Annotated in this window: 48 protein-coding genes and 1 tRNA gene (1 of these 49 running past the window's edge); 16 read left to right on the forward strand and 33 right to left on the reverse strand. The window is 61.4% G+C overall.

The genetic code is table 11. The annotated features are described in order from the left end of the window. From V8P77_RS29320 to V8P77_RS29335, 4 genes are all read right to left on the reverse strand, one after another. Nucleotides 1–1,919, reverse strand: a 1,919-nt coding sequence (locus V8P77_RS29320; RefSeq protein WP_335915661.1) for a M10 family metallopeptidase C-terminal domain-containing protein, incomplete at its 3' end; no start/stop codon positions are given. Nucleotides 1,920–2,497: 578 nt separating this feature from the next. Next, entirely contained in the window at nt 2,498–3,301 is an 804-nt protein-coding gene (locus V8P77_RS29325) for an anti-sigma factor family protein (protein ID WP_335915662.1), read from the reverse strand. Continuing rightward, the gene (locus tag V8P77_RS29330) at nt 3,298–3,903 is read right to left on the reverse strand and encodes an RNA polymerase sigma factor (protein WP_335915663.1); all 606 of its coding nucleotides are present in this window, start codon (nt 3,901–3,903) and stop codon (nt 3,298–3,300) included. The genes V8P77_RS29325 and V8P77_RS29330 overlap by 4 nt, the downstream gene beginning before the upstream one ends. Nucleotides 3,904–3,949: 46 nt before the next feature. Continuing rightward, nucleotides 3,950–4,486, reverse strand: a complete 537-nt coding sequence (locus V8P77_RS29335; protein WP_335915665.1) for a tetratricopeptide repeat protein — start codon at nt 4,484–4,486, stop codon at nt 3,950–3,952. 168 nt (nt 4,487–4,654) lie between these two features. Between V8P77_RS29335 and V8P77_RS29340 the strand changes: the two genes are divergently transcribed. The 3 genes from V8P77_RS29340 (at nt 4,655) to V8P77_RS29350 (ending at nt 7,531) form a co-directional block, all read left to right on the forward strand. Continuing rightward, nucleotides 4,655–5,707, forward strand: a complete 1,053-nt coding sequence (locus V8P77_RS29340) for a type III polyketide synthase (RefSeq protein ID WP_335915666.1) — start codon at nt 4,655–4,657, stop codon at nt 5,705–5,707. Further along, entirely contained in the window at nt 5,704–6,207 is a 504-nt protein-coding gene (locus V8P77_RS29345; RefSeq protein ID WP_335915668.1) for an isoprenylcysteine carboxyl methyltransferase family protein, read from the forward strand. Before V8P77_RS29340 ends, V8P77_RS29345 begins: the two co-directional genes overlap by 4 nt. A gap of 76 nt (nt 6,208–6,283) precedes the next feature. Then, on the forward strand, nt 6,284–7,531 hold the full coding sequence (locus tag V8P77_RS29350; RefSeq protein ID WP_335915669.1) for an NAD(P)/FAD-dependent oxidoreductase: 1,248 nt from the start codon (nt 6,284–6,286) through the stop codon (nt 7,529–7,531). Here V8P77_RS29350 and V8P77_RS29355 read toward each other — a convergent pair. From V8P77_RS29355 to V8P77_RS29390, 8 genes are all read right to left on the reverse strand, one after another. Then, the gene (locus V8P77_RS29355; protein WP_316028817.1) at nt 7,521–8,060 is read right to left on the reverse strand and encodes a gluconokinase; all 540 of its coding nucleotides are present in this window, start codon (nt 8,058–8,060) and stop codon (nt 7,521–7,523) included. The two genes, V8P77_RS29350 and V8P77_RS29355, sit on opposite strands and share 11 nt — an antisense overlap. A gap of 26 nt (nt 8,061–8,086) precedes the next feature. Continuing rightward, nucleotides 8,087–9,040 (reverse strand): peptide ABC transporter ATP-binding protein, encoded by a 954-nt coding sequence (locus V8P77_RS29360; RefSeq protein ID WP_335915672.1) that lies wholly within the window; start codon nt 9,038–9,040, stop codon nt 8,087–8,089. Then, nucleotides 9,037–10,053: an ABC transporter ATP-binding protein gene (locus V8P77_RS29365; RefSeq protein WP_025393213.1), complete on the reverse strand. Its 1,017-nt coding sequence runs from the start codon at nt 10,051–10,053 to the stop codon at nt 9,037–9,039. Before V8P77_RS29365 ends, V8P77_RS29360 begins: the two co-directional genes overlap by 4 nt. After that, complete coding sequence (locus tag V8P77_RS29370) at nt 10,053–10,943, reverse strand: ABC transporter permease subunit (protein WP_168277491.1); 891 nt, start codon at nt 10,941–10,943, stop codon at nt 10,053–10,055. The genes V8P77_RS29365 and V8P77_RS29370 overlap by 1 nt, the downstream gene beginning before the upstream one ends. A 9-nt stretch (nt 10,944–10,952) precedes the next feature. Further along, on the reverse strand, nt 10,953–11,957 hold the full coding sequence (locus tag V8P77_RS29375) for an ABC transporter permease subunit (protein ID WP_017959055.1): 1,005 nt from the start codon (nt 11,955–11,957) through the stop codon (nt 10,953–10,955). Nucleotides 11,958–12,044: 87 nt separating this feature from the next. Beyond that, complete coding sequence (locus tag V8P77_RS29380) at nt 12,045–13,640, reverse strand: ABC transporter substrate-binding protein (RefSeq protein ID WP_335915676.1); 1,596 nt, start codon at nt 13,638–13,640, stop codon at nt 12,045–12,047. 338 nt (nt 13,641–13,978) lie between these two features. Then, entirely contained in the window at nt 13,979–14,461 is a 483-nt protein-coding gene (rirA, locus tag V8P77_RS29385) for an iron-responsive transcriptional regulator RirA (protein ID WP_017967107.1), read from the reverse strand. Between the two features lie 344 nt (nt 14,462–14,805). Beyond that, complete coding sequence (locus V8P77_RS29390) at nt 14,806–16,302, reverse strand: CoA-acylating methylmalonate-semialdehyde dehydrogenase (RefSeq protein WP_020048532.1); 1,497 nt, start codon at nt 16,300–16,302, stop codon at nt 14,806–14,808. A gap of 193 nt (nt 16,303–16,495) precedes the next feature. On the opposite strand from V8P77_RS29390, the gene V8P77_RS29395 reads away from it, so the two are divergent. After that, complete coding sequence (locus V8P77_RS29395) at nt 16,496–16,810, forward strand: putative quinol monooxygenase (protein WP_335915681.1); 315 nt, start codon at nt 16,496–16,498, stop codon at nt 16,808–16,810. After that, complete coding sequence (locus V8P77_RS29400) at nt 16,807–17,688, forward strand: LysR family transcriptional regulator (protein ID WP_335915682.1); 882 nt, start codon at nt 16,807–16,809, stop codon at nt 17,686–17,688. The genes V8P77_RS29395 and V8P77_RS29400 overlap by 4 nt, the downstream gene beginning before the upstream one ends. Here V8P77_RS29400 and V8P77_RS29405 read toward each other — a convergent pair. From V8P77_RS29405 to V8P77_RS29420, 4 genes are all read right to left on the reverse strand, one after another. Beyond that, nucleotides 17,620–17,853, reverse strand: a complete 234-nt coding sequence (locus tag V8P77_RS29405; protein WP_373694619.1) for a hypothetical protein — start codon at nt 17,851–17,853, stop codon at nt 17,620–17,622. The two genes, V8P77_RS29400 and V8P77_RS29405, sit on opposite strands and share 69 nt — an antisense overlap. A gap of 43 nt (nt 17,854–17,896) precedes the next feature. Continuing rightward, a complete protein-coding gene (locus V8P77_RS29410; RefSeq protein WP_168329748.1) occupies nt 17,897–18,334 on the reverse strand; it encodes a DUF4174 domain-containing protein in 438 nt (145 codons plus the stop codon). A 94-nt stretch (nt 18,335–18,428) separates the two neighbouring features. Beyond that, a tRNA-His gene (locus tag V8P77_RS29415) sits at nt 18,429–18,505 on the reverse strand. A gap of 130 nt (nt 18,506–18,635) precedes the next feature. Continuing rightward, the gene (locus V8P77_RS29420; protein ID WP_003545621.1) at nt 18,636–19,085 is read right to left on the reverse strand and encodes a phasin; all 450 of its coding nucleotides are present in this window, start codon (nt 19,083–19,085) and stop codon (nt 18,636–18,638) included. A gap of 213 nt (nt 19,086–19,298) precedes the next feature. On the opposite strand from V8P77_RS29420, the gene V8P77_RS29425 reads away from it, so the two are divergent. Beyond that, entirely contained in the window at nt 19,299–23,210 is a 3,912-nt protein-coding gene (locus tag V8P77_RS29425) for an ATP-binding protein (protein ID WP_335915683.1), read from the forward strand. A 215-nt stretch (nt 23,211–23,425) separates the two neighbouring features. Here V8P77_RS29425 and V8P77_RS29430 read toward each other — a convergent pair whose 3' ends face one another. After that, entirely contained in the window at nt 23,426–25,378 is a 1,953-nt protein-coding gene (locus V8P77_RS29430; protein ID WP_335915685.1) for an acetoacetate--CoA ligase, read from the reverse strand. Between the two features lie 218 nt (nt 25,379–25,596). On the opposite strand from V8P77_RS29430, the gene V8P77_RS29435 reads away from it, so the two are divergent. After that, complete coding sequence (locus V8P77_RS29435; RefSeq protein ID WP_335915687.1) at nt 25,597–27,489, forward strand: AsmA family protein; 1,893 nt, start codon at nt 25,597–25,599, stop codon at nt 27,487–27,489. A gap of 26 nt (nt 27,490–27,515) precedes the next feature. On the opposite strand, the gene V8P77_RS29440 is transcribed toward V8P77_RS29435, so the two are convergent. From V8P77_RS29440 to V8P77_RS29460, 5 genes are all read right to left on the reverse strand, one after another. Continuing rightward, a complete protein-coding gene (locus V8P77_RS29440) occupies nt 27,516–28,334 on the reverse strand; it encodes an ABC transporter permease (RefSeq protein ID WP_335915689.1) in 819 nt (272 codons plus the stop codon). Nucleotides 28,335–28,337: 3 nt separating this feature from the next. Further along, complete coding sequence (locus tag V8P77_RS29445; RefSeq protein WP_335915691.1) at nt 28,338–29,249, reverse strand: ABC transporter permease subunit; 912 nt, start codon at nt 29,247–29,249, stop codon at nt 28,338–28,340. A 4-nt stretch (nt 29,250–29,253) separates the two neighbouring features. Continuing rightward, entirely contained in the window at nt 29,254–30,396 is a 1,143-nt protein-coding gene (locus V8P77_RS29450; RefSeq protein ID WP_221955343.1) for an ABC transporter ATP-binding protein, read from the reverse strand. A gap of 89 nt (nt 30,397–30,485) precedes the next feature. After that, nucleotides 30,486–31,583 (reverse strand): polyamine ABC transporter substrate-binding protein, encoded by a 1,098-nt coding sequence (locus V8P77_RS29455; RefSeq protein WP_335915693.1) that lies wholly within the window; start codon nt 31,581–31,583, stop codon nt 30,486–30,488. A 126-nt stretch (nt 31,584–31,709) separates the two neighbouring features. After that, the gene (locus V8P77_RS29460) at nt 31,710–33,119 is read right to left on the reverse strand and encodes a helix-turn-helix domain-containing protein (protein WP_168259381.1); all 1,410 of its coding nucleotides are present in this window, start codon (nt 33,117–33,119) and stop codon (nt 31,710–31,712) included. A 188-nt stretch (nt 33,120–33,307) separates the two neighbouring features. On the opposite strand from V8P77_RS29460, the gene aceA reads away from it, so the two are divergent. Together aceA and V8P77_RS29470 are read left to right on the forward strand one after the other, a co-directional pair. Continuing rightward, a complete protein-coding gene (aceA, locus tag V8P77_RS29465) occupies nt 33,308–34,597 on the forward strand; it encodes an isocitrate lyase (RefSeq protein WP_335915696.1) in 1,290 nt (429 codons plus the stop codon). A 21-nt stretch (nt 34,598–34,618) separates the two neighbouring features. Beyond that, the gene (locus V8P77_RS29470) at nt 34,619–34,855 is read left to right on the forward strand and encodes an SMc00767 family acetate metabolism repressor (RefSeq protein ID WP_003545603.1); all 237 of its coding nucleotides are present in this window, start codon (nt 34,619–34,621) and stop codon (nt 34,853–34,855) included. 20 nt (nt 34,856–34,875) lie between these two features. Here V8P77_RS29470 and V8P77_RS29475 read toward each other — a convergent pair whose 3' ends face one another. Next, nucleotides 34,876–35,745, reverse strand: coding sequence for a LysR family transcriptional regulator (locus V8P77_RS29475; RefSeq protein ID WP_335915698.1), 870 nt, complete (start codon nt 35,743–35,745; stop codon nt 34,876–34,878). Nucleotides 35,746–35,835: 90 nt separating this feature from the next. On the opposite strand from V8P77_RS29475, the gene V8P77_RS29480 reads away from it, so the two are divergent. Continuing rightward, nucleotides 35,836–36,072 (forward strand): hypothetical protein, encoded by a 237-nt coding sequence (locus tag V8P77_RS29480; RefSeq protein WP_335915699.1) that lies wholly within the window; start codon nt 35,836–35,838, stop codon nt 36,070–36,072. On the opposite strand, the gene V8P77_RS29485 is transcribed toward V8P77_RS29480, so the two are convergent. From V8P77_RS29485 to V8P77_RS29500, 4 genes are all read right to left on the reverse strand, one after another. Further along, nucleotides 36,045–37,892: a methyl-accepting chemotaxis protein gene (locus V8P77_RS29485; RefSeq protein WP_335915700.1), complete on the reverse strand. Its 1,848-nt coding sequence runs from the start codon at nt 37,890–37,892 to the stop codon at nt 36,045–36,047. The genes V8P77_RS29480 and V8P77_RS29485 overlap by 28 nt on opposite strands. 229 nt (nt 37,893–38,121) lie before the next feature. Beyond that, nucleotides 38,122–40,653, reverse strand: a complete 2,532-nt coding sequence (locus V8P77_RS29490; RefSeq protein ID WP_335915701.1) for a methyl-accepting chemotaxis protein — start codon at nt 40,651–40,653, stop codon at nt 38,122–38,124. 311 nt (nt 40,654–40,964) lie between these two features. After that, entirely contained in the window at nt 40,965–41,108 is a 144-nt protein-coding gene (locus V8P77_RS29495) for a hypothetical protein (protein WP_012756101.1), read from the reverse strand. A 213-nt stretch (nt 41,109–41,321) separates the two neighbouring features. Then, on the reverse strand, nt 41,322–42,542 hold the full coding sequence (locus V8P77_RS29500) for a BaiN/RdsA family NAD(P)/FAD-dependent oxidoreductase (protein ID WP_335915703.1): 1,221 nt from the start codon (nt 42,540–42,542) through the stop codon (nt 41,322–41,324). Nucleotides 42,543–42,630: 88 nt separating this feature from the next. Here V8P77_RS29500 and V8P77_RS29505 point away from each other — a divergent pair, with 88 nt between their 5' ends. The 5 genes from V8P77_RS29505 to edd all read left to right on the forward strand — a co-directional run bounded on the left by V8P77_RS29505 (nt 42,631) and on the right by edd (nt 49,598). Next, nucleotides 42,631–44,067, forward strand: coding sequence for a glutamine synthetase family protein (locus tag V8P77_RS29505; protein ID WP_335915704.1), 1,437 nt, complete (start codon nt 42,631–42,633; stop codon nt 44,065–44,067). Between the two features lie 10 nt (nt 44,068–44,077). Next, a complete protein-coding gene (locus tag V8P77_RS29510) occupies nt 44,078–45,376 on the forward strand; it encodes an NAD(P)/FAD-dependent oxidoreductase (protein ID WP_335915706.1) in 1,299 nt (432 codons plus the stop codon). 134 nt (nt 45,377–45,510) lie between these two features. Next, nucleotides 45,511–46,986, forward strand: coding sequence for a glucose-6-phosphate dehydrogenase (zwf, locus tag V8P77_RS29515; protein WP_335915707.1), 1,476 nt, complete (start codon nt 45,511–45,513; stop codon nt 46,984–46,986). A gap of 10 nt (nt 46,987–46,996) precedes the next feature. Continuing rightward, nucleotides 46,997–47,695: a 6-phosphogluconolactonase gene (gene pgl / locus V8P77_RS29520; RefSeq protein ID WP_335915708.1), complete on the forward strand. Its 699-nt coding sequence runs from the start codon at nt 46,997–46,999 to the stop codon at nt 47,693–47,695. 79 nt (nt 47,696–47,774) lie between these two features. Further along, nucleotides 47,775–49,598 (forward strand): phosphogluconate dehydratase, encoded by a 1,824-nt coding sequence (gene edd, locus V8P77_RS29525; RefSeq protein ID WP_335915709.1) that lies wholly within the window; start codon nt 47,775–47,777, stop codon nt 49,596–49,598. Nucleotides 49,599–49,680: 82 nt separating this feature from the next. On the opposite strand, the gene V8P77_RS29530 is transcribed toward edd, so the two are convergent. The 6 genes from V8P77_RS29530 to V8P77_RS29555 form a co-directional block, all read right to left on the reverse strand. Continuing rightward, nucleotides 49,681–50,034: a hypothetical protein gene (locus V8P77_RS29530; protein WP_335915711.1), complete on the reverse strand. Its 354-nt coding sequence runs from the start codon at nt 50,032–50,034 to the stop codon at nt 49,681–49,683. Nucleotides 50,035–50,210: 176 nt separating this feature from the next. Beyond that, a complete protein-coding gene (locus V8P77_RS29535; protein WP_335915713.1) occupies nt 50,211–51,299 on the reverse strand; it encodes an ABC transporter ATP-binding protein in 1,089 nt (362 codons plus the stop codon). A 22-nt stretch (nt 51,300–51,321) separates the two neighbouring features. Continuing rightward, the gene (gene bglA, locus V8P77_RS29540) at nt 51,322–52,974 is read right to left on the reverse strand and encodes a beta-galactosidase BglA (RefSeq protein ID WP_335915715.1); all 1,653 of its coding nucleotides are present in this window, start codon (nt 52,972–52,974) and stop codon (nt 51,322–51,324) included. A 34-nt stretch (nt 52,975–53,008) separates the two neighbouring features. Continuing rightward, entirely contained in the window at nt 53,009–54,172 is a 1,164-nt protein-coding gene (locus V8P77_RS29545) for a carbohydrate ABC transporter permease (RefSeq protein ID WP_335915716.1), read from the reverse strand. A 1-nt stretch (nt 54,173) separates the two neighbouring features. Then, a complete protein-coding gene (locus V8P77_RS29550) occupies nt 54,174–55,187 on the reverse strand; it encodes a carbohydrate ABC transporter permease (RefSeq protein WP_335915717.1) in 1,014 nt (337 codons plus the stop codon). Between the two features lie 187 nt (nt 55,188–55,374). After that, nucleotides 55,375–56,736 carry an ABC transporter substrate-binding protein gene (locus V8P77_RS29555; RefSeq protein ID WP_335915719.1) on the reverse strand — a complete coding sequence of 454 codons (1,362 nt, stop codon included), beginning with the start codon at nt 56,734–56,736 and terminating at the stop codon, nt 55,375–55,377. Between the two features lie 307 nt (nt 56,737–57,043). On the opposite strand from V8P77_RS29555, the gene V8P77_RS29560 reads away from it, so the two are divergent. Next, nucleotides 57,044–57,671 carry the 5' portion of a LacI family DNA-binding transcriptional regulator gene (locus tag V8P77_RS29560; protein WP_335915720.1) on the forward strand. Its footprint extends 398 nt past the window's final position, so only the first 628 of its 1,026 coding nucleotides appear in the window; its start codon is at nt 57,044–57,046; the stop codon falls past the right edge of the window.

Here is a 57,671-nt window from a genome sequence, read left to right on the forward strand (position 1 = left end):
ACTAGCGTGTCAGAGCCTGCCCCGCCGTCCAGCAGATCGTTGCCGGCGCCGCCGATCAGCGTGTCATTGCCGGTGCCGCCGTCAAGCGTGTCGGTGCCGGCGCCGCCGATGATCATGTTGGCAAGCGCATTGCCGGTGCCGGTGAAGCTGGCGGATCCCGTATAGAACAGGTTCTCGACATTGTTGCCGAGCGTATAGATTGAAAGCGCCGTCTTGATCAGATCGGTTCCTTCATTCAGTCCTTCGGTGACCACATCGCCAACGTTATCGACAATATAGGTGTCGTTGCCCGCACCACCGATCAAGCTGTCTGCTCCGGCCTTCCCGTCCAGGGTATCGGCACCTGCCGCGCCCCTGATCGTGTTGGCAAGGTCATTGCCCGTCCCGGTAAAGGCTGCCGTTCCGATATAGGTGAGGTTCTCGAGATTGGCGCCAAGCGTATAGTTCACCGATGTCGCGCGAACCGTGTCGATCCCTTCATCAGCGGCTTCGGTGACGATGTCGGCGGCATTGTCGACGATATAGGTGTCGTCGCCCGCCCCGCCGATCAAGCTGTCCGCACCGGCTCCGCCGTTCAGCACATCATTGAAGGCGCCGCCGGTGATCGTGTTGGCAAGCGCATTGCCGGTGCCTGTGAAGCTCGCGGATCCCGTATAGGTTAGGGTCTCGACATTTTCGCGGAGCGTATAGCTTGAAAGCGCCGTCTGAACTGTGTCCGTCCCCTGATTCGGGCTCTCGATCACAAAATCGAAATTATCGTCGACAACATAGAGGTCGTTGCCGGCCCCGCCCACCATCCAGTCGGAACCAGCGCCCCCGATCAATGTGTCGTTGCCGGTACCACCGTAAAGCGAATCATCTCCGGCATTGCCCCAAAGTGTATTGTTCGCCTCATTGCCTATAATGTTGTCGTTGCCGGAGCCGGCCTGAACATTCTCGATCAATGACGCAACGTTGCCCTTATAAAGAAGCGCGTTGAAAATGTTGCCGCGGGCATAGTCACCCCACAGATCGGCTAACTGGCTCAGGGAAAAGACCGAATACCCCCCTGCTCGCAAATCAATCTTGAGGGCGGTGGTATAAGCGCTCAAATCATATGTATCGATACCGCCGCCGTCCCAAACTGTCGCGAAGATCCGGTTGGCATCGGGCGTGATGGCGGCCACCCCGTCGACATAGGTGACGCCTTCGTTCGGATTCCACTTATAGACGGTATCGCCACTGTTCGTCGTGTAGTCTGCACCATACATTTGCTGCAGGGCGGCGATGTCAAGCATCATGAAGGTCTGTGGCGCGCCATCGGGCTCGTACTTGTATCCGCTCGTCGTATTATCTCCGACATATGTGCGGTAGGTCATGATCGTATATTCGACCGAATCGTAGGCGCGCGGAACGACTGTGGGATTGTAAAAAAAATCCGGTTCAAAAGAATGTTTCAGTCCGAGCGCGTGGCCCAACTCATGCACCAAAGTGTGGCCCGCATAGTTGCCGAACTCCGGAAAGCGAAGATCATCTTCAGTGCCGGCATATTCCGTCCCGAACCAGACATCGCCGCCGCTGATGCCAGCATCCGGATAATAGGCCCATGCCGTCGGAGGCAGGGACGACTGAGCGAACCGCACGGTTGCGATATCGGCGCTTCCCGCCACAAAATCGGCGTTCGTAAACCCCTCAACCGAAAAACCGTCATTTGCCGCGTTTCCATAGGATTGCTCCATAAAAAACAAGGCTGCAGACTGCTGTTGCGAGGAAATCGACGAAAAATCGAAATCTTTCTCGCCGCTATAGGAATATGATGTCGAGAGAGTGGGAAACGCATAGGTTATCGTTCCGTCCCAGGCAACGCCGCTGAGAAGCCCGTCAATTCTCTTATCCCCCGTCAGGGCCACGCCCTTTATGAAGGTAATAGCGTCTGTCATAAAATCCCCGTTCGCCTATTCCATTCGGCCGCGCCTAATGCCAGTTTCCCACTGCCCCAAATCAGGGGAAAATTCAACTAAAAGCTTTATTTCTCTTCAGGAAAGTTTTTGACCTTAGTTACTAACGCTCATAAAGCGCTTCCGCCGCAACCTCTACCGAAGGCCAGAAGACATATTCCAGGATCCTGTGCTCGCCCGTCCGAACCGTCGCAATTGCTGCCACGACGGCACTTAAATTGACGTTACAGTCATATGCTGAAATTTATTAAGTCTCAGGCTTGATGATATCGGGAGAGCGAGAGGTCCACATTGTTTCGGCGCCGCCGAACGTTGTCTTCGCCTGTCGTGCCGCGGGGTCGCCCTCATGACGTGCCGCGTCGGGTTCGAGGATCGCATCTGCCGCAATTCGGTGAGGTCGGCTGTGATCGTTCCATAGCGAATGAAGGGAAAAACTTAGAGCTTGACGACCGCGTCCTGTCCGAACGTGGTGAAGCCGATGTCCTTCTTCAAAGCGTCGATTTCGAGCTCAATCGCGCTCCCCAAGAAAACCCGGCGAAGCTGAAGTCCCGCTGAACTGGTCAGTTCGAAAGCCTGCTCCGGGCGTTCTCCGCCAATTCCTTCACCCGGTCTACCGGGATGCGGCCGATCAGCATGAAGGCGTGCGTCGCGTTCGACCAGTAGACGACATTCATACCTTTGCGGCTTTCGAGGTCCGGCGCCTTCGGCCCCTTGTCAGACTTGACGATGCAGAGCGCCATCGGCCCGGTCTCGGGGTCGAGATAGGCGATCTGGGCGAGCGCCTTACCATCATATTGCAGCAGCAGGGCGCGCTTGAAATCGATGCCCGGCAGCGAGACGGCTTCGGGGGAGAGCGACAGGCCGAGCTTCTCGTCAAGACCGGCGAGCTGGGCGGCCTGGTCCTCTCTGCCGGGGGCGGGGCCGGCGAACGTTTCGGCGGTATAGAGCGAGATATAGTCGGCGACCACGGCGCGCCATTCGCTGTTTTCGTCCTTTGCCGAAAAGCGTGCTCCGATGCCGATGACGGCGCGGTCGATGGCGATGCCGGCGGCCAGCGAGGCGGCGAGCGCGCCGAGGAAGCGGCGACGGCTGGCGAATAGGGGTGCGGAGGCGGATTTTGCGCTCTGCTGCGCGGGAATGGCGGCGAGCATCGTCTCCAGTTTCTGGCGCGGGGCTTCGGAGAGCAGCGGGGCGAAGGCCTGCTCGAACGGCAGGTTGGCGCGGGCCAGGAATTCCAGCCGTTCGGCGACGCTCTCGTCTTCGTTCACAATGGCTTCAATGCGCGCAGCCTCTTCGGCCGTCAGTTCGCCGTCGATGAAGGCGGTCAGGTCCTCGTCGGAGGGAATGGTCTGTTTCGTCGTCATTGCCGTCCCCCTTCCGGTCCGGCGTCGGAGAGCTTGGCGCGGGCAGCCGCCAGCCGGCTCATCACGGTTCCGATCGGGATATCCAATATGCCTGCAACCTCGCGATAGGAAAGTCCCTCCACATAGGCGAGGAAAACCACCGTCCTTTGCGCCTCGGGCAGCGCATTCACCTGTTTCAGCACCTGACCCGCCATCACATGGGTTTCGGTGTCGTGTGCGCCGTCGAAGGTCAGCGTCTCCCCTGCATCGACGAAACCCTGGCCCTGGCGCACCCGGCGCGAGCGGATCTCGTTCAGCCAGATCGAGTGCAGGATCGAAAACAGCCAGCGGTCGAGCCGGGTGCCGGGCACGAACTGATCGGCGCGCTCCAGCGCACGAAGGCAAGTCGCCTGCACCAGGTCGTCGGCGACATCGCGCTGATGCGAGAGAACGAGACCATAACGCCAGAGCCTTGCCAGATTTTCCGTCAGGCCGCTCCTGATATCCGCTTCGCTCGCGATGGCCGCCTCCGCCAATCCTGCATCCCTCGAAACCGCCGAATGAACCGGCGATTCCATTCTGGCGCGACTATAGGCAGGAAATATGCTGCGCGCGACCGACATTCTCACATCCCTTTCGCGGTTCAAATCTTCCCGCCCCGCCTGCCGATCAGATCTTCGAGGGATCGAGGATTGCAGCGTTCAGATCCTGATATTCCTCGCAGCCGGTGCCGCAGATCGCCTTGATTGACTTCAGCTGGTCCTTGGCGAGATCGAGCTGGCCCTTGATGACATAGGCTTCGCCGAGATATTCACGGACCTTGGCGTATTGCGGGTCCATCTTCACCGACTGCAGATAATAAGAGATGCCCTCGTCGGTGCGGCCGAGCTTGCGGGTGGCATAACCGCGATAATTCAGCACTTCGGCGGTGTTCTGATCCTTGACCGTGTCGAGCACGGCAAGCGCCTCCTCGTAGCGGCCGGCCTTGGCCAGCGAATAGGCATAGTCGGCGCGGTTCTCGTCGGAGACGTTGGCGCTCTGCTGCTTGACGCATTTCTTGGTCTTCTGGTCGTAGATCTCGCCCTTCTTGCAGGTGGGTGTCGTGCTGCTGTCATCGCCGATCGCAAAAACCGGGCCGGAGACAACAGAGGCGGCAAGGCAGCCGCCGAGAATGATGGAAGCGATGCGGGCTGTCATGATCGTCATGGGGAAACTCCTCGAAAGTGACGTTGCGACGAGAGAACACCGCTGCATCCAGCTTTATTCGGCTGCCGCTTGCATTTCTTTCTTCACCCTTTCGTGAAGCTTCAGAGCTGAATAAATTGGGCGCCCGCGTGTTTTCTTTCGTCCCGCCGGAGGGACAAGGAGAATTCTGTGACCGATACCGTCAAACTCGTCAGCCTCGCCGTTGCCACACCCGAACATGTCATTTTCCAAAAGCAGGCGGTCGAAGCCTCGGCCCGGCTGTTTGCCGACCGTTTCGAGGATTTCCGCCATCTTGCCCGCGTCTTCGACAGCGCCGGTATCGAAAAGCGCCATGCGGCGCGGCCGCTTGCCTGGTTCGACGAGCCGCATGGCTGGCACGACCGGATGCAGGCCTTTGCAGAGGTGGCGAGCGGGCTTTTCGTCGAGGCTGCCAGCTCGGCCCTTCGCCAGGCAGGGCTTGAGGCCGGCGACGTCGATTGTGTCGTGACGGTCTCCTCCACCGGTTTTACGACGCCGAGCCTCGATGCGCAGCTAGCTGGCCGGATGGGTTTCAGACCCGACATCGAACGCGTTCCGGTCTTCGGGCTTGGCTGTGCCGCCGGCGTGTCGGGCTTTGCGATCGCCTCGCGGCTGGCGAGAAACCGGCCGGGCACTGTTGTGCTTTTCGTCTCGATCGAGCTTTGCACGCTGGCCTTCCGGCTGGACGAGCTGACGCGCCCGAACATCATCGCGACGGCGCTTTTCGGCGACGGCGCGGCCGCCTGCGTGCTGCGATCAGGCGAAAACGGGCTGGCGGAGGTGGAATCGACCGGCGAACATCTCTTTCCCGACACGCTCGATATCATGGGCTGGAAGATCGATGACGGCGGCTTCGGCATCGTACTGGCGCAATCGCTGCCGCCCTTTGCTGAAAAGGAGCTCGGCCCAGCGGTGACGGCCATTCTGGCGCGAAACGGGCTGAGGGTGGAGGATATCGACCGCTTCATCTGCCATCCCGGCGGCATGAAGGTGCTGGCCGCGATGGAGAGCGCGCTTTCGATGGCGCCGGGCACGTTGGATCACGAGCGCGCCGTGCTTGCCGAATACGGCAACATGTCCTCGCCGACCATCCTGTTCGTGCTGGAGCGGGCGATCCGCGCGGGATTGCCGGCGCGCGCCGCGATGATCGCCATGGGGCCGGGCTTTTCGGCGAGTTGCGTGACGCTCAGGAGGGTCGCATGATGTGGCCGTCGATCGCGCTCCTTGCCTTCGTGACGCTGCAGCGGCTGGGAGAGCTCGTGCTCGCCCGGCGCAATACGGCAGCACTTCTGGCCAGGGGCGCCAGAGAGGTGGCACCCGAGCATTATCCCGTCATGGTGGCGCTGCATGCCGGCTGGATCATCGGCCTTTGGCTCACTGCACCGGGCAGGCCGGTCGCGTTCTTCTGGTTTCTGGTGTTCATGGGGCTGCAGGCGCTGCGGCTCTGGGTGCTGGCGACGCTGAAAGACCGCTGGACGACGCGTATCATCATCCTGCCCGGCGCGCCGCTGGTCAGATCCGGGCCCTATCGCTTCCTCCGCCATCCGAACTATGCGATTGTCATCGGCGAAATCGCCGCCCTTCCCCTCGCCTTCGGCCTGCCGCTTTACGCGATCGTCTTTTCGCTTCTCAACGCGCTTATCCTCCATGTCCGCGTGAAGGCTGAAAATGCCGCACTGAAAAGCGCAATGATTTTGAAATGAATGCGATTTTCCGTTTGCGTCGCGGTATCGGCACGGGCATTTTCACCCCGACAAACAAAGCGGAATGCAAGCGGAAATGACGAAAAACGCAATCGTGCTCGGCGCCGGCATCGTCGGGGTTTCCACGGCCATCCATCTTCAGCGGCGCGGCCGGCAGGTGACGCTGATCGACCGCAAGGATCCGGGCAACGAAACCTCCTTCGGCAATGCCGGCCTGATCCAGCGGGAAGGTGTCGCGCCTTACGGTTTTCCCCAGCAGCTCGGGCTTTTGCTGCGTTATGCTTTGAATAACCGCATCGACGCGCATTATCACCTGCACACGCTGCCGAGCCAGATCGCCTTTCTCGCCCGCTACTGGTGGAACTCCAATGCGCGCCGCCACGCGATCATCACCCGGGCCTATGCGCCGCTGATCGAAAATTCTGTTGTGGAGCACAAGGACCTGATCGGGGCGTCGCAGGCCGAAGGGCTGATCCGCAAGGACGGCTGGATAAAGATTTTCCGCACTGAGGCAAAGCGCGACCAGGCTCTTGCGGAGGCAGCACTTTGGCAGAACGAATTCGGCGTCGAGTATGACAGCCTGACTCCGGCCGACATCGCCCGCATGGAACCTGATATGACCAGCGATTTCGCCGGCGGCATTCGCTGGCGCGATCCCTGGTCGGTGCTCGATCCGCATGCGCTGACATCGGCCTATCGCCGCTATTTCGAAAGCCTCGGTGGCCGGTTCGTCACGGGAGATGCCGCCTCGCTCGGTCCGTTCGGGTCCGGCTGGAAAATCATGACGGCGGAAGGTCCGCTCGAAGCCGAGGATGCGGTGATAGCGCTCGGTCCCTGGGCGGCCATTGCAACGCGGCGGCTCGGCTATTCCTTCCCGCTCGGCGTCAAGCGCGGCTATCACATGCACTATGCCGCTGAGGGCAATGCCGTGCTCCACAATTGGACGCTCGATGCCGAGCGCGGCTATCTCCTTGCGCCGATGAACCGCGGCATCCGCCTGACGACAGGGGCGGAGTTTGCAACGCTTGACGCGCCGAAGACGCCGGTCCAGCTCGACCGCGCCGAGGCCGTGGCGCGCACCATCTTCCCGCTCGGAGGCAGGCTCGATCCCGAACCCTGGATGGGCGCGCGCCCTTGCACGCCGGATATGATGCCTGTTATCGGCAAGGCGCCGCGCCATCAGGGCCTGTGGTTTGCCTTCGGCCATGCCCATCACGGCCTAACGCTCGGGCCGGTGACCGGTCGCGTGCTTGCCGAACTCATCACCGGCGAGACGCCGTTCATCGATATCGCGGCCTATTCGCCGCAGCGTTTCAACCCGTAATACCGAGAGCTGCGAGACCCTTAAGCGCCGTTGCCGCGATGCCGTCCACCGTGTCGTCGATATCGACAGTGACGACGCCTTGCTCGCCTGTCGGCACCTCAAGTGTCGCCAGCTGGCTGTCGAGCAGCGAGACCGGCATGAAATGCCCCTTGCGCTCGCCCATACGCTTCACCAGCAGCGCCCTCGAACCTTCGAGATAGACGAAGAACAGATTGCCGCCGGCAGCGGCCCTCAGCCTGTCGCGATAAAGGCGCTTCAGCGCCGAGCAGGAAACGATGATGCCCTCGCACTTTTCCAGCGAGGCTTTCATGTCGTCGCCGATGCGGTCGAGCCAGGGCATCCGGTCGTCATCGGTCAGCGCAATGCCCTTCGACATCTTCTCGACATTGGCGGCGGGATGCAGCGCATCACCTTCGACGAAGGCCAAGTGCAGCGCTTCGGCGAGTTTTTCGCCGACAGAGGATTTGCCGCAGCCGCTGACACCCATGACGATGATCGCATGGGGTTTGTTCGTCCGCCCATCCGGCATGTTTGCTCCTCAGCTTATCTTCCCGGTCAGTCGAGCGGGAAATGACAGGCATATTGTTGTGCGCCTTCTCCACTTAATTCGGGAGAAACCTGGCGACAATAGTCCTGCGCCTTCCAGCAGCGCGGATTGAAGTGGCAGCCCGACGGCGGCTTCAAGGGCGACGGCAGTTCGCCCTGCAGGCGGATGCGGTTCTTCTCGCGCTCGGGATCGGCGATCGGGGTCGCCGACAACAAGGCGGCCGTATAGGGATGGCGCGGCCGGGCGAAGACTTCGGCGGCAGGACCGGTTTCGATCGGGCGGCCGAGATACATCACCATCACCTCGTCGGCGATGTGATGGACGACCGAGAGACCGTGCGAGATGAAGAGATAGGCAAGCCCCATCTCCTTCTGCAGGTCCATCAACAGGTTCAGCACCTGCGCTTGGATCGACAGATCGAGGGCCGAGACCGGTTCGTCGAGCACCAGCACCTTCGGCCGCAGCATCAGGGCGCGGGCAATGGCAATGCGCTGGCGCTGGCCGCCGGAGAACATATGGGGGTAGCGACCATGATGCTCGGGGCGCAGACCGACGCGGGCCATCATCTCCTCCACCTTGCGGCGGCGGGCGGCGGCGTCAAGATCGGTGTTGATCTTCAGCGGCTCTTCAAGAATCGCGCCGACCTTCTGGCGCGGGTTGAGCGAGCCATAAGGGTTCTGGAAGACGATTTGTACCTGGCTGCGCAAGCTGCGGTCGCCGACACGCGCCGGCTTGCCGTCGATCAGCAATTCACCAGCCGTCGGATCCTCGATCATCGTGACCAGACGGGCGAGCGTCGACTTGCCGCAGCCGGATTCGCCGACGACGGCGAGCGTCTTGCCGGAATGCAGGCTGAAGCTGACGCCGTTCAGCGCCTTGACGGTGGCGTCGGCTTTGAAGAGACCGCGGTTGACCGTGTAGAAACGGGCGAGATCCCTGCCCTCGAGAACAGCGCCCGTCATACCAGATCTCCTGCCGTTTCAACGGCGATGACACCGGGATGCCCCAGCGGCTTGCCGTCCTTCAATGGATAATTGCACAAAGCCTGGCCGAGCTCCGGACCCTGGCGCACGACGCCGCGATCGCATTCGACCGTGGCATAACCGCAGCGCGGCGCGAAGAGACAGCCCGTCGGCCGGCCGTGCTGGCCGGGAACGACGCCGGCGATCGAGGGCAGACGCTGGCCCACTTTGGCGCGTTCCGGGAGGGCTGCGAGCAGAGCTGCCGTGTAGGGATGATGCGGATCGCGGAACAGTGCCCTTACCGGCTGTTCCTCGACCTTCTGGCCGGCATACTGCACCTGCACGCGCTCGGCGGTTTCGGCGACGACACCCATGTCGTGGGTGATCAGCACCAGCGCCATGCCCTGCTCCTTCTGCAGGCGAACGAGCAGATCGAGGATCTGTGCCTGGATCGTCACGTCGAGCGCGGTCGTCGGCTCGTCGGCGATCAGGAGCTTCGGATTGCAGGCAAGCGCCATGGCGATCATGACGCGCTGGCTCATGCCGCCCGACATCTGATGCGGGAAGTTCGACAGGCGGTCTTCCGGCGCCGGAATGCCGACGAGGTTCAGGAGCTCGATCGAACGTTGGCGGCGCTCCTTGCGATTGAGGCCCATATGAAAGCGCAGGGTCTCGCCGAGCTGGAAACCGACCGTGAAGCACGGATTGAGGCTCGACATCGGCTCCTGGAAGATCATCGCCATATCCTTGCCGATGATCCTGCGGCGCTGGCGGGCGGAGATGCCGCGCAGGTCCTTGCCGTCGAACTGCATCCGGTCGGCGGTGATCTTCGCCGTCCACGGCAGAAGCCCCATCAGGGCCAGCATGGCCACGGATTTACCCGAGCCGGATTCGCCGACGACCGACAGGATCTCGCCCTTGTCACAGGCAAGCGACACGCCGTCGACGGCGCGGAAGAGGCCGGAAGAGGTCTGGAATTCGACCGTCAGATTTTCAATCTCGAGGAGTGACATCACGACCTCTTCAGTTTGGGATCAAGCGCATCGCGCAGGCCGTCACCCATCAGGTTGATGGCGAGAACGGTAATGAGGATGGCAAGACCCGGGAATGTCACCACCCACCAGGCGCGCGAGATGAACTCACGGGATTCGGCCAGCATCGTCCCCCATTCGGGTGTCGGCGGCTGGGCACCCATGCCGAGAAAGCCGAGGGCGGCGGCATCGAGAATCGCCGCCGAAAAGGCGAGCGTCGCCTGAACGATCAGTGGCCCAAGACAGTTTGGCAGGATCGTCTTGAACATTAACCTGAAGGTGCCGGCACCGGCGACACGCGAGGCGATCACATATTCCTTCTCACGCTCTGAAATGACCGAGGCGCGCGTCAACCGGACGAAATGCGGCTGGTTGACCAGCGAAATCGCGATCATCGCATTGGTGAGACCCGGCCCGAGCACGGCCACCAGGACCAGAGCCAGCAGCAGCGACGGGAAGGCCAGGATGATATCCATCAGGCGCATGATTGCCGTATCGATCTTGCCGCGGAAAAATCCGGCAACGAGCCCGATCAGGACGCCCGAAATGACCGAAAGCGTGACGACGACGACGCCGATGAAGAGCGAGAACCGCGCGCCGTAGATCAGGCGCGAGAGGATATCGCGGCCAACGGCATCCGTTCCGAGCGGGTAGGAGGCGCTGCCCGCCTCCATCCAGAACGGTACGGCCAGCAGCACCTGGCGGTTCTGCTCGTTCGGCGCATGCGGCGCAAAGAGCGGCGCAAGGATTGCGACGACCAGGATGATGCTGAACACCACGAGGCCGATGACGGCGCCCTTGTTGCGGGAGAAATAATGCCAGAATTCCGCAAGAGCGGATGGCTGGCCGGTTTTGATGGTGACCGTGCTCATGGACCGCTCCTAGTGACGAATGCGCGGATTGATGAAGCCGTAGAGAACATCAACAATCAGATTGACCAGCATGATGACGCCGGCGATCAAGAGAAGGCCGCCCTGGACCACGGCGTAATCGCGCTTGAAGACCGAATCGACCATCCATTTGCCGATACCCGGCCAGGAGAAGATCGTCTCGGTGAGGATGGCGCCGGCAAGAAGAACGCCGATCTGCAGACCGATCGTGGTGATGACAGGGATCATTGCATTGCGCAGCGCATGCACGCCGACGACGCGCAGCGGCTTCAAGCCTTTCGAGCGCGCGGTGCGGACATAGTCCTCACCCAGCACCTCGAGCATCGCCGAACGCGTCTGGCGTGCGATGACGGCGAGCGGGATGGTTGCCAACACGATGGTCGGCAGAATGAGGTAGCTGACGGCCGAGGCAAACGCCCCCTTCTGGCCCGACAGCAGGCTGTCGACAAGCATGAATCCGGTGACTGGCTTGAAGAAATACATCAGCGAGATGCGGCCGGAAACCGGCGTCCAGCCGAGATAGCCGGAGAAGAAGATGATGAGCAGCAGACCCCACCAGAAAATCGGCATGGAATAGCCGATGAGGGCGACCCCCATCACGCTCTGATCGAACCACGTGCCTCGCTTGACGGCCGCAAAGACGCCGGCGGGCACGCCAAGACAGACGGCGATGATGATGGCACAGAGCGAAAGCTCCAGCGTTGCCGGGAACAATGTGAAGAACTCGCCGAGAACGGGCCGCTTGGTGACGATCGAGGTGCCGAGATCGCCTTGCAGCACTTTTCCGAGATAATCGAAATACTGCACATATATGGGCCGGTCGAAACCGAGATCGTGCATGATCTGGGCGTGACGTTCCGGCGCCATCACACGTTCACCCGACAAAAGCATGACGGGGTCGCCGGGGATCATGCGGATGAACGAGAAGGCTATCAGCGAAACGCCAAGGAATGTCGGGATCAGCACCGCGAGGCGGCCGATGAAAAAACGCAACATAGCAGGTTTTCCAATAGTTTCCGGCGGTCAGGGGAACCTGACCGCCGGCCGCACCCGGCGTTGACCGGGCAGTTTACAGATTTTTTATTATTCGGAAATGTCCACACCGTCGAAGCGGTGAATTCCGAGCGGGTCCATGAAGAAGCCCGAGACCTTCTTGCTCATCGGAACGAAGACCAATGAGTGGTTAATCGTATTCCAGGGAGCTTCCTTCTTGAAGATCAGCTGAGCCTGCTCATAGGCCTTCGTGCGCTCGGCGACGTCGGCCGTCAGCTTGGCCTTCGTCATCAGATCGTCGAATTCCTTGTTGCACCACTGAGCGCGGTTGTTGCCGCCGACAGCATCGCAGCCAAGCAACGTATCCATGAAGTTGTCGGGGTCGCCGTTGTCGCCGGTCCAGCCAAGGATGACGGCACCGTCGCGATTCTTGTCGGACGAGAGCTTCAGATATTCGGCCCATTCATGGGTGACGATTTCTGCATCGACGCCGACCTTGGCCAAGTCGGCCTGCATCAATTCTGCGGCGCGGCGCGCGTTCAACATGTACGGACGCGAAACCGGCATTGCCCAGATCTTCATCTTCAGATCCTTGACGCCGGCATCTGCCAGCATCTTCTTCGACGCATCGGGATCGTACTTGTCGTCTACGACGGCATCATTATAGGACCACATGGTCGGCGGGATCGGGTTCTTGGCAACGGCTGCGGCACCCTGGAAGACGGCGTCGACGATCGCCTGCTTGTTGATCGCCATGTTCAGCGCCTTGCGGACTTCGGCCTTGTCGAAGGGAGCAATCAAGGTGTTGTAGGCGAGATACGAAACGTTCAGGCCGGCCTGCTCGAGCACGGTCAGGTTTTCGTCCTTCTTGAGTTCGGCGACGTCGGCCGCATTCGGATAAGGAATGAGATGGCATTCGCCGGCCTTCAGCTTCTGCGCGCGGACGGCAGCATCAGAGGTGATCGCGAAAACCAGATCGTCGATCTTTTCCTTGCCCTTGAAATAGGTTTCGTTCGCCTTGTAGCGGATGACGGCATCCGGCTGGTAGGCGACGAAGGTGAACGGGCCGGTGCCGAGCGGCTGCTGGTTGAGCTGCGCCATCTTGCCGTCGGCGGCGAGCTTGTCGGCATATTCCTTGGAGACGATCGAGGCGAAGTCCATGGCGAGATCGGCGAGGAACGGCGCTTCGGGATGATTGAGCGTGAACTTGACGGTGAGGTCATCAACCTTCTCGATCGACTTGATCAACTCCGGGAAGCCCATGCCGGCGGCGTATTCGTAAGAGCCGCCCTCGACATACTTGTTCCACGGATTGTCAGCCTTGAGCTGACGCTCGAACGAGAAGATGACGTCGTCGGCGTTGAGATCGCGCGTCGGCGTGAAGAAGTCGGTAGTCTGGAACTTGACGCCAGGATGAAGCTTGAAGGTGTATTCCGTGCCGTCGGCCGACACGCTCCAGCTGTCGGCCAGGCCCGGCTCGATCTCGGTCCCGCCATGCTTGAATTCGACGAGGCGGCTATAGACCGTGCGCGACGACGCGTCGAAGGTCGTGCCTGCCGTATAGAGGCTGGGGTCGAAGCCTTCCGGCGAGCCCTCGGAGCAATAAACAAGGGTCTTGGACCAGGCCGACGTCGCCATGACGGAAATCAGGGCCGTCGCTGCCAGCAGGACAGAGATCTTTTTCATAATATTGTTTCCCGGTTGTTCTTTTTTGATGTTTGGAGACCGTAGATTGCCATCTCGGTCGACGCTCGATGGAACGATATTTATTTACTGAAAGCAACGGGCTACGCAGAAAATTTTTCCAGCTGGACAATTTTAGAAATTTTCCGTCAAAAAGCAGCCTCATTCGGAAATATTCGCACAAAAAAGACCGAAATTTTGTCGCATTTGGTATAAAAACGCGCCCATCGCGACACGCAGCGGCATTTCCCCGTTCCGGAGGCCATGGGAGATGCCCACAAAAACAAAAACCGCGGTTGCTGGGGGCAACCGCGGTTCAGAAGTTCATCCTGGTCTTTTGATCAGGCGGCCGGGGCAACGATCGTAGGTTTGCGATAGGCCGGCTCGCCGGTGATTCCGAGAAGAAAATTGATCTGCGGACGCGCTTTGACGAGGTCGTCGATGGAGTATTCCGAAAGCACGGCGAAGAAGGCGTTGAGCGCCTTGCGCAGCGCCGAATTCAAGCCGCAGCTATCGACCAGCGGGCATTCGACCTCACCGTCATCCTCGAAGCATTCGGCCATGGCGAAGCTGTCTTCCGTCACCCGAACGACGTCGAAAAGACTAATGTCGGCGGCCGGTTTGCCCAAGCGCACGCCGCCGTTGCGACCGCGCACCGTTTCGACCAAACCCGCCTTGTTGAGCGGCTGAAGGATCTTGAAAAGAAAGAGCTCGGAAACGCCATAGGCCCTGGCGATTTCCGGAATCCGGCTCAAGTGCCCGTCGTTGGCAGCACAATACATCAACATGCGAACCGCATAGTTCGTCTGCTTCGTCAACCGCATGCCATTCTCCTGACTCGTCTGTTCAGACCTATATAGGCGGTTTGCTAGTTTTGAACAATTCCAAAATATGAAATTCGCATTCAGCTTATGAGGCCATTTGCCGCGACGTCAATCCCGCCTCAGGATCTCGACGTAATCGAGGATTGCCTGCTTGCGCTCGGGCGTGCCTTTGCGCACCAGTTTGACCTCGGCACTGGGGAAAAGCAGATGATGAGCAGACCGCGCCCTTGTCTCCGGACATCCTCGACGCCGGGTCGATATCGCCGGCAATCACCATCACGAGGAAAAATTCGGGGGCCAAAAGGCCCCCGAATTACAGATAGCAGATTGGACTGTCGTGAAGATCACTTCATCGTTGGCATGACGAATTCCGCGCCGCTCTTGATGCCGGAGGGCCAGCGGGCGGTGACGGTCTTGGTCTTCGTCCAGAACTTGATCGAATCCGTCCCGTGCTGGTTGAGGTCGCCGAAGCTCGAGGCCTTCCAGCCGCCGAAGGAGTGGTAGGCGAGCGGAACCGGGATCGGAACGTTGATGCCGATCATGCCGATATTGATACGCGAGGCGAAATCCCGGGCGGCATCGCCGTCACGGGTGTAGATGGCGACGCCGTTGCCATATTCGTGCTTCATCGGCAGAGACAGCGCCTCCTCATAGTTCTGGGCACGAACGACGGAGAGAACAGGCCCGAAGATCTCGGTCTTGTAGATATCCATCTCAGGCGTGACGTGATCGAACAGGCAGCCGCCGACGAAATAGCCGTCTTCATAACCCTGCAGTTTGAAATCGCGGCCGTCGACGACGAGCTTGGCGCCTTCCTCGATGCCGCGGTCGATCAGGCCGCGAACACGGGTATAGGCTTCCTTGGTAACGAGCGGGCCCATGTCGGCCTTGTCGTCGGTATAGGGGCCGATGCGCAGGGATTCGATCTTCGGCGTCAGCTTCTCGACGAGGCGGTTGGCGGTCTCTTCGCCGACCGGAACGGCAACCGAGATCGCCATGCAGCGCTCGCCGGCCGAACCGTAGCCTGCGCCCATCAGCGCGTTGACGGCCTGATCCAGGTCCGCATCGGGCATGATGATCATGTGGTTCTTGGCGCCGCCGAAGCACTGGGCGCGTTTGCCGTTCATCGCCGCGGTGCCATAGACGTAGCGGGCGATCGGCGTCGAGCCGACGAAGGAGACGGCGCCGATATCGGGATCGGTGAGGATCGCGTCGACGGCACCCTTGTCGCCATTGACGACGTTGAGGATGCCGGCGGGCAGGCCGGCCTCGATCATCAGTTCGGCGAGACGGATCGGCAGGGAGGGATCACGCTCGGAGGGCTTCAAGATAAAAGCGTTGCCGCAGGCGATCGCCGGGGCAAACATCCACATCGGGATCATGCCCGGGAAATTGAAGGGGGTAATGCCGGCGCCGATGCCGACCGGCTGGCGGATCGAATACATGTCGATCGCGGGTCCAGCGCCTTCGGTGAACTCGCCCTTGGCGAGATGGGGAATGCCGCAGACGAATTCGCAGACTTCGAGGCCGCGGATAACGTCGCCCTTGGCATCCTCGATCGTCTTGCCGTGTTCCTTGGAGAGGATTTCGGCAAGCTCGTCCATGTGCTTGTTCAGGAGTTCGACGAACTTGAAGAAGACGCGGGCGCGGCGCTGCGGATTGGTGGCAGCCCATTTCGGCTGCGCAGCCTTGGCGTTTTCGACGGCGGCGCGCAGTTCCTCGACGCTTGCGAGTGCGACTGTTGCCTGGACTTCGCCGGTTGCCGGATTGTAGACGTTGCTCACGCGGCCGCTGGTGCCGGCAACCTGTTTGCCGCCGATGAAATGACCGATCTCACGCATGGGTGTTCCTCCTGTTTTTCGATGGCCGACAATCGCACTTCAATTTGCACAAATCAATGCGCTGATATAAGCAACCGTTGTGCGTAAATTATAGCTCTATCGTTGCATCAGGCGCTGTCGCTGCTTCCAAACTTGGCACGGCACGCCAACAAGTCAAACGCCGACAAGTCAAACCCTGGGGGAGGTCAAACCGATGAGCCGGAAACCCGTCGTCAGAATGGCGGAGCTGGAGATCGATCCGGATACGCTTGAATCCTATCGCGCATTGCTCAAGGAAGAAATCGAAGCATCCGTCGCGTTGGAAGACGGCGTGCTTTCCCTGAGCGCTGTTTCCATCAGGGACAACTCAAACCGGATCCGAATCCTTGAAGTCTACGCCGACCAGGAAGCATACGAGGCCCATCTGCGGACACCGCATTTCCTTAAGTACAAGAACCAGACGGCACACATGGTCACATCGCTGACGCTTATCGAGGTCGAGCCGATCGTAATGTGTGCCAAGTCATGAATTGGGACGATGTTCGTATTTTCCTCGCCGTCGCCCGCACCGGGCAGATCCTTGCCGCCTCGAAGCGGCTGGGGCTCAATCACGCCACGCTCTCGCGCCGACTGACTTCGCTGGAAGAGGCGCTGAAGACCCGGCTTTTCATCCGTCGCACGAATGGCTGCGAGCTGACGGCCGAAGGCGAAGTGTTCCTGGCATCCGCAGAGCGGATGGAAACGGAAATGCTCGCAGTACAGGCCAGCCTCGGCCACACAGATACGGCAATTGCCGGGACTGTGCGCGTCGGGGCGCCCGACGGCTTCGGTCTTTCCTTTCTTGCGCCGCGCATGGGCAGGTTGATCGAGCGCCATCCGGAGCTGAAGATCCAGCTCGTACCGGTTCCGCGCTCTTTCTCGCTCTCGCTACGCGAGGCCGATATCGCCATCACGCTCGAGCGACCGGACCAAGGCCGGCTCGTTTCCTCGAAGCTGACGGATTACACGCTCGGCCTTTATGCCTCGCGGGATTATCTGGCGTCCCAGGGAACACCCGCCGATATCGACGCGCTCAAGGCGCATCGCCGCATCGGCTATGTCGAAGACCTGATCTTCACCGCGTCCCTGAATTTTTCCGGCGCAGTCATGCGGAGCTGGGATGCAGGCTTCGAGATTTCAACGGCGATCGGACAGACGGAGGCGGTGCGAACAGGCGCCGGCATCGGCATCCTGCACGATTATATCGCCAGGCAATATCCGGAACTTCAGCGCATTCTGCCGGAGGTTTCGATCCGGCGCGCCTACTGGACGACCTATCACGAAACCGCGCGCGATCTGCTACGCGTCAGGAGCGTCGCCGATTTTCTTCAGGAACTCGTCAGCGCCGAACGGCACATCTTTCTTTAAGCCCTTGAAAGTGTGTTTTGCCGGTTCGTCGTTCTCGTCGGGATTGGGAACCGGCGCTTCGTCGGGCAGCCGGTCAGGCTCCGGTTCCTTGATCGGCGGCTCTGGCTTCCAGCCGGGCCCGGGCATCGGCGGCTGGTCTGGAATGGGTTCGTTGGGCACGGACATGACCGCCTCCCTTTCATGATTTCCGTTTACGCGACGTTCGGGGTTATTTGTCCGGCTTCAGCGATTCCGCAGCACGCATCGGCATGCTGTCGATGATGGCGAAGAGTTCGCCATCGGTAATCGGCTCGCTGGCCTTGAGCTTCACGGTGCCGTCCTTGCCGAGAAGGAAAGCGGCGAATTCGCCGACCTCCGGCGCCTTGAGATCGCGGCGGATCGCTTCGCCATCGAGGCCGTCAGCCGCACCGAAGAGCGGACGGACGCCGGCACCGGAAATCTTCAGCACCACCAGGTCACGCTCATCGAGGGCCGAGCGGTTGGCCAGCAGCTGATTTTCCTGCCGGGCGGCGCGGGAATTATCCCTGTCGGCGAAAAGGATGAAGACGCGGTTCTTCCACTGGAACTGGGCGAGGCTTTCGATCGGCGCATAAGCGCTGTTGGTCTCGTCGATCTTCGTCGCGCCGTAGAGCAGGGTTTTCGACATGCATATTCTCCCGTTAACATGGAGAACGACCCGGTGCGACATGGGTTCCATCGAAACGATAGGAACCAAGTTTTCATTCTGATCGTGGGGGAGATGGTACGGTTGGGGGGTCTCGAACCTCCGACCTCAGGTGCCACAAACCTGCGCTCTAACCAACTGAGCTACAACCGCATAAATCGCGCTTGGCGCGACGGGGGTCACATACGAGGACTTGGAGATGAATTCAAGCCCCATTCCTCGTCAATATACAAAAAGGCTGGACGCGAGGTCCAGCCTTTTATCTCCGATCGGTAAAGACCGATCAGGCAACCTTGAAAGAAGCCATGGCCTTTTCGGCGGCGTCCTTGGAGGGCTTTGCGAGCTTTTCGGCCACCTGCTTGGTGGTTTCCTGGATCGACTTGGCCTGCTCGACGGTGAGTTCGGCCTGCTTGCGGATGAACGAGGTCTGCAGCTCGAAGAATTCGGCCGGGGACTTGACGCCAAGCAGCGCTTCGAAGTGCGACAGCGAGTTCTCGGAATTGATGCGCAGGATGTCGATCGCCTTCAGGCCGATCTCGACCGAGCCGGCCTGCGCCGTCTGGACGGTGGCTTCGAGCGTCTTGCCGGCTTCCTCGCCAGCGGTCTTCAGCTTGGCATAGGCATCCTTCGACTGCTGAGCGCCCTTTTCGGCGAATTCACGGAAGGATTCGGTGAACTTGGACGGGTCGAAAGAAGCGATTGAAAAAACGTCATCGGTCTTTATGGTAGCCATGGGTCGCATCCTTTGGGTTGAGGCAGCCGCTGCCTGCGTTAGTTGGATGATGCTTATATAAGACATTCCATTGTGCATTGCAACAATTATTGTGCGGTGCACAAGACGTTAACCTTTCCTGCCGAAAACCCCCTCCTCTTCTGGACCGGCATGCGCCCCGCAGTTATTAATAAGCCGTTAATTTAAGAAGGCCGACAGCGACAAGGTTCGAACATGCCCGCAGTCCAATATCCGTTCATCGATATCGCCGTGCATGCACGGGTGCGGGAACGCTTTTCACGCGGCGAGGCCATGGTGCTGTTTTCAGCCGATCTTGCCCGTCTGCTCTGGGCGAACGGTGCGGGTGCGGAGCTTTTCGGCCATTCGGCAGTCTATGACCTGCTCGATCAGGGGGTCGACCGCACCGACATCACCTTCCGCCAGCTGGAAACGGCGGCGCGCCAGCTCACCGATATCGGCGACAGCCGCAGCCTGATGATCCGCATCACCAAGGGCTTCCAGCGTGCGCAGGTGCAGGCGGCAGCCGAACTGATCCGGCTTTCCCAGGGCGAAAAGGCCATCCTGTTTTCGGTGCCGGTCTCGGCAAAGCCACTCGCGGCCGGTGCATCGGCGGCCCAGATGCTGCAGGGACTTGATGATCCCGACACGCATATGGCGGTGATCGGTGCCAATGGCGAAGTCATCGCGGCTTCGCCGGGCTTTGCCTCGCTCGGAATCTCCGAGCAGACGGCAAAGACCTTGATCAACCTTGCCGGCGCCCATCCCGACCGATTGGTGAAGCGACCTGTCGCGACCGGCAGAGGCAATCTTCCGGCCGCGGTCGGCAAGCTCAGCGACGATCCGGCGCTCAATCTGCTCTTTGCGGTGGAGGCCGCGATCGGTCATCTCGATCCGCTCGACGCGTCCACGCTCGACCCGGTCGATGCGTCCACGCTCGATCCAGTCGATGCGTCCACGCTCGATCCAGTCGATGCGCCCACACAGGAAGAAAGCCTGCCGCCGGCTGAAGCGCCGCAGGACGAACCTGTCGCCGCTACAGGCTTCACCGAAATCATCGACGCGGTTTCGGGGATCGAAGAGGTCGAGGAGACGATCGAGGAGATCGCCGGCGAAAACGAACAGCCAGCCGAGACAGCCGCGGCATCCGCAGACGAGGCGATTGAAGGGACGAATCCTGCCGCGGATGTGGAGCCGGAGAGCGACGGCGGCATGATCGATAGCAGCGCGGATGAGACCACCGAGCCCGCCGCGGTCATCGAGGACGATTTGACCTCCGTTGCGGAGACGGTGGAAACGGCGACGACGGCGGAACCGCCTGCCGAAGCCGGCGAAACATCTGCCGAAGAAACGCCGGAAGCGGTCCACGAAGAGACCGCCGTCGCAACGCCAGTGGTCCAAGACGCTACCCCTGCCCCTCAGCTTGCGGCTGAGCCCGGCTTTGTCTTCAGGCCGAACAGCCGCGCCACGCGCTTCGTCTGGAAGATCGACGCCGAAGGCCGGTTCAACGAGGTCAGCCACGAATTTGCCGAGGCCGTCGGTCCGCATGCGTCCAACATCATCGGCTCGGCCTTCGGCGATATCGCCGCCCTCTTCAATCTCGATCCTGACGGCAAGCTTTCCGAGGCGCTCGCCCGGCGCGACACATGGTCGGGCAAGACGATCCTCTGGCCGGTCGAAGGCACCAGCCTCGTCGTTCCGGTCGATCTGGCGGCGCTGCCGACCTACACCCGCAACCGCGACTTCGATGGCTTCCGCGGCTTCGGCGTCGTGCGGCTTTCCGATGCACAGGAAGATCCGCTGGCGCTCGGCCTGACACTCGGCCCTGATGCAGCGAGCCTCGGCCCGGTGACAGAGCCCGTCGCCGAAGTGGCAGATGAAGCGGAAGCCGCACCTCAAGAGGTCTCGGCCGAAACCATCGCAGCGGAAGAGATCGACGACCAAGCGTTTACGGCAGCCGAGCCGGAGACTCCGGAGACCGAGGAGACAGGATCGGAGGAGATCACTGCCGAAGAGACGATCGTGGAGACATCCGCGCCGGAGAATGCCGTAGAAGAACAGGCGCTCGGCGCCGACGAAGCACCTGCCGCCGAGCCCGCAGCGGATATTTCGGACGAGCCGCCGGCGCTTCGGATTTCGGAAACGCCCAATCGCCGGTTCTCCGACAAGATCGTTCAGCTCCACAACAGCGGCGCTGCGCTGACGGCCGCCGAACAGGCCAATTTCCGCGAGATCGCCAAGCGACTCGAAGCCTTCGGCACCCGCAAGGAAGAGGCTGCCGCCCCGGCGCCGACGGAACCCAGCGCCACGGTGCCGGCGGAACCCGCCGTCACGGAAATGGCCGGCTTCGAAGAGGCCTCCGGACCCGAAGCGTTCGAGGCCGAAACACCCACCACTGAGCAGGCGGACATACCATCGCTCGAGGACATCGCGCCGCAGGAAGCGATCTTCGAGAATGCCGTCGAGGCGGAGCGCGAAGACGATGGCGCCGCCGAAGAACCTTCGATCATCGCCGAGGACGAGGCGACCGAAGGGCTGGAGGAGACTGCCAGCCAGATTGAGGTTCTCACCAGCTTCATCCCGCCGCGCATCAAGATGACGGATGGGCTTTCGGCGGGAACGGTCGACCAACTGCCTGTTGCCGTACTCATCCATATCGGCGATGCGCTGATCCATGCCAATCCGGAATTCATGCGGTTGACGGGCTACGGTTCGCTCGAGGCATTGCGCGAAGTGGGCGGTATCGAAGCGCTGCTGCAGCGCCGCGAACTCGAGGAGAAGGCCGCAGGCTCCGGCACCATGATGCTCGTCAAGGCCGACGATACGCTGGCGCCGGTGACCGCGCGGCTGCAATCGGTGCGCTGGGAAGACGCCAACGCCCTGATGCTGGCGCTGATGCCGGTGGAAGGCAAGGAAGATGGCCGCGGCGACGCAAGTCGGTCCGATGGCCGGTCCGAGGGCCGTTCCGAAGGCCGCCCCGAGCGGATGGTCGAGAAGGTCGCTAAACTGCAGGTCGAAGTGGAAGAATTGCGCTCGATCCTGGAAACGGCGACCGACGGCGTCGTCGTCATCGGCACGGAGGGCGACATTCGCTCGATGAACCGGTCGGCCAGCGCGCTTTTCAATTATGACGAACAGGAGACGCGCGGCAAACCCTTCGTCATGCTGTTTGCCCATGAGAGCCAGAAGGCAGTCATCGACTATTTGAACGGCCTCTCCGACCATGGCGTGGCAAGCGTATTGAACGACGGGCGCGAAGTGATCGGCCGCGAGGCCGCCGGCGGCTTCGTGCCGCTGTTCATGACGATGGGCCAGCTTACTTCCTCCAACGGCTATTGCGCCGTCATCCGCGATATCACCCAGTGGAAGCGCACCGAGGAAGAGCTGCGCAACGCCAAGGGTGCGGCCGAAACCGCCAATGCCCACAAGACCGATTTCCTCGCCCGCGTCAGCCACGAGATCCGCACGCCGCTCAACGCCATCATCGGCTTTTCCGACATGATGGCAGGCGAACGCTTCGGGCCGATCGGCCATCCGCGTTATATCGAGTATGCCAACGACATCGGCCGCTCCGGCCGGCACGTCCTCGATATCGTCAACGATCTGCTCGACATTTCGAAGATCGAGGCCGGCGAGATGGATCTCGATTTTGCCGCCGTCGGCCTCAACGAGGCGGTCTCCGAGGCCGTGGCTCTGGTGCAGCCGCAGGCGAACGGCCAGCGCGTCATCATCCGCACGGCGCTGTCGCATGCAGTGCCCGAGGTCGTGGCGGATCTGCGCTCGATCAAGCAGATCGCGCTCAACATCCTGTCGAACGCCATCCGCTTCACCCCGTCAGGCGGGCAGATCGTCGTTTCCACGTCCTATGAAGCCAATGGCAGCGTTGTGTTGAGGGTCCGCGATACCGGCATCGGCATGACGCGCAGCGAACTCGACCAGGCGATGAAGCCGTTCCGGCAGGTCTCCTCGACTCAATCGCGTCACCGCGGCGACGGCACCGGGCTCGGCCTGCCGTTGACCAAGGCGATGGTGGATGCCAACCGAGCGACCTTCTCGATTAATTCGGCGCCGAACGAGGGCACGCTCGTCGAGATCACCTTCCCGTCGCAGCGGGTGCTGGCCGGTTGATAAAGAAAAGGCAGCCAGGAGGCCGCCTTTGAATTTGGTGCTGTTCAACAAGAGCTCAGTCGATCAACGTCATGTTTCGGAGGCTGGAAGGCCCCAGGCCGCATCGTTCATGTGCGGCCCCCAAGTTAGCTTCACCTTTGACAAACCTTTCTTAACGAAAGGTTTCCATGACAGGAGATTGATAAAGGGTGAAAGCTTGTAATCTACGATCGCTGTCAATCCTTCAGCTCGCTTAGCCCGGCGAAGAGCCCCAGAGCCTCTGGATTGGCAAGCGCTTCCTGGTTCTTCACCGGCCGGCCGTGAACGACCTCGCGCACGGCAAGCTCGACGATCTTGCCGGATTTGGTGCGGGGAATATCGGCAACCGCGATGATCTTCGCCGGGACGTGCCGCGGCGAGGCGCCGGTGCGGATGCGGGTCTTGATCGCCTTGACGAGATCCTCGGTCAGCGTCACATTCGGGGCAAGGCGGACGAAGAGGATGACGCGCACGTCGTCGTCCCAGTCCTGGCCGATGCAGAGCGCCTCGGCCACCTCCTCCATCTGCTCCACCTGATTGTAGATCTCGGCCGTGCCGATGCGCACGCCGCCAGGATTGAGCGTTGCATCCGAACGGCCGTGGATGACCAGGCCGCCATGCTCCGTCCATTCGGCGAAATCGCCGTGGCACCAGACATTGTCGAACCGGTCGAAATAGGCGGCGCGATATTTGGCGCCATCGGGGTCGTTCCAGAACATCACCGGCATCGACGGGAAGGCCTTGGTGCAGACGAGCTCACCCTTCTCCCCACGCACCGGCTTGCCGTCATCGTTCCAGACGTCGACCGCAAGGCCGAGGCCGGCCCCCTGGATCTCGCCGCGCCAGACCGGCTGCAGCGGATTGCCGAGCACGAAGCAGGAGACGATATCGGTGCCGCCTGAGATCGAGGCGAGCTGTACGTCTTCCTTGATGCCCTCATAGACGAAGGTAAACCCTTCCGGCGACAGCGGCGAGCCGGTGGAGGTCATCAGCCGCAGGCTGGAGAGATCGTGGCTGACGCGCGGCGTCAGCCCGCCCTTGCGTACCGCATCGATATATTTCGCCGAGGTGCCGAAGATGGCGAATTTTTCGGCCTCGGCATAGTCGAACAGCACGTTGCCATCGGGGGCGAAGGGCGAACCGTCGAACAGGCAGAGCGTCGCGCCGCTGGCAAGACCGCTGACCAGCCAGTTCCACATCATCCAGCCGCAGGTGGTGAAATAGAACAGCTTCTCGCCCGCCTGCAGGCCGCAATGCAGCCGTTGCTCCTTGAGGTGCTGCAGCAACGTGCCGCCGGCCGAATGCACGATGCATTTCGGCACGCCTGTCGTGCCCGACGAAAAGAGAATGTAGAGCGGGTGCGAAAAGCCGAGCTGCGTGAACTCGACCTCCCTTGCCTCATAGGGCGCGACAAAGGCCTCAAGCGTTAAAGCCCCCGGCGTCTTGCGCGCCACGGACTCCGCATCGCCGGCGTAGTGGACGATGACCGTGGGCACACCCAGATTTTTTGCGACCGTGGCGACCTTGGCGCCGACATCCTGCAGCTTGCCGGAATACCAATAGGCATCGCAGGCGATGAACAGCTTCGGACCGATCTGGCCGAAGCGGTCAAGCACACCCTGCTCGCCGAAATCGGGCGAACAGGACGACCAGATGGCGCCAATCGAGGCGGCGGCGAGCATGGCGGCGACGGTCTCCGGCATGTTCGGCATCATCGCGGCGATGCGGTCGCCTTCAGAGATGCCGAGTGCTGCGAAGGCCTGCTGCAGCTTCGAGACCAGCGCGCGCAGCCGGTCCCACGACCAGCGGTCCTCGGCCTTGTCCTCACCGCGGAAGATGATGGCATCGCCCTCCCCGCGGCCCGACAGAAGGTTCTCGGCGAAGTTCAGCGTCGCATCGGGAAAAAAGCGAGCCTCCAGCATGCGGTCGCCATTGGCTAACACCTCTACGCCGCGCTCTCCCTTGACGCCGCAGAAATCCCAGACGGTCGACCAGAAATTCTCCCGCTCGGCCACCGACCATGCATGCAGATCCTCAAAGCCTGAAAGAGAAAGCCCGAAATCGGCATTGCAGCGCTCCATGAAGGCATGGATCGGGCTTTTTGCAACGGCATCCTCCGAGGGCACCCAAAGTGGTCTGTTATCTTGCATTCAATCCTCCTCCCCAATACCGCCCTTATATCATGCTGCATTGCGTTATAAAGTACGGAACCGGCGCGATCCGATGCCGTCAATTCAAAGGTTACAGCGTCCTTTGCGCGTCTGAAAAGACGTGCGGCCGCTGTAAGAGATTTGCATATGCCTGGCATTTCCTATATCCGGCGAAATCAGCGCATAACGGGATGACCGGCTGATTGCCGGCGGAGATCATGAGCACGTCAAGACATCGCAGGTGGCGCAGGAAGATCGGACCCGTTTCGCGCTGGCTTCCGGCCTTCGCCCGCCTGTCGACGGTGTTCCTGCTGATCGCGCTGGCGCTTTTCGTGGCGCTCAGGGTTGCCGCACCCTATCTCATCTCGACCGGCTTCGTGCGCTCCGGTATCGAGGACGCGCTGTCGAAATGGACAGGCTACCATGCCGAGATCAAGGGCAGTCCGGTTCTCGAATTCTGGCCGACGCCGCGCATCACGCTGAACCAGATCACCATCCGCCAGCCGCGCGAAAGCGGCGACAAGCTGCTCGGCAGCATTGAAAGCCTGTCGGCCGATTTTAGCCTCATCGATGCGTTGAGAGGCCGGACGAGTTTCCACGAATTCCATCTGGTGCGCCCCAAGCTGGCGCTGACGCGCGATGAAAAAGGGCTGATCGACTGGAGTTATGCCGGCCTGCTCGCACGCGCGATCAGCGGCGTACGCTACGAAAACGGAGCTGAGGTTCTCGATCCTGATCTCGATGCCGAGATCGGCGCGGTGACCGTCGAGGACGGCACGCTTGTGGTCGCCGACATCAAGTCCGCCAAAACCTATCATTTCGACAGCGTCACCGCAGATATCGCCTGGCCGAGACTCTCCGGCGCAATCTCGGCGGTGGTCATTGCCCGCATCAACGGCGAAGACCTGAAGGTCGATTTCGCCTCGCGCCAGCCGCTGCTCGCCTTTGCCGGCAGGAATGCCGAGACACGGACATCGCTCACATCGAACCTTTTGACCGCGCACTTCCAGGGCATTGCCAGCATCGCCAGCCTTTCGGCCTTTTCCGGCAATGCCGCCGTCACCATTCCCGATGTGCCGGCACTCCTGACATGGTCGGGCAAATCGATCCCCGGCATCGCAACGTTGAAGAGCGCCTCGCTGGAATCAGACATCATGTCGTCGGGCAACGGGCTGCGTTTCAATAATCTCAGTCTTTCGTTGAACGAAGCGAGCGCCACCGGGGTGATGGACCTTTTCACCCAACCCGGCAAACGACCGAAGATCGGCGGCACGCTCGCCTTCGACCAGATGAACCTCAAGCCGTTCCTCGACGCCTTTGCGCTCAGGCTCGCTGCCGGCGAGGCGGAGGACATTTCCACCGGCATGAGCGGGCCGCTGCAGGTGCTCGATGTCGACGTCAGGCTTTCTGCACGGCGCGCGCAGATGGGTCTCTTCGAGCTCTCCGATGTCGGCGCCAGCATGATCGTTGCCGGCGGCGAGGCGAAATTCGATATCGGCGACAGCCAGTTCGAAGGCGGTGAAATGACCGCGCATCTGGAAGCGACACAGCGCGACTTCGACGGCGGCGGCAAGCTGCAGCTGTCGATCCGCAATGCCGACTTCGCAGCCCTTGCCGAGCGCCTTCAGCTGAAAGGTCCGTTGCCGCTTGCAACCGGATCGCTCGATCTCGACCTGCAGTCGTCGAAGGCGATCTGGACGACCGGCCTTGCCGACGTCACCGGCAGGCTGCACTTCTGGACGGGGGAAGGCACGATTCCCGGCATCGATGCCGCAGCACTCCGGACGCAGGCGGCCGAAAAACCGTTCTTTCCGCTGAGCGCGGCGGCAGGCGGCGCCTTCGCCTTCAACCAGCTCAACCTTCAGGCCGATTTCGCAAACGGCTCCGCCGAGATGCACGACGCCCGCATCGCCGGCGCCACACAGACGCTGACACTCTCCGGCGTCATCACCTATCAGTCGAACGGGCTGGCGCTTTCCGGATCGCTTGATGCTACCGATCCGGCCAAGGCAGCGGAGCTGCCGCTTCTGCCGTTCTTCATCGGCGGCTCATGGCCGAACCCGGTGATCTCGCCGGTTCCGCTTTTCGGCAATACGCCTCAGGCGCAATAAAGCGCGAGGAGCTCGCGCTTTAGACCTCACGCGCCGGCGGCTGCCGCGCGCTCGTCCCGCTGGCGCTGGATTTCACGACGCTTGGTGACGACCGAGGCGCAGATGACACCAACGGTCACGATCGCGATCAGGATCGTGCACACCGCATTGATCTCAGGCGTCACGCCGAGGCGCACCTGGCTGTAGATCCTCATCGGCAGCGTGGTGGCGCCTGGCCCCGACGTGAAACTGGCGATCACCAGGTCGTCGAGCGACAGGGTGAAGGCAAGGATCCAGCCGGAGAGCACAGCCGGCGCGATGATCGGCAGGGTGATCTCGAAGAAAGTCCGCACCGGCGGCGCGCCGAGATCCTGCGCCGCTTCCTCAATCGATTGATCGAAACTCAACAGGCGCGACTGCACGACGACGGCGACGAAGCACATGGTCAGCGTCGTATGCGCCAGCGTGATCGTCCAGAAACCGCGGTCGAAGCCGATCGCAACGAAGAGCAACAGCAGCGACAGGCCGGTGATGACGTCAGGCATGACGAGCGGCGCGTAGATCATGCCCGAAAACAGCATGCGGCCACGAAAGCGCGTGTAGCGCACCAGCGTCAGCGCCGCCATCGTGCCGAGGATGGTTGCGACCGTCGCCGACAGCAGACCGATACGGATCGTCACCCAGGCGGCGTCGAGCAGGCCCTGGTTCGACAGCAGCGAGACATACCACTTGGTGGAGAAGCCGCCCCAGACGGTGACGAGCTTCGATTCGTTGAAGGAGAAGATCACCAGAAGCACGATCGGCAGGTAGAGAAAGGCAAAGCCGAGCGTGACGGAGATGATGTTGAAACGGGTCCATTTCAGCATGAGTTATTTCCCCCGCTCTTCGGCCTTGGCCTGGGCGTTCTGGAAGAAGACGATCGGGATCACCAGGATCATCAGCAGGATCGTTGCGACCGCCGAGGAGACCGGCCAATCGCGGTTGGCGTTGAATTCGTTCCAGAGCGTCTTGCCGATCATCAGCGTCTGCGAACCGCCGAGCAGGTCGGGAATGACGAATTCACCGACGGCTGGAATGAAGACCAGCATGCAGCCGGCCACCACACCGGGGATCGACAGCGGAAAGGTGACGCGCCAGAAGGCCTTGATCGGCGTGCAACCAAGATCCTGCGCCGCCTCGATCAGCGTACCGTCCATCTTTTCCAGAGCCGAATAGAGCGGCAGCACCATGAAGGGCAGATAGGAATAGACGATGCCGATATAGACGGCGGTACTGGTGTTGAGGATGATCAGCGGGCTGTCGATGATGTGCAGCGACAGGAGAAGCTGGTTGAGAAGCCCCTCCGGTTTCAGGATCGCGATCCAGGAGTAAACGCGAATCAGGAAGCTCGTCCAGAACGGCAGGATGACCAGCATCACCAGCGTCGGACGGATGCTGCGCGGCGCCTGTGCCATGCCGTAGGCAATCGGATAGGCGATCAGCAATGTGAGGAAAGTGGAGATCCCGGCAATCACCACGCTCGAGACATAGGCATTGAAATAGAGCGAGTCCTCGGTGAGGTAGCTGTAATTGTCGAAGGAGAGCTCGCCGATCTTGCTCCAGAGCCCGGCCCAACCGTCGGCAAGTGAGAAGACGGGCTCGTAAGGCGGCATGGCGATCGCCGTCGTCGACAGCGAAATGCGAAAGACGATGAAGAAGGGCGCCAGGAAGAAGAGCAGCAGCCAGGTATAGGGGATGGCGATGACGAGGCGATTGTAGAGGCCGGAGGTGAGCTTGCCCATGATGTCAATCCTTCAGCAGAATGCCGGCGTTCTCGTCGAAGGAGACCCAGACTTCCTGATCGTAGGTGAAGGGGTCGTCGACGGAGCGCTGGGCATTGAGGGACGAGGCCTTGACGATATTGCCGCTCTGCAATTTCACATGGAAGACGGTCATGTCGCCGAGATAGGCGATGTCCCAGAGTTCGCCCCTGGCAGCGTTGACCGAAGCGTTGGCGGGAGGCGTGCGCCCGACCCGCATCTTTTCCGGCCGGATGGCGAAGCCGACGGCGCTGCCTGACGAGGGCGTCTCGGCGGCGGCGACGCGCACGCTGAAGCCGCCGTCGATGGCGATCTCAACGGTGCCATTGCCCGATGCGGCGACCTTGCCGTCGAAGATGTTCACGTCGCCGATGAAATCCGCGACGAAGCGGGAATTCGGCGCCTCATAGATCTCGGCGGGTGTCGCCACCTGCACGACCTTGCCGTGGCTCATGACGGCGATGCGGTCGGCCATTGTCATCGCCTCTTCCTGGTCGTGAGTGACGACGACGAAGGTGAGGCCGAGGTTCTGCTGCAGGTCCATCAGTTCGAACTGGGTTTCCTCGCGCAGCTTCTTGTCGAGCGCGCCGAGCGGTTCGTCGAGCAGCAGCACCTTCGGGCGCTTGGCAAGCGAGCGGGCAAGCGCCACGCGCTGGCGCTGGCCACCGGAAAGCTGGTTCGGCTTGCGGGAGGCGAACTGCTCCAGCTTGACCAGCTTCAGCATCTGCGAGACGCGGTCAGTCATCTCGTCCTTCGACATGCCGTCCTGCCTCAGGCCGAAGGCGATATTCTTCTCGACCGTCATATGCGGGAAAAGCGCATAGGACTGGAACATCATGTTGACCGGCCGCCTGTAGGGCGGCGTGCCGGCCATGTCGGTGCCGTCGAGAACGATTTCGCCCGAGGTCGGCTGCTCGAAACCGGCGAGCATGCGCAGGAGCGTCGACTTGCCGCAACCCGAAGCGCCGAGCAGCGCGAAGAACTCGCGGTGATAGATATCAAGCGACAGATCGTCGACGGCGGTAAAATCGCCAAAGCGCTTGGTGACATTCTTGAAAGCAATGAAGGGTTTTGCAGACGGATCGGTCCAAGGCGCAAAAGCGCGGCGGATATTGCCGAGAGACTTCATATTATTCCCCGAAATACAAGGTTCTGCCGGCCTCCACCCCGGCCGGTAACTGAAAGGCCCGGACGTTGCCGTCCGGGCCCAAGGCTGAATTACTGGCCGGTGACGACCTTCGTCCAGAGGCGCGTCCCCAGGCGCTGCGTTTTCGGATCCCACGGCTTGACCGTGAAGAGGTTCTTCATCACCTCTTCGGTCGGATAGATCGCCGGATCTTCCAGAATTTCCTTGCTAACGAACTGCTGCGAAGCCTTGTTGCCGTTGGCATAGAAGGTATGGTCGCTCGCCTTGGCGATGACCTCAGGCTTCATCAAGTAGTTCAGGAACTCGTGGGCTTCCGCGACATGGGGCGCATCGGCGGGGATCGCCATCATGTCGAACCACATCTGGGCGCCCTGCGAGGGGATCGAATAATTGACCTCGACGCCGTTCTTGGCTTCGGCCGCACGGTCGCGGGCCTGCAGCATGTCGCCGGAATAGCCGAAGGCGATGCAGATGTCGCCGTTGGCAAGCGCATTGATGTATTCGGATGAGTGGAACTTGCGGATATTGGGGCGCACAGCCGTCAGCAGCTCTTCGGCCTTCTTGAAATCCTCAGCCTTCGTGGAGTTTGGCTCGAGACCGAGATAACGAAACGCCGTGGTGATGACGTCCTTCGGCGTGTCGAGAACGTAGATGCCGCAATCCTTGAACTTTTCGGCGACCTTTGGGTCGAAGATCACTTCGAGGCCGGGCTTCACATCGGGACCGAGGATTTCGGCGACCTTCTTGACGTTGTAGCCGATGCCGTCCGTACCCCACATGTAATCGATCGCGTGCTCGTTGCCCGGATCATATTCAGCGGTGCGCTGCTGGATCACATCCCACATGTTGGAAAGGTTCGGCAGTTTCGACTTGTCGAGCTTCTGGAAGACGCCGGCCTGAATCTGGCGCTGCAGGAAGTCGGCTGTGGGAACGACGACGTCATAACCCGTGCCGCCGGCTAGCAGCTTGGTTTCCACGGTCTCGTTGGAATCGAAGGTGTCGTAGACGACCTTGATGCCGGTTTCCTTGGTGAAGTCGGCCAGGATGGAGTCGTCGATATAATCCGACCAGTTGTAAACGTTGACCACGCGCTCCTGCGCATAGGCCGGCGCGGCAGCAAGGAGTGCGGTAACGGCGGCGGCCGTCACGCATAGGATGGTTGACCTCATGACTTCTCCTGTTTTGTTCAAAGATTCCGCACCCGGGGCATCTTTTCCCTCTGGTTTTCGACGCAGACTAAGAAGGAATTTCTAAGCCCACAAGCGCAAAATCCAGCATCCTCAATGATTTCACAATCACTGGAAGTCGAAGGCGCTGAGGCCTGCCACCATCTCGTCGAGCCCGAGCGGTCTCGTCACCGGCGGCTCGGCCCGAGAAAGGCAGCCGCGCCGCTCGCAAAGGCGACAGGCGGGACCGATCGCGACCGGCTCGAGCGCCGTCGCCTGCCCGTAGACCACGCCTTCGCCAAGGGCAGCGTCGCAGCCGATGAGGATCGCGGTGCGCCTGACCCTTTCGCCGAATTCGACGCTTGGTCCCTCCAGGGTGCGGGCGACCGTCAGAAAGGATGCGCCGTCAGGCATGACGACCGTTTCGGCGAGGATCTGGCCCGGCTGGAGAAAGGCGGCATGGATATTGAGCTTCGGACAGCCGCCGCCGAAACGGGCCTGCGGGAAGCCCTGGGCGCCCGCCCTGCGCAGCCGGTGGCCGGCGGCATCGATCTCGATCAGGAAGAAGGGAATGGCGGCCGCCCCGGGGCGCTGCAGCATGGCAAGGCGCGCAGCCGCCTGGCCGAAAGAGACGCCGAAGCGCGCACGCAGAATATCGATATCGTAGCGCGTCGCCTTCGCCGCCGAAAGAAAGGCCTCGTAGGGCATTGCAAGCGCTAGCGCGGCGATACGGGCAAGCTCGAAGCGGGCGATGCGGCGCGCCTCGGCGGAGGAGAGCGAGAGATCGTCGAGTTCGGCATCGATTGCCGGCAGCAACGCAAGCGTCGCAGCCTCGACGGCGATCTCATGCGCACGGTCGGCCTGCGACAGGCGCTCCGAGATGAAGAGCCGCATCGAATGGCGATCGAAGCGGCGGCGCAGATCCGGCATGACGTGGACGGGCAAGACACGCACTGCAATGCCGCGCTCGGAGCGCAGCCAGTCCTTCAGCCCGGCGGCAAGATCGACGCCCCAGGGCAGCGTGGCGGCAAAGGCTTCCGCCGCCGTCTCGATCTGTCCGAAATAGCCGGACCTGCGCTCCAGCGTTTCGCGCACCTCGTCCAGCGGCAAGCGGCCGGCGGCGACCGGCGCATGCCCTTCGGCGGCCATCAGCGCCGTCAGATCGGAGAGCCTTGCCGCCTGCTCGCGATAGGCGCGGTAGAGCTTGATCATGCCGCTTGCGGCATTGGGTGCGGCCTCGGCCACTTCGACCAATTCCTGATCACCCGGCAGTTCGCCCGACAGCAGCGGATCGGCAAAGACCTCCTTGAGCTGGCCGAGACTGCCGCCGGTCTGTCCGCGCAACTCTTCCAGATCGACCCTGTAGACGCTTGCAAGCTTGAGAAGGAGCTGCACCGTCAATGGCCGCTGGTTGCGCTCGATCAGGTTCAGATAGGACGGCGATATTTCAAGCGCTTCGGCCATGGCGGTCTGCGTCAGCGCCAGCGCATTGCGGATGCGTCTGACTTTCGGGCCTGCGAATATCTTTCGTTCCGCCATGTCACACCCTTTGACAGGAAGGAGCGCTTATATTTACAAAACTTTACAAATTCACAACGCCACTCTGTCAATCCTCCTCATCTTAACCTCTTTCCACCCAGGAAATCAAAGGTTTTTCTGGTCATAGCACGTCATATTGTCAATCTTGTCACGCAACACGTTTGTCGGGCTTCTAGTGAGGAGAGCACATGACTGATTTTTACAAGCTTGTTCCAAATGCATCAGCCAGCCGCTTCGACGGCATCGAGAGACCGTACTCGGCCGAAGACGTGCAGCGGCTCAGAGGCTCTGTGGCGCTCCGCCATACGCTGGCCGAAATGGGGGCGGACCGGTTGTGGCGGCTTCTGCATCAGGAGGATTTTGTCAATGCGCTCGGCGCACTTTCCGGCAACCAGGCCATGCAGATGGTGCGCGCCGGGCTGAAGGCGATCTATCTCTCCGGCTGGCAGGTGGCAGCCGACGCCAATACCGCATCGGCGATGTATCCAGACCAGTCCCTCTATCCGGCCAATGCCGGGCCGGAACTTGCCAAGCGCATCAACCGCACGCTGCAGCGCGCCGATCAGATCGAGACCTCGGAAGCCCAAGGGCTTTCCGTCGACACCTGGTTCGCGCCGATCGTTGCCGATGCGGAAGCAGGCTTCGGCGGACCGCTCAACGCCTTCGAAATCATGAAAGCCTATATCGAGGCGGGTGCCGCGGGCGTTCACTTCGAGGACCAGCTCGCCTCGGAGAAGAAATGCGGCCATCTCGGCGGCAAAGTGCTGATCCCGACGGCCGCCCATATCCGCAATCTCGACGCCGCGCGGCTTGCAGCCGACGTCATGGGCGTTGCAACGCTGGTCATTGCCCGCACCGACGCGGAAGCGGCAAAGCTCTTGACCTCAGACATCGACGAGCGCGACCAGCCCTTCGTCGACTATGATGCCGGCCGCACGGTCGAAGGTTTCTATCAGGTCAGAAACGGCATCGAGCCCTGCATCGCGCGCGCCGTCGCCTATGCGCCGCATTGCGATCTCATCTGGTGCGAGACCTCGAAGCCGGACCTCGATCAGGCGCGGCGTTTTGCCGAAGGCGTGCACAAGGTCCATCCCGGCAAGCTGCTCGCCTATAATTGCTCGCCCTCCTTCAACTGGAGGAAGAACCTCGACGAGGCGACGATCGCAAGGTTCCAGCGCGAACTCGGCGCGATGGGCTACAAGTTCCAGTTCATCACGCTGGCCGGCTTCCACCAGCTGAACTACGGCATGTACGAACTGGCGCGCGGCTACCGGCAACGGCAAATGTCGGCCTATTCCGAGCTGCAGCAGGCGGAATTCGCCGCCGAGGTCAACGGCTATACCGCCACCAAACATCAACGCGAGGTCGGCACCGGCTATTTCGACGCCGTGTCGCTCGCCATCACCGGTGGTCGGTCTTCGACCACGGCGATGCACGGCTCGACCGAACATGCGCAGTTCAAGCCGGCTGCGGAATAACTCGAAGAGGAGGAGAAGATCATGGCATCCATCACACGCGTCAGGGAACGGGCCGAAGAGCAGGCAAGCAGCATGAGCGAGGATCAGCAGACGACGATCCGCATGCTCGCCAACGACCTGCATCGGCTGAACCAATCGGTCATGAAGGCCGTCGAGGCCGGCGTCTCGGTCGAACTGGTGCGCTCGGCCCGTCATCACGGCGGCGACGGCCACTGGGGCGACCTGCTGATCCCCGTCGTCGTCACCAACCGGCATTGACGAAGTCCGGCCGCGGCGCTCTAGCCGCGGCTCGGTCGTTTTCCGGCGAAGAGATCGGCATAACTTTTGATGAGCTTGGTCATGCGGTCGGCGACCGTCCGGATCTCCGGGCGGTGGCGGTCCTCGGCATTCATGACGATCCATTGCCGGTGGCGCAATTCCGGCAACTCGCCGCCCTGGCGCTGCAATTCGGGATGGAGATCGCCGACGAAACAGGGAAGTACGGTCTTGCCGGCGCCGGCGCGCACCAGATCCGGCAGCGAGCGCGGCCGATTGACGGTGGCAACGATTCCCGTCCCGGCATGGGTGTGCGGCCAGCGCAGATAGGCCGAGATCGCCTCTTCCTCAGCAACGGCAATCCAGCGCTCGTCGGTCTCGGCGGCGTTGCGCCTGACATAGACGGCATAGGCCACCTCCCCGAGCAGACGTGCGGCAAGATTGGCCTCTTCAGGCTCGAAGGCGCGAATACCGATATCACTTTCGCGATAGGCAAGGCTCGCCCGCGCCTCGCCGATGGTGAGCGAAATGGCGAAGGCATCGCCCGGCATGCGGATTGCAGCGAAATTCTCGGTCAGCAGCCAGGCGAGCCAAGTGCCGGCGGCGACCCTGACGGTCGTGCCGCCCTCGCCGGACTGCCGCCACGCCGCCACCTTGCGGGCGGCGGCCTCCATCTCCTGCAGGTGATCGAGCAGCGCCTGGCCATCCTGGGTCAGACGGTATCCGGTCTGGCTGCGCGAAAACAATGCGCGGCCAATCTCCTGCTCGAGATCGAGCATGCGCCGGCCGACCGTCGCAGGACTGAGCCCGCTTGCGCTGCTTGCCCCCGTCAGCCCGCCGAGCCGGGCCACCTGCAGGAAAAGCTGATAGGAATCCCAACTCGCATTTTTCATTGATGAAAAACATAGCGGGATTTTTTCCGTTTATAAAGAGAAATTCGACGCCTAGATCAAGTGATGTCTTACACAGGAAAGGACATTGTCATGATCGACATGATCACCATCGCAGGCACCATCGGCTATCGGCACTATCCCCAGCGAAGCGGTGATAAGGCGGAAGAGGACAGATTCTATGCCGAGTTCGGAGACAATAGCCTCATTGGCTTGGCCGCCTGGCTGACGTCGCTCGACCTCCACCTCAGAAGGCGGCGCAAAGCCGCAGCGCAATCCCGCAGCGGCAGCGGCTGCGCGGTTCAGGCGACTCTTCTTGCTCCGAGATGAGCCGGTGCCGATTCTGCGACGATGCGGAACCGCTCGATCAGCGCCATCAGCGTATCGGCCTCGCCGGCAAGCAGGCGGCTTGCCTGCGTCGTCTCGGCAACCATCGCCGCGTTCTTCTGGGTCATCTGGTCCATGGCGTTGACCGAACCGTTGACCTCCTGCAGCGCGGCCGACTGATCGCGGCTGGCGGTGGCGATGGTTTCGACATGGCCGCTGATCGCGATGATCTCCTGGCTGATCGAGGCAAGGACGCTGCCGGTCTTCTGGACCAGTTCGGACCCTGCCGTCACTTCGCGGCTCGATGTCTCGATGAGCGACTTGATCTCGCGCGCCGCATCGGCCGAGCGCTGGGCGAGTTCGCGGACTTCCTGGGCGACGACGGCAAAACCCTTGCCCGCCTCGCCGGCGCGCGCCGCCTCGATGCCGGCATTCAGCGCCAGAAGATTGGTCTGGAAGGCGATGTCGTCGATCACCTCGATGATCTGCTCGATACGCTGCGAAGCCTGCTCGATGCGATCCATGGCGGCAACGGCATCGCCGACGACGGCGCCGGAATTGTCGGCCGTCTTCTTGGTCGCGGCCACGACATTGTTGGCTTCACGGGCACGCTCGGCGGAAGAACGAACCGTCACGGTGATCTCTTCCACCGCGGCCGCAGTCTCCTCGAGGTTCGCCGCCTGCGCCTCGGTGCGTTTCGAAAGCTCGCCGGCAGAGGCAGAGACGGCGCCGCTGTTGCGCTGGATCGTCGCGGCGCTGTCACGGATACCGGTTAGCGTATCCTGGAGCCGCAAGAGGGAAGCGTTGAAATCGACGCGCAGCTGCTCCAGCCGGCCGACGAAGGGCGTGCCGATCGTCTGCGAGACATCGCCCTGCGACAGGCGCCCGAGGCCGGCGGCAAGCTGGTTGACGGCAAAGTCGATCTGGCCGTCGAGCGAGCGCTTGTCGGCATCGTTCCTGGCACGCTCGGCATCGCTCAATTCGCGCTGTTCGGCAGCCTGGGTTTCCAGGTCGCGCCTTGCACGGGCACTGTCGCGGAAAAGCGCCAAGGCCCGGCCGATGTCGCCGAACTCGTTCCTCTTTTCGACACAAGGGATCGGCCCTTCGAGATCGCCCGCGGAAATCGAGTGCACGCTCGCGGTCAGCGCCTGCAAAGGCTTCACCGACAGGCGGATCGCATAAAAGGCGAGAACGCCGACGAGCAGCATGACGATGCTGCCGGCACCGAGAACCAGCATCTGCAGCTCATACATGCGCTGGTAATAGAGCTCCATCGGAATGCCGATGAAGAGGATGCCGACATTGGCGTTCGAGGCGTTCTTGATGGGGAAATAACCGGTCATGAACTTGCGGCCGAAAAGCTCAGCCGGACCGTAATAAGCCTCGCCCCTGGCGAGAACCGGCTGGGCGGGGTGCTCGGCGACCAGCTTGGTGCCGACGGCCCGGTCGCCGTTTTCCTTCTTAACGTTGGTGGAGATGCGGACGTAGTCGCTGCCCTGCTTTTGAAAGATGGTTGCAACGCCGGCGATCGATTGCGCCGTGCGGTCGACCAGCGAATGGTCGGCAAGGGCGGGAATAGCGTCTTCCGTGACAGTGGAGAGCTGATTGTCCTTCAGCTCGATCTTTGCAGCCTGATCGGCCGCGCCGTAGAGGACGGCCATGGCGCGGGTGGCATCCCTAGCGTCGGAGACAGCCCCGTCCATGACATGGCGGCTCAGATTGTAATAGGTCACGCCGACGATGGCGGCCGTGCTGATCGCCAGCAGAAACAGCGTGATCGCAACGATCTGGCGTACGATCGACGTAGAGAAAAGGCGCAGCATCGAGACCCCCGGGAGATAGACCAAGGTTAAATTAGACTAAAAGCGTTAAGGAAGATTCTCCGTAAATCATGACTGCCGGAGGTATTCGTCGGTCCCGTTTTCGGACGGATCATCTCTGCGTGATGACCGCGCGGCAGCTCGCAATCCGACCAGATCGCGATTTCTGCGGAATAAATAGAAACGGCCCCGGAAAGTCCGGGGCCGTTCGATAAAGACGGTCGGTCGATGATCAGGCGGCGCGATAGACCGGCGCGCCGGTCGCTTCGCCATCGATCTTGAACTGCTGGATGAGCCTGCGCAGCGAGTCGGCCTCGTCGGCCAGTTCGCGGCTGGCGGCAGTCGTCTCCTCCACCATGGCGGCGTTCTGCTGGGTCATCTGGTCCATCTGATTGACCGTCGCGTTGACGCTCTGCAGCGCGTTGGACTGGTCGTGGCTGGCGCGGGCGATCATCTCGACATGCTGGCTGATCGTGACGATCTGGGCGCTGATCTTGGCGAGCACCGTGCCGGTTTCCTGCACGAATTGCGAGCCGGAATTGACCTCGTTAGTCGATTTATTGATCAGCCCCTTGATCTCCTGCGCCGCGGCGGCGGAGCGCTGGGCAAGTTCGCGGACTTCCATCGCGACCACCGCAAAGCCCTTGCCGGCTTCACCGGCGCGCGCCGCCTCGATGCCGGCGTTGAGCGCGAGCAGGTTGGTCTGGAAGGCGATTTCGTCGATGACGCCGATGATCTGCTCGATCTGACGCGAGGCACCTTCGATGCGGCTCATCGCGTCGATCGCATTGCTGACGACGACGGCGGAATCGTCGGCGCTGCGCTTGGCCTGACGGACGATCTGGTCGGCATCCTTGGCGCGTTCGGCCGACGAGCGGACGGTGACGGTAATCTGGTCGACGGCGGCAGCGGTCTCTTCGAGCGAGGCAGCCTGCTGTTCGGTACGCTTGGAGAGATCCTCGGCCGACTGGGCCATCTGATTGCCGTTGCCCTGGATCAGTTCGACATTGTCGCGGATCTGGCTCATCGTCGCCTGCAGGCGCATCATCGAACCGTTGAAATCCTGGCGCAGCTGTTCGAGACGGCCGATGAAGGGCGTTTCGATCGTCGTCGAAATATCGCCCTGCGACATGCGTTCGAGGCCGGCGGCAAGCGCATTGACCGCGAATTCGATCTGACGATCCATCTCGCGCTTTTCGGCGTCGTTGCGCTGGCGCTCGTGTTCGGCGGCGGCGCGTTCCTCGTCGCTCTGCTCCTCGATGCGGATCTTCGAGATGGCATTTTCCTTGAAGATGCCGAGCGCGCGGGCCATGTCGCCGATTTCATCGTGGCGCTGCTCGCCGGAGATGCTGGTATCCAGCGCCCCTTCGGCGATGCGGCGCATGGCGCCGGTGATATGACTGATCGGGCGTTGCAGCGTCAGCACCAGGGCAATGCCGCCGAGGATCGACAGAAGGATGCCGAGACCTGTGGTCATGACGGAAATGCTGTTTGCCTGGGTGCGCTCGGTGCCGGCCGTCTGCTTCTGCAGCTCGGCGAAATCGGTCAGCTTTTTCCAGATCTGGTCAAGTTCTTGGCGGGCCGCGGCATAGGCCGCGACGCGCTGACCGATCGTGTCGACGATCTTCGAGCCGCCGCCGGAAATGACGTCGAGCGCCGGCTGGATCGCGCCGGATATGCCTTCGGCAAAACCCATGCCCTTGGCGCTGGTGACCAGCACCTGCATGTCCTTGCCGAGCGTGCCGGCCTGCTGCTGCAGGCGCACGAGATTTTCCTTGCTGGAATCGGCGAGGAAATCGGAAAGAACGATCTGCAGCGAATAGACGGAATTTTCGAGACGTCTCGTATCCTGCAGGACCGAGTTGGCCTGGGCAATCCGACCGTCGAGCGCGGCGAATTCCTGCGTCGCATCACGCATTTTCTGCGTCGCGGTCAACTGCGTATAGGTCGCGGTCTGGCGGAAGCGCGAAACGAGACGGCCGAGCTCGGTGGCAGTCTCGTCGGTCGGATTGGGCGTCTGGGCGATCGTCTTGATGCCGTCGATGGTCGCAGCCAGCGCGTCGACGACATTCTTCTGGTTGCTCGGAACCGAGATGGCGATCAGACGCTGCGATTTGACGATCTCCGGCATCTGTTCGTTGATGAAGGCGAGCTTGTCCTGCGGCGTCTGCGGCTTGCTGAAGCCGCTGGCGACGGTGCCGAGAAAATCGCCGCCCTTCAGCAGGCGATCGGCGGTGCGAAGGGTAGCGGTGGCGGCACTCTCATCGCTTTGGACGGTGTTCTGCAATTCCTCGGCCTGGTAGGATACGGTGAAGCGGGTGCTGATCACGCTCTTTTGCGCTGCGTCGATCTGCTCATGCAATGCTCGCTCCTGCTCGTGCAGCGCCCAGAGTTTGTCGACGACGCCCGAAATCTCCTTGGTGCGGCGCGATGCTTCCGCAAGGCTGTCGCGGCCGGCGGCATCCTCACCGACCTGGTTCAGCGTCTGATCGAGCACGCCTTGCTGGGTCTTCAGATCCGCGATCAACTTGTCGCGCGCCTCAGGGCTGGTGACGCGCAGGAAATCGTCCATCGAACCGTAGAGATCCTTGAACCCGCTCAGCGACTGCAGCACGCTGTTGGATATTTCCATGCGGCCCTGCAGAAGTCCGGAGGCATAGAGGCCCGTCAGGCCCACCGCCGAAATGGTGACGACGAAAGGCAGAACGAAGATCAAAACCTTGGTCTTGATCCTGAAGCGGGAAAGAATCTTGTCAATCAACATGGCGTTCCGGGCCTTTCATACACACTCCTCCCGCAGGCGGCCACATGGCGCCAGCCGGGTGCACATCGAGCTGTTCTTATTTTACATTGGGAAACCCGGAGGCCGGGCGGCAGTCATTGCCAGTTCATGTCCAAACAACTTGGAGATGCCCAAATATTCGCGAGCAATTGTGTCAGATTAGATATTAATTTTCGGATAAGCGGTCATGGCGGGTTAAGCCAAGGCGGTGAAATAGTTGCAAATTATGGTCGGCGACGCCGCGGTTCGCCAATTACCATGCCGCAACGTTGGTTCCAGGCCTGCTGACAGGATCAGATGAAGTGCGAGAGCAGCAGCGCGAGGCTGGCGGCGGTGGCGCCGGCTGCTAGCATCAGATAGCGCAGGGCGACCATCCGAGCGTTCGGCTTTGCCTCGGCAATTGCGATGGCGCGGGCGCGTCGTGCGTTTCTGTTCATGGTCGAAACCTCACTTCTCTCTGACACAACAACAATCCAACAAAACGGGTCGCTGGTAAAGCTATATGTAGGAATAGCTTCGCAAACCGCCAATTGAGACAGGATGGCGCAGCTCTATTAAGAAGTCTTGAATCGGTATCTCCGGATATTTCAAAGGCATGTCAAAAAATGTGCAGCGTTTTGGGCCCATGACATGCATCAGAACAAAGAGCTTTAGACGCATTCGCCGGCGACAAAACCGGAAGCCCAGGCCCATTGGAAATTATAGCCGCCAAGCCAGCCGGTGACGTCGACGCATTCGCCGATGAAATAGAGGCCGGGCACGCCTTTTGCTTCCATGCTGCGGGAATCAAGCGCTGCCGTGTCGATGCCACCGAGCGTCACTTCGGCCGTGCGATAGCCCTCCGAGCCGGACGGTTTGACCACCCAGTTCTGGGCGCCGGCGGCAAGGCGCAGCAGCACCTTGTCGGGCAGGTCGGCCATGTTGCCGGATATCTTTTCGCGCTCTACGAGAAATTGTGCCAGCCGCTTCGGCAGGATATCGCCGAGTGCCGTCTGCGGCGACTGACGGCCATTGATCTGTTTTGCCGCCTTCAGATGGGCGGCGATGTCGATATCCGGTTCGATCGCGACCACGACCTCGTCGCCCTCGCGCCAAAAGGAAGAGATCTGCAGGACAGCGGGGCCGCTCAGCCCGCGATGGGTGAAGAGCAGCGCTTCGCGGAAGGCGGTTCTGCCGTGGCGGATTTCGGCCGGGGCAGCAATGCCGGCGAGCGGGGCGATGTTTTCCAGCAGGCCGGGATCGAGCGTCAGCGGCACGAGGCCGGGGCGGGTTTCGAGCACGGTCAAGCCGAACTGCTCGGCGAGGCGGTAGGCAAAGCCGGTGGCGCCCATCTTCGGGATCGATTTGCCGCCGGTGGCGACGATCAGCGACGATGCTTCACAGTGACCTTCGCCCGTCGATACCCGGAAACCGGCTTCGGTCTTTTCGACGCCTGATATCTCGGTGCCAAGATGCAGTGTCGCGCCGGCCATGCGCATTTCATCCAGCAGCATGCGGATGATGTCCTTGGCGCTATCATCGCAGAAAAGCTGGCCCAGCGTCTTCTCGTGCCAGGCAATGCCGTAGCGGTCGACCATGGCGATGAAATCGGCGGGCGTGAAACGGGCGAGCGCCGACTTGCAGAAATGCGGGTTGGCGGAGAGGAAATTCTTCGGCCCGGCATGGATATTGGTGAAATTGCAGCGGCCGCCGCCTGATATGCGGATCTTCTCGCCAGGCGTGCGTGCATGGTCGAGGATGACGACCGAGCGGCCGCGTTTTCCGGCACGGATGGCCGCCATCATGCCCGCCGCTCCGGCACCGATGACGATAACGTCGCTTTTGCGCTGCAAACCCGTTTCCCCGATCAAACCCCGCGTCTTCTTTTCCATCAAAGGGCGAAAGTCAACGTTCTCAACCCCTCGCCAATTGGCAAAGTCTGGTTATGATGGCGGCACGATCAACGCAAACCGGTGTGTCATGTCCCCAAAAAAGACGACGCTGAAGCCTGCCAGAAACGTACCCGCCTCAAAGAAAACTCCCCCGGAACCCGGATCCCTGCGCGGCGTTGCGAACTGGAAGGAAGCAGCGCGGTGGCTGAGGGACAGAGGCATCGAAGACATCGAATGCATCACGCCGGACCTTGCCGGCGTTGCGCGCGGCAAGATGATGCCGAGCTCGAAATTCACCTCCAACACCTCGCTGGCCCTGCCTTCGGCGATCTACCGGCACACGATTTCGGGCGAATATCCCGACGAGACGGAGAGTTTCCGCTACGAGCCGCGCGACAGCGATCTGAAGCTGATGCCCGACCTTTCGACGCTTTCGGTCGTGCCCTGGGAGACCGACCCGACGGCGCAGGTGATCTGCGACATCGTCGATTCGGACGGCGGCGAAGTGTCCTATACGCCGCGCAACGTGCTGAAGCGCATCATGAGCCTCTATCACGAACGCGGCTGGAAACCGATCGTGGCGCCCGAGATCGAATTCTATCTCGTCGCCAAGAACGACGATCCCGACTATCCGCTCCACCCGCCGAAAGGTCGGTCCGGCCGCTCGATCCTCGGCGGCCAGGGCTATTCGATCGCCGGCATCAACGAGTTCGACGAACTGATCGACGACGTCTACCATTTCTCAGAGAAGCAGGGGCTGGAGATCGATACGCTGATCCATGAAGAAGGACCGGCGCAGTTGGAGATCAACCTGCGCCACGGCAATCCGATAGAGCTTGCCGACCAAGTGTTCCTATTCAAGCGGACGATCCGCGAGGCGGCGCTGAAGCACGATATCTACGCGACCTTCATGGCCAAGCCGATGCAGGGCCAGCCGGGCTCGGCGATGCATATCCACCAGTCGGTGGTCGATATCGAGACCGGCAAGAACATCTTCTCCAATCCCGATGGCTCGGCTTCGAAGGAATTCTTCCATTTCATCGGCGGCATGCAGAAATTCGTGCCGAGCGCGATGGCGATGCTGGCGCCCTACGTGAATTCCTACCGGCGCCTGCAGCCCGATATGTCCTGCCCGGTCAACAATGCCTGGGGTTACGACAACCGGACGACCGCCTTCCGTGTCCCGGTCTCCGATCCGCAGGCGCGGCGGGTGGAAAACCGGCTGCCGAGTTCGGACGCCAACCCCTATCTCGCGCTCGCCGCCTCGCTCGCCTCCGGCCTGCTCGGCATCATGAAGCAGATCGAACCGACGGCGCCGACTGAGGATTCGGCCAATGAGGGTTCGATCGACCTACCGCGTGGCCTGCTGGAAGCCGTGGCGTTGCTCGAGGACGAACCCGCCTTTGAGGAGATATTCGGCAAGCAGTTCATCGGCCTTTATGCCGGCGTCAAGCGCGGCGAGTTCGAGACCTTCATGCAGGTGATCAGCCCCTGGGAGCGGGAATTCCTTCTGCTCAACGTGTGAGGGAAGCATCATGGCATCGCAGGAGACGTGGCAGAGCCCGATCGCGCCCGGGCTGTCCTGGTATCAGGCAACCGTCGGGGAGCGGCCCACCTATCCCGCTCTCGACGGCTCGAGAACATGTGACGTCGCGATTGTCGGCGGCGGTTATACCGGCCTGCAGGCCGCCTATAATCTTGCCAAGTCGGGCGTTTCGGTGGTCCTGATCGACGCCTGCCGCTTCGGCGACGGGGCGTCCGGGCGCAATGGCGGCCAACTGGGCACCGGTCAGCGATGGTGGCCGGAGGAACTCGAGGAGAAGATCGGCTACGAACGCTCGAAGGCGCTGTTCGATCTTGCCGAAGCGGCCAAGCGCCATCTCATCGATTTCGCCCGCGAGCATCAGATCGAGATCGACTATGTGCCCGGCCAGCTCAATGTCGCACATAAGGCGAGCTACAAACGCGACTATTACGAAAATGCCGAAATCGCCGCCTTACGCTACGGCTATCCGCATCTCAGCTTCATGGACGAGGAGGAAACGCAAGAAAGACTCGGCTCGAAGCGTTTCCATTGCGGCGTGCGCGATGTCGGCACCGGCCATATCCATCCGCTGAAGCTGCTGGTCGGGCTGGCGCGGGTCGCCGCCAATGCCGGTGCTGAAATCTTCGAGATGACCACGGCAACGGCGATCCGCCAAAGCGGCGGCAAGGTGACGATCGAAACGGAAAGGGGAACGATCACCGCTGAGCGCGCGCTGATCGCCTGCGACGGCCATATCGACGGCCTCGAGCCGGTGACGGCGAGCCATGTCATGCCGATCCGCTCCTTCATCGGCGCCACGGCGCCGCTCGACGGGCATCCCGATGTGCTGCCCGGAGGCGAGGCCGTGGCCGATTCGCGCTTCGTCGTGCGCTATTTCCGCAAATTCGGCGACGGCCGTCTGCTGTTCGGCGGACGCGAGGCCTATACCTCGGACAATCCGCGGGACATTTCGCTGCACATCCGCCGGCAGATCGCCGAGATCTACCCGGACCTCAAGGACATCGAGATCACCCATGCCTGGGGCGGCAACGTCGGTATCACCATGCCACGCCAGCTCTTCGTGCGCGAGGTCATGCCCGGTGTCATCTCGATCGGCGGCTATTCCGGCCATGGCGTCATGCTGTCAAACTACTGTGGCAAGCTCTACGCGGAAACGGTGCTTGGAAAATCTCGCGATCTCGACCTCTTCACATCGCTTGATATTCCCGCCTTTCCCGGTGGTGCGCGCATGCGGGCGCCGTTGCTTTTCCTCGCCTTGTCGTGGTTTGCGCTCCGCGACAAGTTTTAGTCCGATTGCGGATTTCCTCTTCCGGAAATTCGCTTTAAAACCGGTGCCTGAGAGATTCATTGCACTGCACACTGGCTTTTTTAAATCGATTAGATTAAAAGGGCCGCCAACCAGCCTGATTGAGAGACAAGCTCATGAGCAGCCAAATCATTCCCGTTGAGCCCTTTGATTATGTCGTCTTCGGCGGCAGCGGCGACCTTGCAGAACGCAAGCTTCTGCCCGCGCTGTATCATCGCCAGATCGAAGGCCAGTTTAGCGAACCGACCCGCGTGATCGGCGCCTCGCGCAGCCCGTTGACGGATGAGGAGTACCGCAAATTTGCCCGCGATGCGCTGAAGGAACACCTCAAGAAGGGCGAATATGACGAGGCGGAGGTGGAGAAGTTCTGTGCCCGCCTCTACTATGTCTCGGTCGATGCCCGCACCGACAGCGGCTGGGATCAGCTGAAGAAGCTGCTCGATGAAGGCAAGGAGCGCGTGCGCGCCTTTTATCTGGCAGTCGCGCCCGGCATCTTCGGCGACATTTCGCAGAAGATCCATGACCACAAGCTGATCACCAAATCGACTCGCATCGTCGTCGAAAAGCCGATCGGCCGCGACCTTGCCTCGGCGCTGCAGCTCAACGACACGATCGGCCGCGCCTTCAAGGAAGAGCAGATCTTCCGCATCGACCACTATCTCGGCAAGGAGACGGTGCAGAACCTGATGGCGCTGCGCTTTGCCAATGCGCTCTATGAGCCGCTGTGGAACGCCAACTATATCGACCACGTGCAGATCACGGTGGCTGAATCGGTCGGCCTCGAAGGCCGCGCCGGCTATTACGACACGGCGGGCGCACTGCGCGATATGGTGCAGAACCACATCCTGCAGCTGCTCTGCCTGACGGCGATGGAAGTGCCCTCGTCGATGGATTCGGAAGCCGTACGTGACGAGAAGTTGAAGGTGCTGCGCGCGCTGAAGCCGCTCAATGCCTCCAACGTCGAGCAGGCGACGGTTCGCGGCCAGTATCGCGCCGGCGCATCGGGCAGCGGCCCGGTCAAGGGCTACCTCGAAGAGCTCGAAGGCGGCGTCTCGAACACCGAGACCTTCGTTGCCATCAAGGCCGAAATCAACAACTGGCGCTGGGCCGGCGTTCCCTTCTATATCCGCACCGGCAAGCGCCTGACCGGGCGCATGTCCGAGATCGTCATCACCTTCAAGCCGATCCCACATGCGATCTTCGACCAGGCGGCCGGGCGCATCGTCGCCAATCAGCTGATCATCCGCCTGCAGCCGGATGAAGGCGTCAAGCAGTCGCTGATGATCAAGGATCCGGGCCCGGGCGGCATGCGCCTGCGCAACGTCTCGCTCGACATGAGCTTCGCTCAGGCCTTCAACGTCCGCAATCCCGACGCCTACGAGCGCCTGCTGATGGACGTAATCCGCTCCAACCAGACGCTGTTCATGCGCCGCGACGAAGTGGAAGCCGCATGGAAATGGGTGGATCCGATCCTCAAGGGTTGGGAAACGACCGGCCAGCAAGTGCAGGGCTATACGGCCGGCACCTGGGGACCGAGCCAGGCCATCGCGCTGATCGAGCGTGACGGCCGCACCTGGCATGACGAAATCTAGGACGAAATCGATGGCATCGACCCTCCATTCCTTCGCCAGCGCCGCAGACCTCGCCGGCAGCCTCGCCGATAAGGTCGCGGATACGCTTTCGGCAGCGATCGCCGCCCGCGGAACGGCGTCTATCGCCGTTTCCGGCGGCTCCACACCGAAGGCCTTCTTCCAGGCGCTTTCGACACGCGACATCGCCTGGGAAAAAGTGACGATCACGCTTGTCGACGAACGCTTCGTGCCGGCCGACAATCCGCGCTCGAACCATCTGCTGGTCGATGCCAATCTTCTTCAAAACAAGGCAAAGGCGGCGCGCTTCGTGCCACTTTACCAGCCGGCACCTTCCGTCGGGGAAGCTGCAAGACTTGCGACGGCAAAAAGCGCCGAGATCGGCATCCCCTTCGACGTTGTCATCCTCGGCATGGGCGGCGACGGCCACACGGCCTCGTTCTTTCCGGGCGGCAGCAATCTTGCGGAGGCGATCGATGCATCGACGCCGCGCGGCATCATCACCATGGAAGCGGAAGGGGCCGGCGAACCGCGCCTGACCTTCACCTTCTCCAGTCTTGAGGATGCCGCACTCCTGGTTCTCCATATAGAGGGCGAAGGCAAAAAAGACGTTCTCGCCAAGGCGGAAGGCAGCGGTGACGAGGCAGACATGCCGATCCGCGCCATTCTGCGCCGGGCCACTTCCCCGGTCGAGATCTACTGGGCTCCCTGATCCGCCGCAGATCTGAAGTTCAGATTTAAGCCGGAGCCGCCGAAACAGATAGAGACAACGAACAAGGCAGGGATTTTCCATGTCCGCTCACCCACGCATCTCTGCGATCACCGATCGCATCGTCGAACGCTCGAAACCAACCCGCGAGCGTTATCTCGAACGCCTGCGCACTGCCGCCTCGCAGGGCGTGCAGCGCTCGGTGCTCGGCTGCGCCAACCTCGCCCATGGCTTCGCGGTCTGTTCCCCCGCCGACAAGGATGCGCTTGCCGGCGACCGCATCGCCAATCTCGGCATCATCACCGCCTATAACGACATGCTCTCGGCCCACCAGCCGTTCGAGACCTATCCGGCGATCATACGTGAGGCAGCCGCCCAGGCAGGCGGCGTGGCGCAGGTGGCCGGCGGCGTGCCGGCGATGTGCGATGGCGTCACCCAGGGACAGCCGGGCATGGAGCTCTCGCTCTTCTCGCGCGACCTGATCGCCATGTCGGCGGGCGTCGGCCTGTCGCACAACATGTTCGATGCCGCCCTCTTCCTCGGCGTCTGCGACAAGATCGTGCCGGGCCTGGTGATCGCAGCCCTGTCCTTCGGGCACCTGCCGTCGATCTTCGTTCCGGCCGGCCCGATGACCACAGGCCTGCCGAACGACGAGAAGTCGCGCGTGCGCCAGCTCTTCGCCGAGGGCAAGGTCGGACGCGCCGAACTGCTGGAGGCGGAATCGAAATCCTATCACGGTCCTGGCACCTGCACCTTCTACGGCACCGCCAATTCCAACCAGATGCTGATGGAGATCATGGGCTTCCACATGCCCGGCTCCTCCTTCATCAATCCCGGCACGCCGCTGCGCGAAGCGCTGACGCGCGAGGCCGCCAAGCGGGCGCTTGCAATCACCGCGCTCGGCAACGAATTCACCCCGGCGGGCGAGATGATCGACGAGCGCTCGGTCGTCAACGGCGTCGTCGGCCTGCATGCGACCGGCGGTTCGACCAACCACACGCTGCACCTCGTCGCCATGGCGCGGGCAGCCGGCATCCAGCTCACCTGGCAGGACATTGCCGAGCTTTCGGAAATCGTCCCGTTGCTTGCCCGCGTCTATCCGAACGGACTTGCCGACGTGAACCATTTCCAGGCGGCCGGTGGCATGGGCTTCCTCATCAAAGAACTGTTGAAGCACGGCCTGGTGCACGACGACGTGCGCACCGTCTTCGGCCAGGGTCTCGCAGCCTATACGGTCGACGCCCGTCTCGGCGAAAACGGCGCCGTCCTGCGCGAGCCGTCGCCTGATAAGAGCGTCGATCCCAAGGTGCTCTCCAGCATCGAGACGCCGTTCCAGGCGAATGGCGGTCTGAAGATGCTGCGCGGCAATCTCGGCAAGGCGGTCATCAAGATATCGGCCGTCAAGCCGGAGCGCCACATCATTGAGGCGCCGGCAATTATCTTCCATAGTCAGCAGGAGCTGCAGGAGGCTTTCAAGGAAGGCAAGCTCAACCGCGATTTCATCGCCGTCGTGCGCTTCCAGGGCCCGAAGGCGAACGGCATGCCGGAGCTGCACAAGCTGACGCCGCCGCTCGGCGTGCTGCAGGACCGCGGCTTCCGCGTGGCGTTGCTCACCGATGGTCGCATGTCGGGCGCATCCGGCAAGGTGCCGGCGGCGATCCACGTCACCCCGGAAGCGGTCGACGGCGGTCCGATCGCCCGCATCCGCGAGGGCGACATCATTCGCCTGGACGCGATTAAGGGCACGCTAGAGCTGCTCGTCGATGCGGCCGACATGGCCGAGCGTGAACCTGTCGTCGTCGATCTTTCCGACAATGAATTCGGCATGGGCCGCGAGCTCTTCGCACCGTTCCGCCGCGCCGTCGGACCTTCGGACCAGGGTGCCAGCGTGCTCTTCCACCACTGAGCGTGGTCACTGGAGACAGACAAAAACCCACGGGGGGCGCGCAGCACACCCCGTGGGTTTTTGATTTCAGTCGGATGGTCCCTCAGGCGCGGATATCGAGAACGTAGTCGCGGTGCGCCGGATGGGTGCTGTAGACGAAGATCTTATTCAGCTCCTTCTGCGTCAGCAGGCGCAGGAAGCGAACTTCCACCGTGTTGTTGGCGTTGACCTTCATCAGCAGGCAGCCGACCTTGGTGATGCGGGCATCCGGAATATCCAGATAGAACTGCTTCGGCAGGTTGAACTGGGTCAGGATAGCGAGTGTCGCGCTGCTCATCGAGATCCGAACAATGTCGCAGCGGCGCGAGGCCGCATGCATGACGCCCTTTTCCGTATATTCGATGCGCGCGGCATTCATCGTGTCCTCCATCTTGAACCGCACCTCGCGGTCGTACATGAAGGATTCTTCCTTGCTCAGGAAATGAGATTTTGGCTGTGACGGATTGGAAGCGGCCACGTGCTTATCCCCCTCATAAATTGACCAGGAAAAGGTAGCAGCCGATCTTTAACAGAAAGTGAGAATTTGGCCCGTCCCGCGCAATTCTTGGGATGATCACCCCAAAAATGGCCGCCTCATTTCCGGTAGGTGTGGCCGGTCGCGTCAAACAGATGCAACTTCTGCCTGTCGGCGGCAAACCGCATCCTCTGGCCCTTCTTCACATCGTAGATGCCGGGTAGCTTGACGACGATCGGCTCGCCCGGCACCAGGCCCTCGATATAGAGCAGCGTCACTTCGCCGAGCGCTTCGACGATCGACACTTCACCTTCGAAAAGATAGTCGGCGCCGTCGGCAACCCCAAGATCCTCCGGACGAACGCCGAAGCTTGCCTGCTTGCCCATTTCGGACGCATCGGTCGCCACATCGAGCGTCACCGACATGCCGCCGGTCAGCGTCACCGTCGTCTGGCTTCCAGTCCCGGCGATCGTCGCCGGGATGATGTTCATCGCCGGCGAACCGATGAATTTCGCGACGAAAAGATTGGCCGGCCGCTCGTAGAGCTCCAACGGCGCGCCGACCTGCTCGATATTGCCGGCGGAGAGAACGACGATGCGGTCGGCGAGCGTCATCGCCTCGACCTGGTCGTGGGTGACGTAGATCATCGTCGTATCAGCCATCTGTTCGTTCAGACGGGCGATCTCGATGCGGGTCGCGACGCGCAGCGCGGCATCGAGGTTGGAGAGCGGCTCGTCGAAGAGGAAGACCTTGGGATCGCGGCAGATGGCGCGGCCGATCGCCACGCGCTGGCGCTGGCCGCCGGAAAGGGCCTTCGGCAGGCGACCGAGATATTGGGTCAGCTGCAGGCTCTCGGCCGCCGCTTTGACGCGGCGATCGATTTCCTGCTTGCTTTCGCCGGCGATCTTCATGCCGAAAGCCATGTTGTCGAAGACGGTCATGTGCGGGTAGAGCGCATAGGACTGGAAGACCATGGCGATGCCGCGCTTGGAGGGCGGCACGTCATTGACGAGATGGCCATCGATATACATCTCACCGCCGGTGATCGCCTCGAGACCGGCGATCATGCGCAGAAGCGTGGACTTGCCACAGCCGGACGGACCGACGAAGACGATGAATTCTCCCTGCTTGATATCGAGGTCGATCCCGTGGAGAACATCCACGGAACCGTAGGATTTGCGGATATCCTTCAGCGTCAGTCCAGTCATTTCTCTCTCTCCCCTGCGTTCTTTAGGCAAGACGGGCGAAATACGCCCCCCAAGCCGGAATATCGATCTTGTCGCCATAGTTGTTGCTCGTAAAGCCGTGGCCCGTCAACGCCTGCCATTCTCCCGCAGGCAGGATGACGGCGGCCTCGGCCGGGCTCATGTTGAAGATGCAGAGCAGTTTCTCATTGCCGTATTCACGGGTGAAGACCAGCGTATCGCCCTGCGCCACCTCGAATTCGATCTCGCCCTTGGCAAAAGCCGGGTGCAGCTTCCGGAAGGCGATGAAGCGGCGGTAGTGCTCGAGCACCGAAGTCTCGTCGCCCAGTTGGACGCTGACCGCGCGCAGGATATGCTCGACCGGCACCGGCAGCCACGGTTTTACCGTCGAGAAGCCGCCCTGGGCGACTTGGCTATCCCAGACCATCGGCGTGCGGCAGCCGTCGCGGCCCTTGAATTCCGGCCAGAATTGAATGCCATAGGGATCCTGGAGATCCTGATAGGCGAGATCGGCCTCCGTCAATGCCAATTCCTCGCCCTGATAGAGGCAAACGGAGCCGCGGAGCGTCAACAGCAGAGAGGCATAGAGCTTGGCGAAGGCGTCATGATCGGCGACCATCCCGCCCCAGCGGCTGACATGGCGCATGACGTCGTGATTGGAGAAGGCCCAGCAGGCCCAGCCATCGGGTGCGGCGGCTTCGAAATCCTCCATCACCTCCTCGACGCGCTCCGGCGTCAGCGGATCGGGCGCCAGGAACTCGAAGGCATAACACATATGCATCTTGTCGTTGCCGGAGGTGTATTCGCCGACGATTTCGAGGCCGCGCTGGCTGTCACCGACTTCGCCGACGGCGGCGATCGCCGGGAATTCCTCGAGAACGGCGCGGAAGCGCTTCAGGAAGGCAAGGTTTTCCGGCCGGTTCTTGTCGTAGATATGCTCCTGGAAATTGTAAGGATTGACCGCCGGCGCCGTCGAGGCGTTGCGCCGTTCGGGCGCAAGCGCCGGATTGTCGCGCAGCTGCGTGTCGTGGAAATAGAAATTGATGGTGTCCAGGCGGAAGCCGTCGACGCCGCGATTGAGCCAGAAGCGCACGACATCGAGCAGACGGTCCTGCACCTCCGGGTTATGCAGGTTCATGTCCGGCTGCGAAGTCAGGAAATTGTGCATGTAATATTGCATGCGCGTCGGATCCCACGCCCATGCCGAGCCGCCGAAGATCGACAGCCAGTTGTTCGGCGGCGTGCCGTCCGGCTTGGCGTCGGCCCAGACATACCAGTCGGCCTTGGCGTTGGTCTTGCTGGAGCGGCTTTGCACGAACCAGGGGTGCTGATCCGAGCTGTGGGAGATGACGAGGTCGATCATCACGCGGATGCCGAGGCGATGGGCCTCGGCGATCATCGTGTCGAAATCCACCAGCGTGCCGAAGATCGAATCGACGTTCTCGTAATCGGAAACGTCATAACCGAAATCGCGCATCGGCGAGGTGAAGAAGGGCGAGATCCAGATCGCATCGACGCCAAGGCTTGCCACATGTGGCAGGCGGGCGGTGATGCCTTTCAGGTCGCCAATGCCGTCGCCGTTCGAATCCTGGTAGGAGCGCGGGTAGATCTGGTAGATCACCGCGCCGCGCCACCAGTCCTTGTCGGGGGTCGAGATCGAATGGGAAGCCACGTTCATGGAATATCCTGTTTGAAGTCACGTTCGGGAATGGTCAGCCTCCCTTGACCGAACCCGCCAGCAGACCGCGCACCAGGTAACGCTGAAGCCCGAAGAAGACGAGCAGCGGCACGATGATGGTGACGAAGGCTGACGCCGTCAAAATCTCCCAGTTGCCGCCGCGCGAGCCGAGCAGCGCGTTCAGGCTGCCGGTCAGCACGATGTGGTCTTTGTCGGTGCCGAGGAAGACCATGGCGACGAGCAGGTCGTTCCACACCCACAGGAACTGGAAGATGGCGAAGGAGGCGAGTGCCGGGAAGGACAGAGGCAAAACGATGCGGGTAAAGATCTCGAAATCGCTCGCGCCGTCGACGCGGGCGGATTCGATGATCTCCTTCGGCAGGCCGGCGATATAGGCTCGCAAGAGATAGATGGCGAGCGGCATGCCGAAAGCGGTATGGGCCAGCCAGATGCCGGGATAGGTCTTCGACGGCTGGCCGAGCATGCCGCCGATCTCGTTGTAGAGGCGCAGCAGCGGGATCAGGGACATCTGCAGCGGCACGACGATGAGGCCGACGACGAGCGCAATCAGCAGCGCTCGACCGGGAAACTCCATCCAGCTGAGCGCATAGGCGGCGAAAGCGGCAATCAGGATCGGGATGATCGTCGCCGGGATCGTCACGGTCAAAGAGTTGATGAAGGACTGGCCGATGCCCTCGCCGGTCAGAACCGTCTTGTAGTTCTGCAGCGTGAATTCCGGCGGCGCCGAGACGGATGCATAGATGCGCCGCGGGCGTTGGTCGGGCGAAAAGGCGGCGTTCTTCACATAGCGATAACTGCCGTCGCTGTTGATCTGCAAGGTTTCACCGTCGCCGAGATCGGCCGTCATCCCGGCGTCGAACGCTGCAGGCTGCTGCACGCGATTGCCGAAGGCCTTGACTGAACGGCCGGTCTGTCCTTCCAGGACATTGCCTGAGATGACGTAGGTGGTGCCTTTTTGCCGTTGCTGGTCCGGCGTGCCCAAGCGCACGGCGACGGTCTGCGTCGAGCCGACGAAGGCCGTCCACCAACCGGAGACGACAATCTGGTCCTTGTCGCGCAACGCACTGACGAAGATGCCGAGCGTCGGTATGAGCCAGACGATGACGATCAGCAAAACGGCGAGGTGGACGAAGAGACGGGCGGGGCCGATCTTGAAGTAGCTTCCGATAGCGGTCATCTCAGTGGCCCTTCAATTCGCGATTGGCGCGGCGCACGTTCCAGACCATGATCGGCGTGACGGCGAGCATGATGATGATGGCGATGACCGCACTTCGGCCGGAATCGCCGCCGCCGCGGAACATCCAGTCGAACATCAGGTTCGCCAGCACCATCGTCTGCCATTGGCCGTTGGTCATCGTCAGCACGATGTCGAAGACCTTGAGGACGAGGATGGTAATCGTCGTCCAGACGACGGCGATGGAGCCCCAGATCTGCGGCACCATGATGCGCCAGAAGATCTGCCAGCCATTGGCGCCGTCGATGACGGCGGCTTCGATCGTCTCTTCCGGAATGCCGCGAAGAGCCGCCGACAGGATGACCATGGCGAAACCGGTCTGGATCCAGATCAGGATGATCATCAGGAAGAAGTTGTTCCAGAAGGGAATGGAGATCCACACCTCCGGCGTGCCGCCGAAGGTCTGGACGATGGCGTTCAGCAGGCCGATCTGGACGTCATTGCCGCCGCGATATTCATAGATGAATTTCCAGATGACCGAGGCGCCGACGAAGGAGATCGCCATCGGCATGAAGACGATGCTCTTGGCAATATTGCCCCACCAGATGCGATCGGTCATCACGGCGATGACGAGGCCGAAGAAGGTGCAGGCAGCCGGCACCACGGCGAGCCAGAGGATGTTGTTGAAGATCGACTGGCGGAATTCGCGGTCGCCGAGCGCCCATTTGTAGTTGGCGAGGCCGACGAACTGCAGACCGGCACGGTCGTAGAAGGAGAGGATGAAGGTCGCAACGACAGGATAGACGAGATAGACGATGAGCAGGAAGAGCGCCGGGCCGATGAACAACCACGGCCGGACAAGTGCACGCCGGTTCAGATTGCGCGATGCGGCGCGAATGTCGCCATCTTTCACCGGCAGAGCCAGATCCAGTATCTTGTTCGAAAAATAGAAATAGGCCGAGCACGCGACAACGGCGACGACCACGACGCCCAAAGCGGACACTATCTGCGACAGCATTTCGTCCCTCCCCTGCTTCCCCTGATCTTATTCCGATCGGTTTTTAATTCTGACGGGTCGACCCCGGTCACCGTCAATCTCTTTGATTGCCTGATCGCAATATATCCTGCGATGGCCGGGCTCTTTGCGAGCCCGGCCAGTCATGCAAGCCATGCCGCCGGCAAGCCGGCGGCATAGTTTTGAAAGATTACTTGATGCCGTCCCAGGCGCTCTGGATTTCGCCTGCAGCCTCTTCAGCGGACTTGCCACCGACGAAATCGACCATGCCGGTCCAGAAGGCGCCGGCGCCGATCTTGCCCGGCATCAGGTCGGAACCGTCGAAGCGGAAGGTGGTGGCGGAGGTCAGGATATCGCCTTCCTTCTTCATCTGCGGGTTGGCATAGGCTTCGGTGCTGACGCCCTTATACGGCGTCAGGAAGCTCGACTGCGCCATCCAGACCTCATGGGCGATCGGGGTCTTCAGGAAGTCGATGAAGGCGCGAGCCGCCTTCGAGTCCTTAGTGATCGAGACGAGCGTGCCGGCGCCCAGAACCGGCTTGCCGAGTTCGGGATGCGAAGCAAAGGTCGGCATGTAGAAGAAGTCGGCATCCTGACCGAGCTTCGTGCCTTCAGGGAAAAAGGACGGAATAAACGAGGCCTGATGGTGCATGTAGCACTTCGGCGGAACCGCGAAGAGGCCCTTCGGGCTGTCGCGGAAATCGGTCGATGCCACGGCCGCGACGCCACCATCGACGTATTTCTCGTTCTTGGCAAACTTGCCGAACTCTTCGATCGCGGCAACGACGGCCGGATCGGTGAACTTCAGCTCATTGGTCGTCCACTTGTCGTAGGCTTCCGGCGGCTGCATGCGCAGCATGATGTCCTCGACCCAGTCGGTCGCCGGCCAGCCGGTGGCGCCGCCGGAACCGAGACCGATGCACCAGGGAACGCCGCCGTCGTTGACGATCTGGTCGGTCAGGGCATGCAGCTCTTCCATGGTCGTCGGGATCTTGTAACCGGCTTCCTCGAAGTTCTCCGGAACGTACCAGACGAGTGACTTGACGTCGGCCTTGTAAGGGAAGGCGTAGAAGGCTTCCTTGCCGTCCTTGCCCTTGTAGGTGCCGTAACCGACCCAGCTGTCGCCGGCGCCGTAATTGTCCTTGATCCACTTGGAGTTGTCGTCGCCGAGCGGCGTCAGAAAGCCCTTGCTGGCGAGATCGGCAAAGAGGCCCGGCTGCGGCAGAACGGCGATGTTCGGCGGCGAGCCCGCCTGCGTGTCGATGACGATCTGCTGTTCGTAATTTTCGGAAGAGGAGTATTTGGCATCGATGCCGGTGGCTTCGGTGAAGTAGGCAAGCACGCTCATGAAGAACGCCTCGTCCTCGCCGCGCCACGGCCCGAAGATCGTCAGCGGCTGGCCCTTCAGATCAGCATGAGCAGCCTTGAATTCGTCATAGCTCTTCCAGTTGAACTTGGAATCCTCTCCCGGCGCAAATTTCAGATCGGCCGCGGACGCAGCACCGGCAAAAAGCGCCGCAACGGCAACGCCCATCAAAAATGACTTTTTCATGTGATCAACCTCCCATCACAATCCCAACCGCGCCGAATTCCTTTTAAGAGAATTTCAAAGCGCTTTGACACTCAACTCATTCCACTTTCGGTGGAATGGAGTCAAGTCAATTCGCGAAAATGCGCTGTGAACATGCCAGATATCGCGGCCTTTCGCTGCGCAAAGGCGCCTATCGGGAAATATGGAGCGATTTTTCTTGAGTCAAGCGCGCCAGATGATACATAATTGAAAGCGCTTTGGATGCCACTGGGAGGCGGCAGGTCTTTTCAAGACGGCTGACGGGCGGGGCCGGGAGGAAGCATAGCAGGTGAATCTCAAACAGCTATCGGAATTGCTGGGGCTGTCTCAGACGACGGTGAGCCGGGCGCTCAACGGCTATCCCGAGGTCAATGAGGCGACCCGGGAGCGCGTGCTTCAGGCTGTCAAGGAAACCGGATACAGACCGAACAAGGCGGCGCAGCGGCTTGCGACCGGCAAGGCAGGCTCGATCGGCCTCGTCATGCCGACGGCGCCCGGCCACCAGTCCGACGTGCATTTCGGTGAATTCCTGGCCGGGCTCGGCGAAGAGGCCGTGCGCCACGATTTCCACTTCGTCATCATGCCGGCCGACCCGGATGACGAGGTGGCGGCGCTGCGCCGCCTTGCGATCAGCGGCAATGTCGATGCCCTGTTCGTCGCCTATATGCGCGCCCACGACCCGCGGCTCGCCATGCTGAAATCGCTCTCCATGCCCTATGTCGTGCACGGCCGCTCCTTCGATTCGGAGCCGGATTATCCCTATCTCGACATCGACAATGAAGGCGCCTTCTACGATGCGACACGGCTCCTGCTGCAGCTCGGTCATACGCGCTTTGCGCTGATGAACGGGCCGATGCATCTCGATTTCGCCATCCGCAGGAAGAACGGCGTCATATCAGCCCTCCTCGAGCGCGGGC

It is taken from the genome of Rhizobium aouanii, from assembly GCF_037002925.1.
In the GTDB taxonomy this organism is placed as follows: Bacteria; Pseudomonadota; Alphaproteobacteria; order Rhizobiales; family Rhizobiaceae; genus Rhizobium; species Rhizobium aouanii.

Coding starts and splice junctions, on each gene's coding strand:
- V8P77_RS29390 (WP_020048532.1), bottom strand. CDS start 16,302: ATGCGTGAGATCGGTCATTTCATCGGCGGCAAACAGGTTGCCGGCACC.
- V8P77_RS29475 (WP_335915698.1), bottom strand. CDS start 35,745: ATGAAAAATGCGAGTTGGGATTCCTATCAGCTTTTCCTGCAGGTGGCC.
- V8P77_RS29360 (WP_335915672.1), bottom strand. CDS start 9,040: ATGACGGGCGCTGTTCTCGAGGGCAGGGATCTCGCCCGTTTCTACACG.
- V8P77_RS29430 (WP_335915685.1), bottom strand. CDS start 25,378: ATGCAAGATAACAGACCACTTTGGGTGCCCTCGGAGGATGCCGTTGCA.
- V8P77_RS29500 (WP_335915703.1), bottom strand. CDS start 42,542: ATGGAAAAGAAGACGCGGGGTTTGATCGGGGAAACGGGTTTGCAGCGC.
- V8P77_RS29530 (WP_335915711.1), bottom strand. CDS start 50,034: ATGTACGACCGCGAGGTGCGGTTCAAGATGGAGGACACGATGAATGCC.
- V8P77_RS29350 (WP_335915669.1), top strand. CDS start 6,284: ATGACGAAAAACGCAATCGTGCTCGGCGCCGGCATCGTCGGGGTTTCC.
- V8P77_RS29490 (WP_335915701.1), bottom strand. CDS start 40,653: ATGTTGATTGACAAGATTCTTTCCCGCTTCAGGATCAAGACCAAGGTT.
- aceA (WP_335915696.1), top strand. CDS start 33,308: ATGACTGATTTTTACAAGCTTGTTCCAAATGCATCAGCCAGCCGCTTC.
- V8P77_RS29365 (WP_025393213.1), bottom strand. CDS start 10,053: ATGTCACTCCTCGAGATTGAAAATCTGACGGTCGAATTCCAGACCTCT.
- V8P77_RS29555 (WP_335915719.1), bottom strand. CDS start 56,736: ATGAAAAAGTCATTTTTGATGGGCGTTGCCGTTGCGGCGCTTTTTGCC.
- V8P77_RS29425 (WP_335915683.1), top strand. CDS start 19,299: ATGCCCGCAGTCCAATATCCGTTCATCGATATCGCCGTGCATGCACGG.
- pgl (WP_335915708.1), top strand. CDS start 46,997: ATGGCATCGACCCTCCATTCCTTCGCCAGCGCCGCAGACCTCGCCGGC.
- V8P77_RS29460 (WP_168259381.1), bottom strand. CDS start 33,119: ATGGCGGAACGAAAGATATTCGCAGGCCCGAAAGTCAGACGCATCCGC.
- V8P77_RS29495 (WP_012756101.1), bottom strand. CDS start 41,108: ATGAACAGAAACGCACGACGCGCCCGCGCCATCGCAATTGCCGAGGCA.
- V8P77_RS29505 (WP_335915704.1), top strand. CDS start 42,631: ATGTCCCCAAAAAAGACGACGCTGAAGCCTGCCAGAAACGTACCCGCC.
- V8P77_RS29440 (WP_335915689.1), bottom strand. CDS start 28,334: ATGCTGAAATGGACCCGTTTCAACATCATCTCCGTCACGCTCGGCTTT.
- V8P77_RS29345 (WP_335915668.1), top strand. CDS start 5,704: ATGATGTGGCCGTCGATCGCGCTCCTTGCCTTCGTGACGCTGCAGCGG.
- V8P77_RS29445 (WP_335915691.1), bottom strand. CDS start 29,249: ATGGGCAAGCTCACCTCCGGCCTCTACAATCGCCTCGTCATCGCCATC.
- V8P77_RS29380 (WP_335915676.1), bottom strand. CDS start 13,640: ATGAAAAAGATCTCTGTCCTGCTGGCAGCGACGGCCCTGATTTCCGTC.
- V8P77_RS29355 (WP_316028817.1), bottom strand. CDS start 8,060: ATGCCGGATGGGCGGACGAACAAACCCCATGCGATCATCGTCATGGGT.
- V8P77_RS29325 (WP_335915662.1), bottom strand. CDS start 3,301: ATGACGACGAAACAGACCATTCCCTCCGACGAGGACCTGACCGCCTTC.
- edd (WP_335915709.1), top strand. CDS start 47,775: ATGTCCGCTCACCCACGCATCTCTGCGATCACCGATCGCATCGTCGAA.
- V8P77_RS29395 (WP_335915681.1), top strand. CDS start 16,496: ATGAGCCGGAAACCCGTCGTCAGAATGGCGGAGCTGGAGATCGATCCG.
- V8P77_RS29400 (WP_335915682.1), top strand. CDS start 16,807: ATGAATTGGGACGATGTTCGTATTTTCCTCGCCGTCGCCCGCACCGGG.
- V8P77_RS29455 (WP_335915693.1), bottom strand. CDS start 31,583: ATGAGGTCAACCATCCTATGCGTGACGGCCGCCGCCGTTACCGCACTC.
- V8P77_RS29420 (WP_003545621.1), bottom strand. CDS start 19,085: ATGGCTACCATAAAGACCGATGACGTTTTTTCAATCGCTTCTTTCGAC.
- V8P77_RS29375 (WP_017959055.1), bottom strand. CDS start 11,957: ATGTTGCGTTTTTTCATCGGCCGCCTCGCGGTGCTGATCCCGACATTC.
- V8P77_RS29410 (WP_168329748.1), bottom strand. CDS start 18,334: ATGTCGAAAACCCTGCTCTACGGCGCGACGAAGATCGACGAGACCAAC.
- V8P77_RS29450 (WP_221955343.1), bottom strand. CDS start 30,396: ATGAAGTCTCTCGGCAATATCCGCCGCGCTTTTGCGCCTTGGACCGAT.
- V8P77_RS29535 (WP_335915713.1), bottom strand. CDS start 51,299: ATGACTGGACTGACGCTGAAGGATATCCGCAAATCCTACGGTTCCGTG.
- V8P77_RS29480 (WP_335915699.1), top strand. CDS start 35,836: ATGATCGACATGATCACCATCGCAGGCACCATCGGCTATCGGCACTAT.
- V8P77_RS29435 (WP_335915687.1), top strand. CDS start 25,597: ATGAGCACGTCAAGACATCGCAGGTGGCGCAGGAAGATCGGACCCGTT.
- V8P77_RS29545 (WP_335915716.1), bottom strand. CDS start 54,172: ATGACCGCTATCGGAAGCTACTTCAAGATCGGCCCCGCCCGTCTCTTC.
- V8P77_RS29370 (WP_168277491.1), bottom strand. CDS start 10,943: ATGAGCACGGTCACCATCAAAACCGGCCAGCCATCCGCTCTTGCGGAA.
- V8P77_RS29470 (WP_003545603.1), top strand. CDS start 34,619: ATGGCATCCATCACACGCGTCAGGGAACGGGCCGAAGAGCAGGCAAGC.
- V8P77_RS29330 (WP_335915663.1), bottom strand. CDS start 3,903: ATGTCGGTCGCGCGCAGCATATTTCCTGCCTATAGTCGCGCCAGAATG.
- zwf (WP_335915707.1), top strand. CDS start 45,511: ATGAGCAGCCAAATCATTCCCGTTGAGCCCTTTGATTATGTCGTCTTC.
- V8P77_RS29550 (WP_335915717.1), bottom strand. CDS start 55,187: ATGCTGTCGCAGATAGTGTCCGCTTTGGGCGTCGTGGTCGTCGCCGTT.
- rirA (WP_017967107.1), bottom strand. CDS start 14,461: ATGCGGTTGACGAAGCAGACGAACTATGCGGTTCGCATGTTGATGTAT.
- V8P77_RS29485 (WP_335915700.1), bottom strand. CDS start 37,892: ATGCTGCGCCTTTTCTCTACGTCGATCGTACGCCAGATCGTTGCGATC.
- V8P77_RS29335 (WP_335915665.1), bottom strand. CDS start 4,486: ATGACGATCATGACAGCCCGCATCGCTTCCATCATTCTCGGCGGCTGC.
- V8P77_RS29405 (WP_373694619.1), bottom strand. CDS start 17,853: ATGTCCGTGCCCAACGAACCCATTCCAGACCAGCCGCCGATGCCCGGG.
- V8P77_RS29510 (WP_335915706.1), top strand. CDS start 44,078: ATGGCATCGCAGGAGACGTGGCAGAGCCCGATCGCGCCCGGGCTGTCC.
- bglA (WP_335915715.1), bottom strand. CDS start 52,974: ATGAACGTGGCTTCCCATTCGATCTCGACCCCCGACAAGGACTGGTGG.